The sequence below is a fragment of the Frateuria sp. genome (genome assembly GCF_035695185.1).
GTDB lineage: Bacteria > Pseudomonadota > Gammaproteobacteria > Xanthomonadales > Rhodanobacteraceae > Frateuria_A.
The window spans coordinates 1-48,509 of sequence record NZ_DASSES010000204.1 but is presented as its reverse complement, the minus strand read 5'-3'; the positions used below and the strand labels follow the sequence as shown (position 1 = coordinate 48,509).

General features: G+C 70.3%; 51 protein-coding genes and 2 pseudogenes. 21 read left to right on the top strand and 32 right to left on the bottom strand.

What is annotated here, in order from left to right:
• The first annotated feature begins 1 nt into the window (after position 1).
• Together VFH59_RS16640 and VFH59_RS16635 are read left to right on the top strand one after the other, a co-directional pair.
• A pseudogene (locus VFH59_RS16640) lies at positions 2 to 1,150 on the top strand (EF-Tu/IF-2/RF-3 family GTPase).
• A gap of 137 nt (positions 1,151 to 1,287) precedes the next feature.
• Entirely contained in the window at positions 1,288 to 1,602 is a 315-nt protein-coding gene (locus VFH59_RS16635) for a hypothetical protein (protein ID WP_325166027.1), read from the top strand.
• A 35-nt stretch (positions 1,603 to 1,637) separates the two neighbouring features.
• Here the strand turns inward: VFH59_RS16635 and VFH59_RS16630 are convergent, their stop codons facing one another.
• Complete coding sequence (locus VFH59_RS16630; RefSeq protein WP_325166026.1) at positions 1,638 to 2,690, bottom strand: mechanosensitive ion channel family protein; 1,053 nt, start codon at positions 2,688 to 2,690, stop codon at positions 1,638 to 1,640.
• A 184-nt stretch (positions 2,691 to 2,874) separates the two neighbouring features.
• Between VFH59_RS16630 and VFH59_RS16625 the strand changes: the two genes are divergently transcribed.
• The 4 genes from VFH59_RS16625 (at position 2,875) to VFH59_RS16610 (ending at position 8,500) form a co-directional block, all read left to right on the top strand.
• Positions 2,875 to 4,212, top strand: coding sequence for a phospholipase D-like domain-containing protein (locus tag VFH59_RS16625; RefSeq protein WP_325166025.1), 1,338 nt, complete (start codon positions 2,875 to 2,877; stop codon positions 4,210 to 4,212).
• Positions 4,213 to 4,222: 10 nt separating this feature from the next.
• The gene (gene xth / locus VFH59_RS16620; RefSeq protein WP_325166024.1) at positions 4,223 to 5,035 is read left to right on the top strand and encodes an exodeoxyribonuclease III; all 813 of its coding nucleotides are present in this window, start codon (positions 4,223 to 4,225) and stop codon (positions 5,033 to 5,035) included.
• Positions 5,036 to 5,140: 105 nt separating this feature from the next.
• Positions 5,141 to 7,867, top strand: a complete 2,727-nt coding sequence (locus VFH59_RS16615) for a M14 family zinc carboxypeptidase (RefSeq protein ID WP_325166023.1) — start codon at positions 5,141 to 5,143, stop codon at positions 7,865 to 7,867.
• Positions 7,868 to 8,080: 213 nt separating this feature from the next.
• Positions 8,081 to 8,500, top strand: coding sequence for a PepSY domain-containing protein (locus VFH59_RS16610; RefSeq protein WP_325166022.1), 420 nt, complete (start codon positions 8,081 to 8,083; stop codon positions 8,498 to 8,500).
• A 2-nt stretch (positions 8,501 to 8,502) separates the two neighbouring features.
• On the opposite strand, the gene VFH59_RS16605 is transcribed toward VFH59_RS16610, so the two are convergent.
• Positions 8,503 to 8,655, bottom strand: coding sequence for a hypothetical protein (locus VFH59_RS16605; RefSeq protein WP_325166021.1), 153 nt, complete (start codon positions 8,653 to 8,655; stop codon positions 8,503 to 8,505).
• 61 nt (positions 8,656 to 8,716) lie between these two features.
• A complete protein-coding gene (thpR, locus tag VFH59_RS16600; protein ID WP_325166019.1) occupies positions 8,717 to 9,295 on the bottom strand; it encodes an RNA 2',3'-cyclic phosphodiesterase in 579 nt (192 codons plus the stop codon).
• Between the two features lie 96 nt (positions 9,296 to 9,391).
• Here thpR and VFH59_RS16595 point away from each other — a divergent pair, with 96 nt between their 5' ends.
• Positions 9,392 to 9,841 (top strand): cupin domain-containing protein, encoded by a 450-nt coding sequence (locus VFH59_RS16595; RefSeq protein ID WP_325166018.1) that lies wholly within the window; start codon positions 9,392 to 9,394, stop codon positions 9,839 to 9,841.
• A gap of 15 nt (positions 9,842 to 9,856) precedes the next feature.
• Here VFH59_RS16595 and VFH59_RS16590 read toward each other — a convergent pair whose 3' ends face one another.
• Complete coding sequence (locus VFH59_RS16590; RefSeq protein ID WP_325166017.1) at positions 9,857 to 10,081, bottom strand: hypothetical protein; 225 nt, start codon at positions 10,079 to 10,081, stop codon at positions 9,857 to 9,859.
• A 151-nt stretch (positions 10,082 to 10,232) separates the two neighbouring features.
• Positions 10,233 to 10,789, bottom strand: a pseudogene (locus VFH59_RS16585) (YceI family protein).
• Between the two features lie 155 nt (positions 10,790 to 10,944).
• Between VFH59_RS16585 and VFH59_RS16580 the strand changes: the two are divergent.
• Together VFH59_RS16580 and VFH59_RS16575 are read left to right on the top strand one after the other, a co-directional pair.
• A complete protein-coding gene (locus VFH59_RS16580) occupies positions 10,945 to 11,220 on the top strand; it encodes a hypothetical protein (protein WP_325166015.1) in 276 nt (91 codons plus the stop codon).
• An 84-nt stretch (positions 11,221 to 11,304) separates the two neighbouring features.
• Complete coding sequence (locus VFH59_RS16575) at positions 11,305 to 13,533, top strand: putative bifunctional diguanylate cyclase/phosphodiesterase (RefSeq protein ID WP_325166014.1); 2,229 nt, start codon at positions 11,305 to 11,307, stop codon at positions 13,531 to 13,533.
• 92 nt (positions 13,534 to 13,625) lie between these two features.
• On the opposite strand, the gene VFH59_RS16570 is transcribed toward VFH59_RS16575, so the two are convergent.
• Together VFH59_RS16570 and VFH59_RS16565 are read right to left on the bottom strand one after the other, a co-directional pair.
• The gene (locus tag VFH59_RS16570) at positions 13,626 to 14,894 is read right to left on the bottom strand and encodes a GGDEF domain-containing protein (protein WP_325166013.1); all 1,269 of its coding nucleotides are present in this window, start codon (positions 14,892 to 14,894) and stop codon (positions 13,626 to 13,628) included.
• A 163-nt stretch (positions 14,895 to 15,057) separates the two neighbouring features.
• Positions 15,058 to 17,670 (bottom strand): PAS domain S-box protein, encoded by a 2,613-nt coding sequence (locus tag VFH59_RS16565; protein ID WP_325166012.1) that lies wholly within the window; start codon positions 17,668 to 17,670, stop codon positions 15,058 to 15,060.
• 323 nt (positions 17,671 to 17,993) lie between these two features.
• On the opposite strand from VFH59_RS16565, the gene VFH59_RS16560 reads away from it, so the two are divergent.
• On the top strand, positions 17,994 to 18,893 hold the full coding sequence (locus tag VFH59_RS16560) for an NAD(P)/FAD-dependent oxidoreductase (RefSeq protein WP_325166011.1): 900 nt from the start codon (positions 17,994 to 17,996) through the stop codon (positions 18,891 to 18,893).
• A 45-nt stretch (positions 18,894 to 18,938) separates the two neighbouring features.
• Here the strand turns inward: VFH59_RS16560 and VFH59_RS16555 are convergent, their stop codons facing one another.
• Entirely contained in the window at positions 18,939 to 19,784 is an 846-nt protein-coding gene (locus tag VFH59_RS16555) for a DUF3014 domain-containing protein (protein WP_325166010.1), read from the bottom strand.
• A gap of 85 nt (positions 19,785 to 19,869) precedes the next feature.
• Positions 19,870 to 20,568, bottom strand: coding sequence for a VIT1/CCC1 transporter family protein (locus VFH59_RS16550; protein WP_325166009.1), 699 nt, complete (start codon positions 20,566 to 20,568; stop codon positions 19,870 to 19,872).
• 152 nt (positions 20,569 to 20,720) lie between these two features.
• Here VFH59_RS16550 and VFH59_RS16545 point away from each other — a divergent pair, with 152 nt between their 5' ends.
• A complete protein-coding gene (locus VFH59_RS16545) occupies positions 20,721 to 21,077 on the top strand; it encodes a hypothetical protein (protein WP_325166008.1) in 357 nt (118 codons plus the stop codon).
• A 54-nt stretch (positions 21,078 to 21,131) separates the two neighbouring features.
• Here VFH59_RS16545 and VFH59_RS16540 read toward each other — a convergent pair whose 3' ends face one another.
• Entirely contained in the window at positions 21,132 to 21,992 is an 861-nt protein-coding gene (locus VFH59_RS16540; protein WP_325166007.1) for an aldo/keto reductase, read from the bottom strand.
• Between the two features lie 113 nt (positions 21,993 to 22,105).
• Between VFH59_RS16540 and VFH59_RS16535 the strand changes: the two genes are divergently transcribed.
• A complete protein-coding gene (locus VFH59_RS16535; protein WP_325166006.1) occupies positions 22,106 to 22,864 on the top strand; it encodes a hypothetical protein in 759 nt (252 codons plus the stop codon).
• 11 nt (positions 22,865 to 22,875) lie between these two features.
• On the opposite strand, the gene VFH59_RS16530 is transcribed toward VFH59_RS16535, so the two are convergent.
• Positions 22,876 to 23,142 (bottom strand): DksA/TraR family C4-type zinc finger protein, encoded by a 267-nt coding sequence (locus VFH59_RS16530; RefSeq protein ID WP_325166005.1) that lies wholly within the window; start codon positions 23,140 to 23,142, stop codon positions 22,876 to 22,878.
• A gap of 89 nt (positions 23,143 to 23,231) precedes the next feature.
• Between VFH59_RS16530 and VFH59_RS16525 the strand changes: the two genes are divergently transcribed.
• Together VFH59_RS16525 and VFH59_RS16520 are read left to right on the top strand one after the other, a co-directional pair.
• Complete coding sequence (locus VFH59_RS16525) at positions 23,232 to 23,699, top strand: NUDIX domain-containing protein (protein ID WP_325166004.1); 468 nt, start codon at positions 23,232 to 23,234, stop codon at positions 23,697 to 23,699.
• A gap of 66 nt (positions 23,700 to 23,765) precedes the next feature.
• Complete coding sequence (locus tag VFH59_RS16520; RefSeq protein WP_325166003.1) at positions 23,766 to 24,266, top strand: Mut7-C RNAse domain-containing protein; 501 nt, start codon at positions 23,766 to 23,768, stop codon at positions 24,264 to 24,266.
• A 13-nt stretch (positions 24,267 to 24,279) separates the two neighbouring features.
• On the opposite strand, the gene VFH59_RS16515 is transcribed toward VFH59_RS16520, so the two are convergent.
• From VFH59_RS16515 to VFH59_RS16500, 4 genes are read right to left on the bottom strand one after another with little or no spacing between them, the layout of a single operon-like run.
• Positions 24,280 to 26,064, bottom strand: a complete 1,785-nt coding sequence (locus VFH59_RS16515; RefSeq protein WP_325166002.1) for a GGDEF domain-containing protein — start codon at positions 26,062 to 26,064, stop codon at positions 24,280 to 24,282.
• A gap of 2 nt (positions 26,065 to 26,066) precedes the next feature.
• Positions 26,067 to 26,351, bottom strand: coding sequence for a hypothetical protein (locus VFH59_RS16510; RefSeq protein WP_325166001.1), 285 nt, complete (start codon positions 26,349 to 26,351; stop codon positions 26,067 to 26,069).
• Positions 26,314 to 26,856 (bottom strand): GNAT family N-acetyltransferase, encoded by a 543-nt coding sequence (locus tag VFH59_RS16505; protein ID WP_325166000.1) that lies wholly within the window; start codon positions 26,854 to 26,856, stop codon positions 26,314 to 26,316. Before VFH59_RS16505 ends, VFH59_RS16510 begins: the two co-directional genes overlap by 38 nt.
• A 41-nt stretch (positions 26,857 to 26,897) precedes the next feature.
• Positions 26,898 to 27,704: an SAM-dependent methyltransferase gene (locus VFH59_RS16500; RefSeq protein ID WP_325165999.1), complete on the bottom strand. Its 807-nt coding sequence runs from the start codon at positions 27,702 to 27,704 to the stop codon at positions 26,898 to 26,900.
• 129 nt (positions 27,705 to 27,833) lie between these two features.
• Here VFH59_RS16500 and VFH59_RS16495 point away from each other — a divergent pair, with 129 nt between their 5' ends.
• Together VFH59_RS16495 and VFH59_RS16490 are read left to right on the top strand one after the other, a co-directional pair.
• Positions 27,834 to 28,358 carry a hemerythrin domain-containing protein gene (locus VFH59_RS16495; protein WP_325165998.1) on the top strand — a complete coding sequence of 175 codons (525 nt, stop codon included), beginning with the start codon at positions 27,834 to 27,836 and terminating at the stop codon, positions 28,356 to 28,358.
• A gap of 115 nt (positions 28,359 to 28,473) precedes the next feature.
• Complete coding sequence (locus VFH59_RS16490) at positions 28,474 to 28,725, top strand: hypothetical protein (RefSeq protein ID WP_325165997.1); 252 nt, start codon at positions 28,474 to 28,476, stop codon at positions 28,723 to 28,725.
• A gap of 46 nt (positions 28,726 to 28,771) precedes the next feature.
• Here the strand turns inward: VFH59_RS16490 and VFH59_RS16485 are convergent, their stop codons facing one another.
• Complete coding sequence (locus tag VFH59_RS16485; RefSeq protein ID WP_325165996.1) at positions 28,772 to 29,194, bottom strand: hypothetical protein; 423 nt, start codon at positions 29,192 to 29,194, stop codon at positions 28,772 to 28,774.
• A gap of 10 nt (positions 29,195 to 29,204) precedes the next feature.
• Positions 29,205 to 30,407, bottom strand: a complete 1,203-nt coding sequence (locus tag VFH59_RS16480) for a zinc-dependent alcohol dehydrogenase (RefSeq protein WP_325165995.1) — start codon at positions 30,405 to 30,407, stop codon at positions 29,205 to 29,207.
• 227 nt (positions 30,408 to 30,634) lie between these two features.
• Between VFH59_RS16480 and VFH59_RS16475 the strand changes: the two genes are divergently transcribed.
• Entirely contained in the window at positions 30,635 to 30,814 is a 180-nt protein-coding gene (locus VFH59_RS16475; RefSeq protein ID WP_325165994.1) for a CsbD family protein, read from the top strand.
• A gap of 140 nt (positions 30,815 to 30,954) precedes the next feature.
• On the top strand, positions 30,955 to 31,464 hold the full coding sequence (locus tag VFH59_RS16470; RefSeq protein ID WP_325165993.1) for a hypothetical protein: 510 nt from the start codon (positions 30,955 to 30,957) through the stop codon (positions 31,462 to 31,464).
• 8 nt (positions 31,465 to 31,472) lie between these two features.
• Here VFH59_RS16470 and rlmH read toward each other — a convergent pair whose 3' ends face one another.
• The 6 genes from rlmH to VFH59_RS16440 form a co-directional block, all read right to left on the bottom strand.
• Complete coding sequence (gene rlmH, locus VFH59_RS16465) at positions 31,473 to 31,943, bottom strand: 23S rRNA (pseudouridine(1915)-N(3))-methyltransferase RlmH (RefSeq protein ID WP_325165992.1); 471 nt, start codon at positions 31,941 to 31,943, stop codon at positions 31,473 to 31,475.
• 263 nt (positions 31,944 to 32,206) lie between these two features.
• Complete coding sequence (gene rsfS, locus VFH59_RS16460) at positions 32,207 to 32,551, bottom strand: ribosome silencing factor (RefSeq protein WP_325166030.1); 345 nt, start codon at positions 32,549 to 32,551, stop codon at positions 32,207 to 32,209.
• Positions 32,552 to 32,689: 138 nt separating this feature from the next.
• Positions 32,690 to 33,754 (bottom strand): NAD(P)H-dependent flavin oxidoreductase, encoded by a 1,065-nt coding sequence (locus VFH59_RS16455; RefSeq protein WP_325165990.1) that lies wholly within the window; start codon positions 33,752 to 33,754, stop codon positions 32,690 to 32,692.
• A gap of 42 nt (positions 33,755 to 33,796) precedes the next feature.
• Positions 33,797 to 34,408: an HD domain-containing protein gene (locus VFH59_RS16450; RefSeq protein ID WP_325165989.1), complete on the bottom strand. Its 612-nt coding sequence runs from the start codon at positions 34,406 to 34,408 to the stop codon at positions 33,797 to 33,799.
• A 43-nt stretch (positions 34,409 to 34,451) separates the two neighbouring features.
• Positions 34,452 to 35,120, bottom strand: a complete 669-nt coding sequence (locus tag VFH59_RS16445; RefSeq protein ID WP_325166029.1) for an NrsF family protein — start codon at positions 35,118 to 35,120, stop codon at positions 34,452 to 34,454.
• Positions 35,121 to 35,124: 4 nt separating this feature from the next.
• A complete protein-coding gene (locus VFH59_RS16440; protein ID WP_325166028.1) occupies positions 35,125 to 35,649 on the bottom strand; it encodes a sigma-70 family RNA polymerase sigma factor in 525 nt (174 codons plus the stop codon).
• 265 nt (positions 35,650 to 35,914) lie between these two features.
• Here VFH59_RS16440 and VFH59_RS16435 point away from each other — a divergent pair, with 265 nt between their 5' ends.
• Positions 35,915 to 37,633 carry a cytochrome c biogenesis protein DipZ gene (locus tag VFH59_RS16435; protein WP_325165988.1) on the top strand — a complete coding sequence of 573 codons (1,719 nt, stop codon included), beginning with the start codon at positions 35,915 to 35,917 and terminating at the stop codon, positions 37,631 to 37,633.
• A 20-nt stretch (positions 37,634 to 37,653) separates the two neighbouring features.
• Positions 37,654 to 38,262 carry a peptide-methionine (R)-S-oxide reductase MsrB gene (gene msrB / locus VFH59_RS16430; RefSeq protein WP_325165987.1) on the top strand — a complete coding sequence of 203 codons (609 nt, stop codon included), beginning with the start codon at positions 37,654 to 37,656 and terminating at the stop codon, positions 38,260 to 38,262.
• Positions 38,263 to 38,269: 7 nt separating this feature from the next.
• On the opposite strand, the gene VFH59_RS16425 is transcribed toward msrB, so the two are convergent.
• The 9 genes from VFH59_RS16425 to VFH59_RS16385 all read right to left on the bottom strand — a co-directional run bounded on the left by VFH59_RS16425 (position 38,270) and on the right by VFH59_RS16385 (position 47,590).
• A complete protein-coding gene (locus VFH59_RS16425) occupies positions 38,270 to 38,725 on the bottom strand; it encodes a GNAT family N-acetyltransferase (RefSeq protein WP_325165986.1) in 456 nt (151 codons plus the stop codon).
• On the bottom strand, positions 38,722 to 39,378 hold the full coding sequence (gene nadD, locus VFH59_RS16420; protein WP_325165985.1) for a nicotinate-nucleotide adenylyltransferase: 657 nt from the start codon (positions 39,376 to 39,378) through the stop codon (positions 38,722 to 38,724). The genes VFH59_RS16425 and nadD overlap by 4 nt, the downstream gene beginning before the upstream one ends.
• 181 nt (positions 39,379 to 39,559) lie before the next feature.
• The gene (gene holA / locus VFH59_RS16415) at positions 39,560 to 40,570 is read right to left on the bottom strand and encodes a DNA polymerase III subunit delta (protein ID WP_325165984.1); all 1,011 of its coding nucleotides are present in this window, start codon (positions 40,568 to 40,570) and stop codon (positions 39,560 to 39,562) included.
• 1 nt (position 40,571) lies between these two features.
• A complete protein-coding gene (gene lptE / locus VFH59_RS16410) occupies positions 40,572 to 41,102 on the bottom strand; it encodes an LPS assembly lipoprotein LptE (protein WP_325165983.1) in 531 nt (176 codons plus the stop codon).
• Positions 41,103 to 41,106: 4 nt separating this feature from the next.
• Entirely contained in the window at positions 41,107 to 43,854 is a 2,748-nt protein-coding gene (leuS, locus tag VFH59_RS16405; RefSeq protein ID WP_325165982.1) for a leucine--tRNA ligase, read from the bottom strand.
• 188 nt (positions 43,855 to 44,042) lie between these two features.
• A complete protein-coding gene (locus VFH59_RS16400; RefSeq protein WP_325165981.1) occupies positions 44,043 to 44,642 on the bottom strand; it encodes a PqiC family protein in 600 nt (199 codons plus the stop codon).
• The gene (locus VFH59_RS16395) at positions 44,639 to 46,306 is read right to left on the bottom strand and encodes an intermembrane transport protein PqiB (protein ID WP_325165980.1); all 1,668 of its coding nucleotides are present in this window, start codon (positions 46,304 to 46,306) and stop codon (positions 44,639 to 44,641) included. Before VFH59_RS16395 ends, VFH59_RS16400 begins: the two co-directional genes overlap by 4 nt.
• A complete protein-coding gene (locus VFH59_RS16390; RefSeq protein WP_325165979.1) occupies positions 46,299 to 46,919 on the bottom strand; it encodes a paraquat-inducible protein A in 621 nt (206 codons plus the stop codon). The genes VFH59_RS16395 and VFH59_RS16390 overlap by 8 nt, the downstream gene beginning before the upstream one ends.
• On the bottom strand, positions 46,916 to 47,590 hold the full coding sequence (locus VFH59_RS16385; protein ID WP_325165978.1) for a paraquat-inducible protein A: 675 nt from the start codon (positions 47,588 to 47,590) through the stop codon (positions 46,916 to 46,918). The genes VFH59_RS16390 and VFH59_RS16385 overlap by 4 nt, the downstream gene beginning before the upstream one ends.
• 173 nt (positions 47,591 to 47,763) lie before the next feature.
• Between VFH59_RS16385 and trxA the strand changes: the two genes are divergently transcribed.
• Positions 47,764 to 48,509 (top strand): thioredoxin (gene trxA / locus VFH59_RS16380; protein WP_325165977.1); only part of this gene is annotated, 746 nt, incomplete at its 3' end.

The window sequence follows — 48,509 nt, the reverse complement described above, 5'->3', positions numbered from 1 at the left end:
CATCGGCCGCGTCCAGCGCGGGCGCATCCATGTCGGCGAGCCGCTCGTCCATCTCACCCCGGACGGGCAGTCCATCCGGCAGAAGGTGACCGCGCTGGCCGTCTTCGAAGGCTTGCGGCGGGAAGAAACGGAGGAAGCGGGCGCGGGCGAAATCGTGGCGCTCGCCGGCTTTCCCGACGCCCGCATCGGCGCGACGCTGGCCGACCCGGACCACCCGGACGCGCTGCCGGCGCCGGAAATCGACGAACCGACGCTGCGCCTCACCTTCGGCGTCAACACGTCCCCGTTCGCCGGGCGGGAAGGGCATTTCGCCACCTCCCGCCAATTGAAGGAACGGCTCGACCGCGAACTGGAGACGAATCTGTCGCTGCGGGTCGAGCCGACCGACCAGCCGGATGTCTTCGCGGTATCCGGCCGGGGCGAACTGCACCTGTCGATCCTGATCGAAACCATGCGTCGCGAAGGCTACGAGCTCGCGGTGTCGCGTCCGGAAGTCATCATCAAGGAGATCGACGGCCAGCTGATGGAGCCTATCGAGCAGCTCGTCGTCGACATCGAGGAGCAGCACCAGGGTGGCGTGATGGAGCGGCTGGGCATCCGCAAGGGTGACCTGAAGAACATGGTGTCGGACGGCAAGGGCCGCGTGCGCCTCGAGTACATGATCCCGGCGCGTGGCCTGATCGGCTTCCAGAATCAGTTCAAGACCCTCACCCAGGGCTCGGGCCTGCTGTTCCACGTGTTCGACCACTACGGTCCGAAGGAAGAAGGCCAGATCGCCTAGCGCCTCAATGGCGTGATGATCGCCAATGCCGGCGGCACCACCCCGGCCTATTCGCTCGGACCGCTGCAGGAGCGCGGCAAGCTGTTCGCCGCCGAGGGCGACAACGTGTATGAAGGCCAGCTGGTCGGCATCCACGCCAAGGACAACGACCTGACCGTCAACGCGATCAAGCCCAAGCCGCTGACCAACATGCGCGCCTCGGGCAAGGACGACGCGATCCAGCTCACCCCGGCGATCAAGTTCTCGCTGGAGCAGGCGCTGGACTTCATCGACGACGACGAGCTGGTCGAGGTGACGCCGAAGGAAATCCGCCTGCGCAAGAAGCACCTGACCGAGAACGACCGCAAGAAGGCCTCGCGCGCGGCGTGACCGCCGTCGCATCCGGGACACGATCAAGCCGCCGCGAGGCGGCTTTTTCGTTCGCGTGCACATCACGACCACGGTGGCAGGTGCAACGTCGTGACGGCCGGCGCGGGGACGCCGGCGCGTGAGCCAAGGGAGCTGTCATGGAGATTTCGAGCAGCCGGCCGGTGTCCTTCACCCAGGTCGGCAACGAGCTGGATGGCTTGAAGAACGAAGTGGAGGCGATGTCGCTGGTGCTGCGCGCGCTGGTCGAATCGCACCCGGCACCGGCCGAACTGGTCAAGCGCTGGCGCGAACTGAGCCGCGAGCCGATCGAGCAGACCCGGCCCAAGGGCTGCCACCAGGGCGTGCTGACGCGGAAGGAGCGCTTCTACCAGGCGCTGCAGCGCTGGTCGCACACGGTGCACAGCGCCGAGGTCGCCAGCCCGGTCTCGCCGCCGGGCCGGGGGCTGGGCTGAACGGCTCGCACCGGCGCCGCCCTGTCCTCATCCCGTCAGCGGTTGTCGCCCTTGGGGAACTTCACCCGATCCGGCTCCGCGTTTAACCGGGCCAGCATCGTCTCGATCAGCCGCGTCTTGATGCTGCCCGCGCGGCGCGGGTCGACCACGTAGCGCACGATGGCATCGACCCAGGTGTTGGCGTTGATGCGGAACAGGACCGACGGCCGTTCGTTGACCTGCAACTCGTCCACCGGCGTCTTGGCGAGCACTTCCCGGAACGTGCGCACGCGCTCGATCATCGCCTCGCCGAGTTCTTCCTCCGCGGCCGTGCGCATCACCTGCTCGACGAACGCGAAGTCGCTGTTGTAGGCCACCTGGAACTTGATCTCGTTCCAGACGTACGGGAACACCGGCCAGGAATAGTTGCAGACCGCGGTGGTCAGCACGTTGGCGTTGGGGAACTTGATGATCCGTCCGCTCGGATGGTCGGACGACAGGTACGGCCCGCCCACTTCCCACAGCGTGGTATCGAGGTAGGTGACGTCGATCACGTCGCCGGTTGCGTCCCCGATCTGGATGCGGTCACCCACGCGGTAGGGCTCGCGCACCAGGATGTAGACCCATCCGATGAAGCTGGTGATCGGCGTCTGCAACGCGAAGCCCAGTACCAGCGAGATCAGCCCCAGCGAGGCGACCGCGGCGTACCAGTTGGCGAACAGCACCGACACCACGATCAGCGCCAGGACCACGTACACCACCAGCCGCAGGATGCGCCTCAAGTTGTAGCGCGTGACCGCCGTCTGGGCGCGCTCGATGGCGAAGGCCTGCACCAGCCGCGAGGTCGCCAGCGTCAGCACGATCGCCATCGCGCCCACCGTGGCGCGGCGGGCCATCGGCAGGTAGCGGCCGAGAATGCCGAAAAATTCCAGCCGCAGCAGGTAGAACAGCACCCCCAGCGCGAGCAGCACCAGCGCGTAGATGCCCAGCCACAGCTTGTGTCCCGAGCGCACCGGACGCCTGTGCTTGCGGTGCGTCGCTGTGCTGGTGGCCAGCGCGCGGCGCACGTCGGCGCGGCGTTCGATCCGGCGTACGGACTTGTCGGTCATGCGGTCTCCCCGGGGAATCCGCACAACAGCAGACAACCGCGGCGGTGCCGGCCAGGTGAAGGCGTTGACCCGGGGTGCACGCCGGCGGCGGATGATGAGTCCGGTTCTCCGTGACGCGCCGTGCGCGCGCGGGGGCCATCGTCGCGCCCAAGGGCGCCCCTACCGCCCCTCCCCAGGAGACGCGATGCAGGCCGAACCCGCCCCCACCCGTGATGCCGGCGAGGCTGGCCAGGCGCCGCGACCGCGCTGGAAGCGGCGTCTGCTCTGGGCCGGCCTGGGCGCCTTTGCGGCGCTGGTGATCGGCGTGCTGGCGCTCAACCTGATTCCGCAGACGCAGCAGCTGGTCCACCCGTTGGGCCCGCTGAGTCCGGTCGAGAGTCCGCAGTTCCGGCGCGAGATCGGCAACCTGTTGGGCCCGACGATCGTGGACGGCAACACCGTCGCGGATTTCCAGAACGGCGCGGAAATCTTCCCCGCGATGCTCGCGGCGATCCGCTCGGCCAAGGTCAGTGTCGACATGGAGACCTACATCTACTGGTCCGGCCATGTTGCCGACGAATTCGTCCGGGCACTCACCGAGCGCGCCCGCGCCGGTGTCCGGGTACACGTCATCGCCGACGCGGTCGGCTCCTCCAAGATGGACGAGGACATGGTGCAGGCGCTGCGTGCCGGCGGCGTGCATTTCGAGTACTTCCACCCGCTGCGCTGGTACGACATCGACCGTTTCAACAACCGCACCCACCGCAAGCTGCTGATCGTCGACGGCCGCGTGGCCTTCACCGGGGGCGTGGGCATCGCCGACGAATGGGACGGTCATGGCGACCGGCCCGATATCTGGCGCGACATGCAGTTCAGCGTGACCGGGCCGGGCGCGCTGCAGATGCAGGCCGTCTTCGAGGACAACTGGATCACCACCACCGGCCAGGCACTGCTGGGCGCGCAGTACTACCCGGACGTGCCGCCGGCCGGCGATGTCGCGGTGCAGACGGTGGCCAGCTCGCCGGAGGGCGGCAGCGAGAACCTGCAGCTGATGTACCTGATGGCGATCGACGGCGCGCGCAGGACGATCGACCTGGAAGCGGCCTATTTCGTGCCGGACCATCTGACCATGGCCGCCCTCAGGCGCGCGCTGGCGCGCGGCGTGCGCATCCGCCTGGTGGTACCCGGGCCCTACACCGACAGCGAGATCATCAAGAGCGCCTCGCAGAACAGCTGGGGCGAGATGCTCAAGGACGGCGCGCACATCTACCGCTTCCAGCCGGCACTGTTCCACAACAAGCTGATGATCGTGGACGGCTATCTCACCATCGCCGGCAGCGCCAATTTCGACAACCGCTCCTTCAGCCTCAACGACGAATCCAACGTGCTGGTTTTCGACCACGCCTTCGCCGCGCACATGACCGGCGTCGTCGACCGCGACATCGCGCGATCGAAGGAGCTTTCGCTCGCGCAGTGGCAACACCGCCCGTGGACGCGCCGCGCGCTGGACTGGCTCTCCGCGCTGGGCGCGGCGCAATACTAGGAGGACGCCGATGCCCGCGCGCAAGCCGCTCAGGGTCGCCACCTTCAACATCAACGGCGTGCGCACGCGCCTGGCCGCGCTGCTGGCCTGGCTGGAGCGCGAGGCGCCGGACATCGTCTGCCTGCAGGAACTGAAGGCGCCGGACGAGGCCTTTCCGGTCGGGCCCATCCGCGACGCCGGCTACGGCGCCATCTGGCACGGCCAGCGCTCGTGGAACGGCGTGGCGATCCTGGCCCGCGGCGCCGACCCGCTGGAAAGCCGCCGGGGCCTGCCCGGCGATCCGAAGGACACCCAGAGCCGTTATCTGGAGGCGGCCGCGCACGGCCTCGTCGTCGGTTGCCTGTACCTGCCCAACGGCAACCCCCAGCCCGGACCCAAGTTCGACTACAAGCTGGCCTGGTTCGACCGCTTCCTGGCCTACGCCGGCGACCTGGTCGACAGCGAGCACCCGGTGGTGCTGGCCGGCGACTACAACGTGGTGCCCACCGACGAGGACATCTACAACCCGCGCTCCTGGCGCAAGGACGCGCTGCTGCAGCCGGAGAGCCGCGAGCGCTACGCGGACCTGCTGGCGCAGGGGTGGACCGATGCGCTGCGCCGGCATTTCGGCGAGGAGCGCATCTACACCTTCTGGGACTACTTCCGCCAGCACTGGGAACGGAACTCGGGCCTGCGCATCGACCACCTGCTGCTGAACCGCGCGCTGGCACCGCAGCTGAAGGATGCCGGCGTGGACCGCTGGGTCCGGGCCATGCCGCACCCGAGCGACCATGCGCCGACGTGGGTCGCGCTTGGCCGGCCGCGCAGGCGCGCCAGCGGCTGAGGCAACCCACCTGGCCCGGTGTTCTCGCCGCCGACGGCGCAGGGGAGGGACGCGGCCTGCATTTCTGGCAAAGTGATGCAGCCGTCCGCTCACTCCAGGGAATCCATGCGCCTCCTAACCTGCCTTGCCGGCCTCACGCTGGCCGCCACCAGCCTGGCCACCCAGGCGGCCGACACGCTCGCCGCCAGCACCTACGCGCGCGACCCGTCCCAGCCGGTCGACCAGGCCTATACCGCGCAGATCGCGCGGTTCACCACCGACCCGCGGTTCAACACGCCGCTGACCGACTACCTGCCCGCATCGGCCGACGTGCCGACGCCGCTCAAGGTGCTCGGCCACATCGCCGGCGCGGCCGACTGGCTGCCCTACTCGGCGGACGTCTACCGCTATTTCCGCGCCCTCGATGCAGCCAGCCCGCGCGTGAAGGTGTTCAGCATCGGCCGCACCGAGGAAGGCCGCGAAATGATCGCCGTGGCGGTCGCCGACGAAGCCCTGCTGGCCAACCTCCAGGCCAACGACGCGCGCCTGGCACAGCTGGCCGACCCGCGCACGATCGGTATGGACGACGCCAAGGCGGACGCGCTGGTCAGGAACACCACGCCGGTCTACTACCTGACCGGCTCCATCCACTCCACCGAAACCGGCGCGCCGACGGCGCTGATGGAACTGGCCTACCGCCTGGCCGTCGACGATGCGCCCTACATCCGCAACATCCGCTCGCACGTGATCACGCTGATCACGCCGATCGTCGAAGTGGACGGCCGCGACCGCATGGTCGATCTCTACAACTGGCACAAGGCGCACCCCGGCCAGGACTACCCGCACCTGCTCTACTGGGGCCATTACGTCGCACACGACAACAACCGCGACGCCATGGGCATGACCCTGGCACTTACCCGCAACGTCGCCGACACCTACCTGGGCTGGCACGCGCAGGTGCTGCACGACCTGCACGAGTCGGTGCCGTTCCTGTACGACAACACGGTGGGCGATGGCCCCTACAACGCCTGGATCGATCCCATCCTCGCCAGCGAGTGGCAGCAGATGGGCTGGGACAACGTGCAGAAGCTGACCCAGCTCGGCCTGCCCGGCGTGTTCGCCCACGGCGACTTCGACACCTGGAGCCCCGGCTACCTGATGTTCATCGCGGCCATGCACAACGGCATCAGCCGCCTGTACGAGACCTTCGGCAACGGCGGCGCCGATACGCGCAAGCGCATCCTGGACCCGTCCGAATACCAGCGCACCTGGTACCGCCCCAACCCGCCGCTGCCGGAGGTGACCTGGTCGCAGCGCGACAACAACAACTACGAACAGGCCGGCGTGCTCACGGCGCTGGACTACTTCGCGCACAACGGCCAGGCGTTCCTGAAGAACTTCTACCTGAAGGCCAGGCGTTCGATCGAAAAGCCCACCGAAGCCGGTCCCGCCGCTTACGTGCTGCCCGCCGACGAGAAGCGTCCCGGCACCCAGGCGCAGTTGCTGCGCGTGCTGGAGCGCCAGCACGTGGAAATCAGTCGCGCCAGTGCGCCCTTCAGCGTGACCCTGCCTGCCAGCGGCAAGGACAAGAAGCCGGTCACGCGCCGCTTCCCGGCCGGCAGCTACGTGGTGCGCATGGACCAGCCCTACTCGCGCATCGCCGACACCCTGCTCGACCGGCAGTACTGGTCGCCCAAGGATCCGCAGCAGCATCCCTACGACGACACCGGCTGGTCGATGGGCGACCTGTTCGACGTGGAGGTCGTGCGTATCACCGACCCGTCCGTGCTGAAGGCGCCGATGGCGCGCCTGGGCACGCCGGTCGACGTGCCCGCGGGCCTCGCCGCCATCGACGTGGCGGACGCCAGGCTGCCGCGCATCGCGTTGATGCATACCTGGCTCGGCACGCAGACGGAGGGCTGGTGGCGCATGGCGCTGGACCAGCTGGGCGTGCACTACGACTACATCAGCACGCAGGACGTGGCCCGCATGCCGGACCTGCGCGCGAAGTACGACGCCATCCTGTTCGCCCCGGTCGGCGGCGCCAGCCTGCGCCGCATCGTCGACGGCCTGCCGATGTGGGGCCCGCCGATGCCCTGGCAGACCAGCCGGCTCACGCCCAACCTGGGCCACATCGACAGCACGCCGGACATCCGCCCGGGCCTGGGCGAGGCCGGCCTGGCCAACCTCAAGCGCTTTGTGCACGACGGCGGCCTGCTGGTCACCGCCGAGGACACCGCCCGCTTCGCCATCGACGCGGGCCTCGCCCCCGGCGTGTCCGTCACGCCCCGGAGCAAGCTGAAGGTGGTCGGCAGCGTGCTGCAGGGCGACTTCGTCGACCATGACAGCCCGGTGGCCTCGGGCTATGGCGACCACCTCGCGCTGTACAGCGCCGAGGGGCAGTCCTTCACCGTATCCAACCTGCTGACCGGCGACCGCGGCCTGCCCCGCGCCCTCGATGCCGAGCGGCCCACCGGCCGCGGCGGCCCGCAGGACCAGGACGTGCCCGAGGGCCGGCCGTTTGCCGCACCGCCCGCTCTGCCGGACGCCAAACCCTGGCAGGCGCTGCCGCTCAACGAGGACCAGGCCTACAACAATCCCTGGGTGATCCCGCAGGACCAGCGTCCGCGGGTGATCCTGCGCTTCGCCGACGCCAAGCGGCTGCTGCTCTCCGGCCTGCTCGACGGTGGCAGCGAGATGGCCGAGCGCGCGGCGGTGGTCGAGGCGCGCTACGGCAAGGGACACGTCCTGCTGTTTGCCGGCAATCCGATCTGGCGCGGGGAAACCCTGGGGAGTTATCCGCTGGTGCTCAACGCGCTGACGCATTTCGACCGGCTCGACCAGGGGCGCTGAGGACTCGCCCACGGCGCCGGCGGCGGGCGTCCGGCCGGCACGAACGGCTCACGTGCCGTGCGTGCCGGGCGAAGGCGGCGCCCTCGCTACGGCAGAGCGGCTTTAGCCGGGCCTGTCAGCCTGAACGGCGCCGCCCGGTCTCACGGCTTTTTCATCACCCATTGCCGTTTGCGCCCGAAGACTCGGGCGCACCACTCCCCCGGAGCAACGGCCATGAAAAAGCTCGCTTCCATCACCTTCGCGCTGGCGCTCGGCGCCTCGGGCGTGGCGCTGGCGCAACAGGCGATGACCGAGGCCCAGGTGCGCGAGACGCTGATCCACCAGGGCTACAAGGACATCGACGACCTCAAGTTCGACGGCGGCATGTGGCGCGCCAAGGCCGAGAGCGCCGACGGCAGCGACGTGAGCTTGCGCGTGGACGCGAAGACCGGCCAGGTGTACCCCGACAAGACCGTTTCGCACCTGAGCGAGGACGACGTACGCGCCGCGCTCGCCACCCAGGGCTACACCAACGTGCACGATGTCGATTTCGACGACGGTGTATGGCACGCCAAGGCCGACGACAAGAATGACCACCGCGTCGAACTCACCGTGGATCCCACGAGCGGGCGGGTGATCGACAGCGAGGACTGACCTCAGCGTATAGGCGCGCTTGCCGCGGGGCTCAGCCCCTCGTCCGTGGGGGCCGCGCGGAACTGCTGGCGCCAGCGCAAGGCGCCAAGGACCAGCAGGACCAGCAATGCCACCAGCAACAGGATCAGGCCCCATCGGCGCGCGCGCTTCTTCATCGCTCTCCCCGGCTCGTGACCGCACCCTAGCCCCGGCCGCGTCGCGAGCGCGTGCGCACCGCTAGACACCGGCCAGCGGCCAACGACCCAGCACGCGGTATTCGGTGCGTCCCAGCAGGCTGTGGATGAGCAGGAACTCCCCCACCCTCCAGCCGAGCGGCTCGACCGGCAGCGTGGCGATGATGCGGCTGTCGTAGAGCAAGGTGACGTGCGGCATGAACGCGCGCTCCCGCCGCGCCAGTCCCGCCGCCGCGAGACGTGCCCCCAGGCGGTCGTGCAACTGCGCCAGGCCGGTCGCGCCTTCGGCGCCGAGCAGTACGAACGGATGCTTGCCGGCGCGCCCGCTGAAGCTGCCGACGCGGTCGAAGCCGGCCTCGAACGAAGGCAGGGCGACGCCCGCGGCCGCCGCGCAGGCGTCGTCCACCCGCTGCCGGGGAAGTCCGGCGAAATCGCCCAGGTGATGCAGGGTCACGTGCAGGTGCCCGGTGGGCCGTGGCCGTCCGCGCAGCCCGAGGCGCTCGCGCAACTCACCGGCGAGCGTGGCGAGCCGCTCCGCCACGGCCGGCGGCGGCATCACGGCGAAGAACAGGCGGTCGGTAGGATGGGGGGCGGCGAAACCGCCGAGGGAGCTCTGGTGCATGCGGACCATTGTAGAAGCGCTCGCGCAGGTCGAGGCCCCGCGAGCGGGCTTCCGCAAGCTCGGTCAGAATGGACGTTTCCCACGACGAGCACCGCCATGCCGAAGATCGATCTCACGACCGTCCCCGAACGCCGCGGCACGAGCTACCCGGCGCCGTACGCGAAGGTGGCGCAGGACCGCGTCAAGCAGGTGCTTGGCGATGCCGGCGGCCTGTCGGACTTCGGCGTCAACCTGACCCGGCTGCCGCCCGGCAGCTGGTCCAGCCAGCGCCACTGGCACACCCGCGAGGACGAGTTCGTCTACGTCCTGTCGGGCGAGCTGGTGCTGGTGACCGACGCCGGCGAGCAGCCGTTGCGCGCGGGCGAATGCGCAGCCTTCCCGAAGGGCGTCGCGGACGGCCACCACCTGGTCAACCGTGGCAGCGGGACCGCGGTGTATCTGGAGATCGGGACACGCTCGGCCGAGGATGCCTGCCACTACCCGGACATCGACCTGCACCTGGACGGCGCCCGGGGCTGGACGCACAAGGACGGCACCGCCTACTAGGCGGCCACGCCAGGCTCATTCCGCCTGTTGGCGAAGGTCGCCCTCGGGATCGCTCGCGCAGGCCGCATGCCCGCAACCGCAGCGGCCCGGTTCGGCGTGGCCCGAGCCTGCGGTCTCCCGGCAGTAGTCGCTGCAGTACTGCCCGCCATCGGGCGCGGTCGTGCATTGACAGGCGGCGTGGCCGCAGCGGTAGCCGTTGTCGGACATCGCGGGCTCCAGTGGGAAAGCAATGCGGCGCATCGCGCTTCCTTGCCCTGGCTCAGCCATGGGCCACCGCAAGGGGGGTGCGGAGAGCCGGGGTGCCACCCGGCAAGGGAAGCGCGATGCGCCAGCGGGTGGAAGCTTGCCGGCCCATGCGTGAAGGTCCCGGCGAGAATCCGCACACCACCCGTCACTTGTCGCGCAGCGCCTCGACCTGGATGCGCAGGGCGACCTGCATGTCGAAGCCGTAGTTCCTGCCGGCGTCCAGTCCGAACGCACTGCGATCGAAGCTCCCCTTGGCGTCCGCCCCGCAGTATTCGCGCTTCAGGACCGGGTGCGGGATGCACCTGAAGTGGTCGATGCGCAGGTCGAGCGGGCGGGTGACCCCGTGCAGCGTCAGCGTTCCCGCTACCCGGGTCGGGACGCCGGCGACGAAATCGGCGAGCCGGCCCCGGTACGTCGCGCGCGGGTGCTGCGCGACGTCGAAGAAATCCTTGCCGCGGGCCCAGGCGTTGAGCGCGTCCTGCCCGAAATCGATGCTGTCCAATGCGATCTCCACCTGGACGCTGCCGCTGCCGGCCGCCTTGTCCAGGGTCACCCTCCTTCGCTGTGGTTGAACTTGCCGCGCCAGGTGGAAATGCCCATGTGGTCGGCCTCGAAGCTCGGATAGGTGTGGTCCGTATCGATCGTGTAGCGTGCCTGCGCCGCGGCGGCCGCGCATGAGGACAGCAGCGCGAGGGGAAACAGGGGCGGGCGAGGCGGGGGGTGATGCGCATGGCGGTCTCCTTCAATGGCCGGCGCCCGGTGGCGCCTTCCAAGTGACGACGGTCCGGCATGCCGCAAATCGCCAGCGAGCTGGCGACTTCGTGTCCGGCACGCGGGACAGGTCCGCAGAAAGCCACTTGCCCGAAAACCATCCGCGTCAGTTTTCTGCCGGAGAAGCCTGCTGCCATGATCGCTTCGCGGTTCGACGCTCAGAGCATCCCATGGTCCAGCGCACGCGGCACGCATCCTCCTGGCCGGTGGGCAAAGGCCAGGCGGCCGGCTGCATCGATACCTTTCCGGCTGCCCCGGCACCCATGTTGCCGCGGCCGATCGGACCCGGGCTGCGCCACGGCATCGGCAGGCCCGATCGAAGCCTGCTGCCGGGACTCGATCCGCAGGAAGGCTCCACATGAACGCTGGAGCCGGCCAATCCGGCTGGGCGCCCCGGCATGGTTCCGTTATCGTGGCCGGGCAGCCCTTACCAACGGGGGAGCAGGGTGTTTGACGCAGGCCCGATTTCGTTCGGTTACTACACCGCCGCGCTGGTTGCCACCGCCGGCATCGCACTGACTTCGGGCACGCAGTTCGTGGTGATCGGCCTGTGGCGTCGCCGCGAGGCGATGTACCTGTCCTACGCGATGCTCTGTCTGTGCATCGCCGTGCTCGCCTATTCCAACGCGATGCTGCACACGGCCAGCAACCTGGCATTCGCGAGGGCGGCATTGCGCACCATGATCGGCGCGGCGGTGATCTCGTTCCTTCCGTTCGTGGTGTTCATCCGCGCCTACACCGGCGGCGCGCGCCAGCCGCGCCTGCAATGGGCGGTCGGCCTGACCGCGGGCCTGTTCGCCCTGCTCAACCTGCAGATGCCCGACACGCTGTTCTTCACGCAGTTGAAGCCAGGCAAGGGCATCCTGCTGCCGTGGGGCCGGCGGCTGTACGACGTTGCCGGGGTTCCGTCGCTCTGGGGCCTGCTGTTCCACGCGTTGAGCTACCTCGCATTCCTGTGGGCGCTGGCCCATGCGGTCCGCCAGATCCGCGCCGGGGAGCGCCTGCGCGGGTCGCTGCTGGCGACCTGCCTGGCTGCCCAGTTCGCCGCGTTGCTGTGGGGCGACGTGGTCGTCGATGCCCTCGGCCATCCCTACCCCTACCTGGACGCGTTCTCGTTCCTGCCGTTCGTGCTGCTGATGGGGCTGTCGCTGGCGACCCAGCTGCACCAGCGCACCATGCAGCTGGAGCAGACCACGCGACGGCTGGAAGCCGAGGCGCGCACCCGCCACGAGGCCGAGTTCAACCTGCGCCACGTGGCCTACCACGACAGCCTCACCGGTCTGCCCAACCGCCTGCGCGCACTGGACCACCTTGCCGAGTTGCACGCCGAGGCGGTCGTCAGGGGCCAGCACAGCGCCGTGTTGCTCATCGACCTGGACAACTTCAAGACCATCAACGACGCGCTGGGCCACGCGGTCGGCGACCGCATGCTCGAAGCCATCGCCGACCGCCTGGTCGCCGCCGCGCCGGCCGACGCGATGCTGGCGCGGCTGGGCGGCGACGAGTTCGTACTCGTGCTCGGCCCGTCGCCCGGTCCTGCCGCCATCGCGCGAGCGCTGGCGCAACAGACGGCCGAGCGGGTGGTCGCGCGGCTGGCCGAGCCGGTGACGGTGGACGGTCGCGTCCTCGCCATCGGCGCCAGCGTGGGCGTGGCGCCGTTCCCCGCCGGCGAGGACGGCGTGGCGGACCTGCTGCGCCGGGCCGACATCGCGCTGTACCGCGCCAAGGCGGCCGGACGCAACACCGTGCGTCTGTTCCTGGCGCCGATGCAGCAGGAAGCGGACACGCGGCTGGCGCTGGAACGTGGCCTGCGCACGGCGCTGGAACAGGAACGCATGCCCACGCAGTTCGCCCTGCACTTCCAGCCGCAGGTCGACCGCACCGGCGAGCTGCTCGGAGCCGAGGCGCTGTTGCGATGGCACCATCCGCAGCTGGGCGAGCTGTCGCCGTCGGTGTTCATCCCGCTGGCCGAGGAAACCGGCCTGATCCATGCGTTGGGCAGCTGGGTGATCGACCAGGCCTGCGCATGCATCCGTGCATGGGACCGCGACGGCGTGGCGTTCGGCAGCCGCCTGGCGGTCAACGTGAGCGCCTGGCAGCTCGGCCAGGCGCAGTTCGCCACGCAGCTGGAGGCGCAGGTGCGCGCGGCGGGGGTCGACCCCTCACGGCTGACCCTGGAGCTGACCGAGAGCGCGCTGCTGCGCGACTTCGACAGCGCACTGGAAACCCTCGGGCAGTTGTCCACGGCCGGCTTCCGCCTGGCGCTGGACGACTTCGGCACCGGCTACTCCTCGCTCAGCTACCTGCAACGCCTGCCGCTGGATGTGCTCAAGGTCGACCGTGCCTTCGTCAGCGAACTGAGTCCGGACATGGCCAACCCGCTGGCCAGTTTCATCATCGACCTGGCCCATCGCCTCGGCATCACGGCAGTGGCCGAAGGCGTCGAGACGGTGCCGCAGCGGCTAGCGCTGGAACGGCTCGGCTGCGACGGGCTGCAAGGGTTCCTGATCTGCCGCCCGGTGGACGAGCCCGGCTTCCGCCGCTGGCTGGCCGGGCATCGGCAGGCGCGTGCCCTGCCGCAGGCACAACGCCACGCGCCCAACGCGCACGACCCGCAGGGCCTGCCCTCGCGCGACCGCCATCCCTCCGGCAGCGGCGAGGGTACCGGGGGCTGAGCGCCCGTCCCAAGGGCGTCCGGTCGCGGAGGCGCCGCCGGCCCGTTCGGAGGGAGACCCGCGCCGGCGTTCGAACCGACCGGTGCCGCGGCCTATGCCGGCGCCGGCCCGGCCTCCCCCTGCCCGGCGCGTTCGGCCAGTTTGCTGGCGTACATCGCGCGGTCGGCGGCGGCGTACAGGCGGGTCTCGTCCTGCCCGTCGTCCGGATACAGCGCCAGGCCGATGCTTGCACCGATGGACAGCCGCAGGCCCTGGAATTCGGTGCTCGCGTCGAAGGCGCGCGCCAGGCGTTCCGCACGGGCCTCTGCGGCGGCGCGGTCGGCCACCTCGGGCAGGATCGCGGCGAACTCGTCGCCGCCCAGGCGGGCCAGCGTGTCACCGGCGCGGATGGCCTGCTGCAGGCGCTGCGCCACGAAGTGCAGCAGCACGTCGCCCGCGGCGTGCCCGAGCGTATCGTTGATGCGCTTGAAGTCGTCGAGGTCGATCACCAGCATGGCGATCCGCCCGCCGCTCTCGCGCGCGCGCCTGAGCGCGTGCTCCAGCCGGTGCACGAACACGCGCCGGTTCGGCAGGCCGGTCAGCGCATCGTGCCGGGAGGCATGCTCGGCATGGCCGATCTGCTCCTCCAGCAGGGTGAAGATCATGCCGGTGGCGACCAGGAACTTGGGCAGGTTCCATGCCTCGTTCTCGATGCCCCAGCCGGCCAGCCACGGTGCGAGCACCGAGGCCACCGGAAACACCGCGGCCCAGGCGATGAAGCTCAAGGTGGTGAACGCCACGCCCACCGACGGCCCGGCGGTACCGCGGTAGAAGCAGAACGCCACCGCCAGGTAGTGCCAGAACAGCATCCAGGTGAGCGCCTGCTCGATCGACCCATGCCAGGCGAACATGCCCTGCAGCGCATAGAAGCCGATCACCACCGGCACGGCCCAGGACGGCCTGCGGCGGTCGCGGCGGAAAACCCAGGCCGTCGAGCCCAGGCCCAGTGCGGTACAGGCGAGATAGGGCAGCGCCGCCTCGGTACCGTAGGCGGCGAGCACGACGAACGCCACGTCCGGCACCGCGGCCAGCAGGGTGACCCCCAGGTCGCGCCACCAACCCAGGCGCGTGTCCGAGCCGGCCCAGATGAAAGCCACGCTGGCCAGCAGCAGCATCGACAGCGAAACCGCCAGCGCGGCGTCCGCCGCCACACCCGCGGAAAGGTTGCGTTCGACGAATTGCGCCACGATGTGCACCAGGATCATCGCCCAGCCCACCAGCCAGTAGCGCGGTCGCGTCTGGCGCGTGCGCTTGAGCAGCCCGGCGAAGACCAGCACCAGGCCACCGATGGCGAGGAAATCGGGAACGACCGACAGATTCAAGCCCAGGACCTCTCCTCAAGCGCCCGGGTCCTTCCCGGGATAAAGCTCCAGATCGCGTTATCGGCCTCGCGCGGGCCAGCTTGAGCCCGCGTTCGTGCCGGCGCGACGCGGAGCGTCGCAATCGATGGCGCCGCGGCCGGCCACCCCGCCGCCACCGCCAGCCTCACGCGTGGCGCCGGGCGGCCTTGCGGCTCCCGCCAAGCGCGGCGCGCACCTTCGCCAGCAGCTCATCGTCATGGAAAGGCTTGCTGACGATGAGCTCGTCGCCGATCTCCCTGAAGGCACCCAGGTCGGCATAGCCGGTGAGGAAGAGGATCGGCAGCGATGGCCTCTTGGCGTGTGCTTCGCGCGCCACCTCCGCACCGTTCATGCCGGGCATGGCGTAATCGACCAGCATCAGGTCCACGGCCGGCCCCTCGCGCTCGAGCACGTCGAGTGCGGAACCACCGCTGCCCGCTTCGATGACCTCGTAGCCGCGCTCGGCGAGGATCACCGCGGTCACCTCGCGCACGTCCGTATCGTCGTCCACCAGCAGGATCCGTCGCCGGGCGCCGCCCTTTTCGTCCTGCACCGTCTCGCGTGGGCTGTCCTCCGCCTGGGTCACGGCCGCGGGGGCACAGGGCAGGAAGACCTTGATCGAGGTGCCCTCGCCCAGCCGCGTATCGATGCGCACGCCACCACCGGATTGCTTGGCGAAGCCGTAGACCTGCGCCAGCCCCAGCCCGGAACCCTTGCCCACCTCCTTGGTGGTGAAGAACGGCTCGAACGCGCGCGCCAGCACTTCGGGGGTCATGCCGGTGCCGTGGTCGGTCACCGCCACCATCACGTAGTCGCCCGGGCAGGGCTCTTCCGGCCGCGAGGCCGGCTCGCGCACCGACACGTTGGCGGTTTCCACGATCAGGTCGCCGCCGACCGGCGAAGCGTCACGTGCGTTGATCGCCAGATTGAGGATCACCAGTTCGATCTGGGTGGGATCGACCAGCGCCGGCCACAACGCCGGCTGCAGCTTCATGGACAACCGGACCGAGCCGCCCATGGAACTCTGCAGCAGGTCGCGCATGCCGGCGACCACGCCGTTGAGGTCGACCGCCTTGGCCTCCAGCCGCTGCCGCCGGGAGAACGCCAGCAGTTGTGCCGTGAGCTTGGCGCCCCGGGTGGCCGCGTCCTTCATGTATCCCAGCCGCTGGCGCAGGCGCGGATCGATTCCGGGCGCCGTGAGCGAGCGTTCGAGGATGCCGATGTTGCCGCTGATCACGGTGAGCAGGTTGTTGAAGTCGTGCGCCACGCCGGACGTGAGCTGGCCGACCGCCTCCAGCCGCTGCATCTGGCGCAGCGTGGCCTCCACCCGCTCCCGCTCCTCGATCTGCGCGAGCAACTGGCGGTTGGTCGCGGCCAGCTCGGCCGTGCGTTCGGCGACGCCGCGCTCGAGCGCTTCCTGGGCCTGGTGTTCGGGCGTGCGGTCGCGCAGCACCTTCAGGTAGCCAAGCAGCCGGCCGCCGCCGTTGCGCAGCGGCATCATCTGCCCGCTGGCGAAGAAGCGCGAGCCGTCCTTGCGCACGCGCTGGTGATCGGTCTGCGCGCGGCCGGTCTCGGCCGCGCATTTCATTTCCTGCTCCAGCACGCCGCGCGCCCGGTCCTCGGGCGTGAAGAGGATGTCCGCCCGCTTGCCCAGCACCTCCTCCTCCCGCCAGCCCAGCAGGCGCTCTGCGCCCGGGTTCCAGAGCGTGATCCGGCCTTCCAGGTCGAGCGTGAGGATGCCGTAGCCGGTGGTGCTTTCCAGGATCAGCTTGAGCCGGTTGCTGGTCGCACGCAGCGCGGTCTCGGCGCGCGCGCGCTCGACGTTGGCCCAGGTGCGTTCGGCGACCTCGCGCACCAGCGCCTCGTCCTCGTCGGTCCAGCGCCGCGGCTTGCGCTGCTGCACCGAAAGGAAGGCGGCCAGCCGCCCGCCCTTGACCAGCGGCACGGTCAGGCTCGCGCGCATGCCGCCCAGGCCGTTGTGCGCCATGGCCTCCTCCTGGCCTACCCGCGGGTCGTCGAACGGATCGCTGATGCGGATGGCCGCGCCGGTCAAGGCCTCGGCGACCAGCTTGGGGCCGAACTCGGCCGTCCGGTGACGCCCGACCCCGGTGGGCATGTCGCCGCGAACCCAGTCACGCTCGACGGTGAAGTACTCGCCGCTCTCGTCGAGCTCGGCGTAGCCCACGCGGTCCGCGCGCAGATGCCGACCGAGCCGGCGCGCCGCAATGGCCATCACCGCGCGGGGATCGGCCAGGCCGCGCAGGGCGTCGCCCAGCCGGGTGCGGAAGCGCAGGCGCCGCTCGGCGAGCACGCGCTTGGTGGTATCGATCGCCTCGTTGATCAGGCCCGCAACCTCGCCGCTCTGGTCGCGTACCGGCCCGATCCAGTAGTCGAAATAGGCCCGTTCCCGGTAGCCCTGCCGTTTCACGAAGAAGCGCGCGTCGCGGAAGCAGCTCGGCCTGCCTTCCAGCGCGCGCTGGATCACCGGCTCGGTGATGTCCGGCGCTTCCGGCCATACCTCCCGGAACGGACGGCCGAGCGCCTCCGGCCTGCTGCCGAGCAGGGGCCGGTAGGCGTCGTTGTAGAGGCAGGTGAGTTGAGGCCCCCACCCGAGCGCGATGGGCAGCTCGCTCTCCAGCATCATCGATACCAGGGTCCGCAGCGATCCGGGCCAGTCGGTGGAGCGGCCCAGCGGGGTCGCCGCCCAGTCGAAGGCACGGATGCGGGAGGCCATCTCGCCGTTGCCGGCGAGGAGCACGCCCCCTGCTGACGCTGGCATGGAGGATGTCGGCAAACTCACTCCTCGCGAGCCTCCCTGCGCGCCGGGCCTGGTGGATGGGATGGTCGCCCCCGGGCGCTTTCCGCAATTCCTGTCTGCGCCCGGGCCGCACTGTTGCCGCCTTTGCAGATCATGAAGCCGCACGCAAGGCACGACTTCGTGACGACGGTCACACTATCGGCCCATGCCCGTCACCGGGCCGGCAAAGGCCTGTGAGCGCTCCGTCGCGCCGTGCCCGCTTTGCCCGCGGTCCGACGCTTCACGCCGTGGCGACTGCGGTTGTCGCCCCATGCCCCGTCCGTATGTCCGATAACCTCCTCGATTGCCTGATCGTAGGTGCCGGCCCGGCCGGCCTCACGGCCGCCACTTACCTGGCCCGGTTCCGTCGCCACCTCCTGGTCGCCGACGCCGGCGCCAGCCGTGCGCGCTGGATCCCGGCGAGCCACAACTGCCCCGGCTTTCCGTTCGGGGTGGCCGGCAACGAACTGCTCGCGCGCTTCCGGCTCCAGGCAGAGGCCTACGGCGTACCGCAGGTGCACACGCGCATCACCCAGGTGGAACGACACCAGCGAGGCTTTACCGCCAGCGATGGCCAGCGCCACTGGCATGCGCGCACGATCATCCTGGCCACCGGCGTGGTCGATCGCCTGCCCGCGGTTGCCGGCGTGGAAGAAGCGATTGCCGCGGGCACGGTGCGGCTGTGCGCCGTCTGCGATGCCTACGAGGCCCGCGACGACGTGATCGGGGTCCTGGCGCCGGCCGACGCAGCGGTCGGCCACGCCGCCTTCCTGCGCACCTTCTCCCGCCATGTCTGCGCGCTGGTCGCGGACGGCGCGCCACTGGACGACGCGCTGCAGCGGCGTGCCACCGACAGCGGCGTGCAGCTGTGGCCGGCGCCGGAGCACCTGGGCCTGGTCGATGGCGCGTGCCAGGCCTTCTTCGCCGATGGCCGCCGGCTACGGCTGGACACGCTCTACCCCGTGCTGGGTGCCGATGCGCAATCGGGCCTGGCGGCGGCGTTGGGCGCGCGGCTGGATGACGAAGGCGCGCTGGTGGTGGACGACCGCCTGCAGACCAGCGTGCTCGGCCTCTATGCGATCGGCGACGTGGTCAGCGCGTTGAACCAGATCAGCGTGGCGGTCGGCCATGCCGCCGTTGCGGCAACCACCGTGCACCGGCGGTTGCCACCCAACTATTGCTAGCTGCCCGAAGGACCGGGGGCTGGCCCGCAGCGCGACGGCCCCGACTCAGCGCACGGACGCGGCCCTGGCCGGCAGCGTGGCGCCGGTCAGCAGGGCACGGATCTGGCGCAGCCTGGCCTTCACCCTCGTCTCGTCGTCCGTGCCGAGGCGCATCATCAGCTTCTGCCCCGCCGACCGCGCCTCGAGGCCGGGATCGGCGTAGCGGTAGAACACCTTCGGCTGCACCAGCGTCACCGGGGCATCCGGGACCGGCGCCGCCAGCATGTCGTCGATGGCGGCGACCAGGCGGTCGTTGAAGTAGCCCTTCGGATAGCCGAGGTCGCGATAGGCCTGCTGGAACAGCGGGTAGTGCGCGACGTACCAGGAAACCAGCGCCTTGGCATCGACGCCCTCGAGCACCCGCATGTAGGGCGCATAGCGCTCGGCGTTGCGCGGGCTGAGCGTGATGCCACCGTCGGCCTGGTCGACCACGAACGCGCCCTTGGGCGTCTTCACCGGCAGGATGTTGGTGCCCACGCTCTGGCGGGGCAGCGCGTCCACCGTCGCCACCACGCGGCGGACGATCTGGTCGCGCTTCAGCAACCCGTCGAGCCCGTTGCCGCCACCCAGCGCCAGCAAGGCGCTGGCCACATCGGTATCGCTCGCATCCAGCGCCGGCAGCGGCGCGGTCGTGGCCGGTGCCGGGCCCGCCTGCGCGATCGGGTGCTGGATCGCGGTGGAGGCCGCGGCGGGTCCCGCGGCGGTGGTGCCGGCCTTCGAGGAGGTTGCCGGCGTCGGCTCGCCACCGGTCTGCGTGGCCTTGCGCCAGATGAACACGCCGACCGCGATGGCGAGGATCACCACCACGCCCGAAACGATCCACTGCCCGATCGAAGACTGTTTCTTTTTCAATTGCGCATCCGCCCGTCTGAAGTTGCCTGCCCCCTGCATAACCCCCGTGGCGGCGATGTGCAAGCGGTGCGACGGCAACCGCGACTCAGGGGACCGCCCCGAACAGCAGGCCCGTGCCGGTCGTCACGCCCATCGCCAGGGCCCCCCAGAAGGCGATGCGCAGCGCGCCGACGCCGGCCGCCGCCCCGCCCATCCGCGCGGCGGCGGCACCGAGCAGGGCCAGGCAGCCCAGCGAGATGGCGAACACCAGCACCAGCTGCAACGCCGCCGGCACACTCGCTGCCACCAGCAGGGGCACCACGGCACCCGCCGCGAAACTCGCGGCCGACGCGCCCGCCGCCTGCAGCGGACGTGCCCGGAACACCTCGGTGATGCCCAGCTCGTCCCGCGCGTGGGCGTCGAGTGCGTCGTGCGCCATCAGCTGCCCGGCCACCTGCCGCGCCAGCGCGGGATCCAGCCCGCGGCCCACGTAGATGTTGGCCAGCTCGCGGTGCTCGGCGTCGGTGTCGGTCGCCAGTTCCTCGCGCTCACGGGCCAGTTCGGCCTGTTCGTTGTCGGCCTGCGAGTGCACCGATACGTACTCGCCCGCCGCCATGGACATCGCGCCGGCCACCAGCGCTGCGACGCCGGCCAGCAGCACGGCATGGCGGTCGGCATGCGCGGCAGCCACGCCCATCAGCAGGCTGGCGGTGGAGACGATGCCGTCGTTGGCGCCGAGCACGGCCGCGCGCAGCCAGCCCATGTGTCCGGTGCGATGACGTTCGGGGTGGTGATGGCGGCGCATGTCCGCTCCCTCGGCTTGACGGTCCAGTGAGCATAACCGTCCACGCCCGTCGTTCCACGTGGGGCCCGCCGTGGCACCTGCCGGAGGCCCTGCTTTACGGGGTGGTCACTGCGCGCCGCGCAGCATGGCCGCAGCTTCGAGGAGGAATCGCGATGTCCCGATCGACCACCACCCCCACCGGTCCCGGACCGGGCACGACGACCGGCAACCCGGCGATCAGCGGCACCGGCAGCGGCATGGGCACGGGCGATGTGGCGGGCCCCGGCGCCGTCGGCGGCGTGCAGGCCGGCACCGTCAACGCCGCCGCCCAGGGCGCGCCCGGCGGTGACGCCGCCGATCCGAGCCTGGGCAGCGCCATGGCGCTCCCCGAACAGGGCAACCGCATGGGCGACGCGGCCACCGCCGGTGCGCCCGGTATGGCGGAAAAGCCCATGGGCGTCGGGGGCGCGCCGATCGAGCCATTCGAACTGCCGTACAAGGTGATTACGCCACCGAACCCGGGGCGCTGATGCCATCGCCCTCCGTTGGGGAGGGCATGGCTGGCGACTTTCGATCGGCAGCGATCAACGCGCCGCCGCCTCCAGCTCGCGGTAGTCCTCGTCGGACAGGGTCAGTTGTGCCGCCGCCACGTTCTCGCGCAGGTGCTCCACCTTCGAGGTACCGGGAATCGGCAGCATCACCGGCGAGCGCTTGAGCAGCCAGGCCAGCGCGACCTGGCCGTTGCTGGCGCCGAGCCGCTGCGCGATGCGGCTCAGTACCGAGTCGGGCGCGGCCAGATCGCCGGCAGCCAGCGGGTACCAGGGGATGAAGCCGATGCCCTGTGCCTGGCAGTACTCCAGTACGTCCTCGCTCTTGCGGTTGGCCAGGTTGTAGAGGTTCTGCACGGTCGCGACCGGGAAGTACCGGCGCGCCGCCTCGATCTCCTCCACGTTGACCTCGCTCAGGCCGACATGGCGGATCAGGCCTTCCTTGCGCATCGCGGCGATCAGCTCGAACTGCTCCTCGCGCGGCACCTTGGCGTCGATGCGGTGCAGCTGCCACAGATCGATGCGCTCCACGCCGAGCCGGCGCAGGCTCATCAGCACGCACTGGCGCAGGTACTCCGGGCGGCCCAGCGGTGCCCAGATGTCCGGCCCGTGGCGGGTCAGGCCGCCCTTGGTCGCGATCAGCATGCCCCGGTAGGGATGCAGCACCTCGCGGATGAGGTCCTCGCTCACCTCCGGACCGTAGCTGTCGGCGGTGTCGATGAGATTGACGCCCAGCCCGGGCAAGGCACGCAGGGTGGCGCGGGCGCCTTCGGGGTCGGCCGGCTGGCCCCAGATGCCCTTGCCGGTGACGCGCATGGCGCCGAAGCCCAGCCGGTTGACCGGAATGTCGCCGCCGATCTGGAACTGGCCGGCGGCCGAAGCGTTGGGATCTTGCATGGGGGACACTCCTGTGAGGTGCAGACCCTCGGTTATGGGGCCGCGCGACGACGAGGCAAGCACGCAAGCACGGTCATCCTCGACGCAGGCTCCCAACGCGGGGAAAGACATACATGGTTCCGTTATGGCTGCAGGCGGCGTTCTGGGGGTTCGTGGCGGGCGCGGCACTGCTGATCGGCGCGGCCGTCGGCTACTTCGCCAGGGTTCCGCAGCGACTCATCGCCGCCATCATCGCGTTCGGCAGCGGCGTGCTCATCTCGGCGCTGTCCTTCGAGCTGATGGACGAGGCTTACAGGCGCGGCGGCTTCGACTCCACCGCGATCGGCTTCCTCGGCGGCGCGGCCGTCTATTCGGCGGTGAACTGGTACCTCTCGCGCAACGGCGCCAAGCACCGCAAGCGTTCGGGCCACCAGCAGCCGTCCGAGGGCCAGCAGGGCGGCAGCGGGCTGGCGATCGCCGTCGGCTCGCTGCTGGACGGCATCCCCGAATCGATCGTGATCGGCCTGAGCATGCTCAAGGGCGGCGCGGTGAGCCTGGTGGCGGTCGCGGCGATCTTCCTCTCCAACATCCCCGAGGGGCTGTCCAGCGCGGCGGGCATGCGCCATGCCGGGCGCTCGATCGGCTACGTCGCCGGCGTGTGGGTGGGTATCGCGGTGATCTCGGGCGTCGCCTCGCTGGTCGGCTACGCGGTGTTCCGGCATTTCTCGGTGGAAGTCGTTGCGGCGACCACGGCGGTCGCGGCCGGGGCGATCCTGGCGATGCTGGCCGACACGATGATGCCGGAGGCGTTCGAGCAGGCGCACGACCTGGCCGGACTGATCACGGTGGTCGGCTTCCTGGCCGCATTCATGCTCAGCAAGCTGGGCAGCTGAACGTGCCGCGCCTAGCGCAGCTGGCTGTCCTTGCTGCCGCGGCGGTTGTAGCCGCTCGCCGCGCGCTGCGCCTTGTCCTGCGCCTCCTGGCAGGTCACGCACAGCCGCACGCCGGGCACGGCCTGGCGCCGCGCCTCGGGGATCGGCGCATCGCATTCCTCGCAGTGGCTCAGGCTCGGGCCCTGCGGCAGCTTGCTGCGCGCGCGCTTGATCGCGTCCTTCACGGTCGCGTCGATCTGGTCCTGTACGGCGCCGTCGCCGGCCCAGCCGATGGCCATGGCGGTCTCCGGAAAACAAGTCGGGACCCGGATGCTACCGCGCTGAAGGTGAACGCGCGTCCGGCCAGGGGCCACCCACGGGAGGAAGCATGCCCCTCACCAGCGCCGGCATCCTGATGTACCGCCTGCACGGGGGCGTGCCGCAGGTGCTGCTCGCGCACCCTGGCGGCCCGTTCTGGCGCCATCGCGACGAGGGTGCGTGGATGCTGCCCAAGGGCGAGTTGCTGCCGGGCGAGGAAGCCGAATCGGCGGCGCGGCGCGAGTTCGAGGAGGAACTCGGCGTCGCCGCGGCCGGCCCACTGCGCCCGCTGGGCCGCCTGCGCCAGCGCGGGGGCAAATGGGTCGAGGCCTTCGCGATGCGGGGCGACTTCGACCCGGCCCGGCTTCGAAGCAATGTCTTCGAACTGGAATGGCCACCGCACAGCGGCCGGATGGCCTGTTTCCCGGAGATCGACCGGGTCGCGTGGTGCGCGCTGGCGCCGGCACGCGTGAAGATCCTGCCCAGCCAGGCGGCGTTGCTCGATCGGCTGGAGGCCGGCCTGGCTGGCGGCTGGTAGCGCTGCCGGGCGGCGCTCCGCAACGCCCTCACGCCCTCTCGCCCGCCCCCTCGGTTGAATGGGGCGATGGCCACGCCCGGGGAAACCCTGCAGCTGTTCTGCGATGCCATGCTCGCCGGCCTTGCCCGCTGGCTGCGTGCGGCCGGCTACGACGTGGGCCTGGCGCCGGTCAGTGCAATGGACCGGGCCATCCTGGACCTTTGTCGTGCGCAGTCGCGGATCCTGGTCACGCGTGACCGTCACCTGGCCACGCATGCGGGCACCGGCCTGCGCGTGGTGCTGCTGCGCGCCAACGGGCTCGACGGCCAGGCGGCCGAACTGACCGCCGCACTGTGCATCGACTGGACCTGCGCGCCATTCACCCGCTGCCTGCTCGACAACACGCCGCTGCACCGGGCCACGCCGGAAGAGCTCACGCGGGTGCCGCCACGGGCACGCGACCTGCCGGGTCCGTTCCGTGCCTGTCCGGCTTGTGGCCGGGTCTACTGGCCCGGCAGCCACGTGCGCCGCATGCAGGCGCGGCTGCTGCGATGGCGCGCCTGCGACTGGCCCGGGCCCGGCGAGTGACGGCGGCCGCGCCTCAGGCGACCACCACCCCTTCCCCCTGCTTGCCGGCAACCACGCAGTTTCGTCCGGCGCGTTTGGCGCGGTAGAGCGCGTGGTCGGCGTCCATCAACAGCTGGCGCAGGTCGTAGCCGGACTCGCCGGTGAACGCCACGCCGAAACTGGCCGACACCGGGATGCCCGGCTCCGCCTGGTCGCTCACCATCGCCACCGCGCGCCGGATCAATTCGGCACGCTCGATGCCGCCGTCCAGCCCGCACTCGGGCAACATCACGCCGAACTCCTCGCCGCCGAGGCGACCGAACACGTCGGTCGAACGCACGTGCTCCTGGCAGGCGGCCACGGCGCTGCGCAGTACCTGGTCGCCCATGGCATGGCCATGGGTGTCGTTGATCAGCTTGAAATGGTCCAGGTCGATCAGGATGAGGCAGGCGCCGCGGTCGGAGCGCTGTACGTAGCGCAGCGAATACTCCGCCTCGCTCATGAAGTGCTTGCGGTTGTAGATGCCGGTCAGGCTGTCGCACTGCGCCAGCCGCATGAACTTCAGTTGCGAGCGCTTCAGGCGCAGCAGCCAGAGGCCGATCGCCAGCAGCCCGAGCACCAGCACGGCGATGTACAGCCGGCTGGCCTCCACCTCCTTGCGGTCGAGCGCCTGCTGCAACTGGAGGATCTGGTTCTTGCGCGCCAGGGCGCCGACCTCGGCCTTCTTTGCCTGCACCTGCTGCCTGACCAGCTGATAGGCCAGCGCCTTGGCGCTTACCTCATCCAGGTAGCCCTTGTCGGCTTCCGCGTACTTCTCGTGGTATTGCAGTGCCGCGACGGCATGCCCCTGCTTCTTCTCCACCTCGTAAAGCAGCCGGTAGCCCTGGATGAGCGGCTGGGTGTATTCCTTGCGGATGCTGTTCCGGATGGCCGCGAGGGCGAAAGCCCTGGTCTGGGCGACGTTCCCGCCGTCCCAGTTGGCTTGCGCGAGCAATGCGTCGAAGTGCGAAACGAGGCGTGGATAGTGCGTCGCGGCCACCTTGGCATACCCCGCGCGCAGCAGCGACAGCGCCGCGTCCGGCTGCTTGGCGTCCAGCAGGATCGAGGCGGCGTAGCCCCGGATGAAGCCGGCGAAAATCGGCTCGCTCGCCTGGTCGCATTGGGCGGCGGCCTCGTCGTAGGTGCGCAGCGAAGGTGGCTTGCCCGCGCGGTACTGCGATCCCAGCCGCAGGTATGCGCTCCTGCAGACGATCCGCTTGTCGGGGCTTTCCTCCAGCATCCGGTCGGCAAAGGATGCGGCCAGGGCGTACTGGCCCGCTTCGTTGTAGAGGATCGCAGCCACACCGATGGCCTGCGCGCGCGCGGCATGGTCGCTCACCTTGGGCAGGTCGTTGAGCAGGTCGCTCAGGCGCGAGAACGCCTCCTGGTAGCGCGAGGAAATTCCCAGCATGTTGATCAGGGTGGCCCCCGCGCGCAGCCGCAACGTGGCATCACCGGAGCTGTCCAGCACCGCGCGCAATCGGCGGCCGGCGTCTTCGTAGTGCCCTTCGTAGGCGAGCTGCCATCCCTGCAGATAGTCCAGGTGCAGGCGTTGCTCGGGCGACAGGCCGGGTCGCAGCCCGTCCAGCCGCTTCAGCAGGGGGACATAGGCCGACTGGTTGGTGGTCGCCAGGCCATCGGCCTGGAGCAGCATCCGGTCCGCGCTGTTCCCAAGGTGGCCCGGGGGCGTGGCTGCGGGCGTGGTCGCGGCCACGGCGATCGTCGCGCACAGCGTGCCGGCAAACAGCACCGGCAAACGCCACCAACCCAGCGGTTTCACGGCTAGCCTGCGAGCCTGGATCGGTCGGACAGCGAGGTGTCCTCGTCCGGCAACGGCGTGTCGTCTTCCCGCTCCGGCTCGTCGCGCATCGGATCCCTCGAAGGCATCAGCGCGCAGCAGACATTGGTCGCGCCGAGCAGGTGCCTGAGGCGCCGGTCGTCACGCGCCAGGATGGCGGCCCGGACCTCCTCGTCGAGGCCCGACACGGGCAGGATCCCGTCGATCAGTGCATCGCGCGCAGCGGCATTGCTACCCAGAACTTCCAGCAGATCGATTACGTCCGTCATTGCCATCCCCCTTTTCGACACGGCCCCAGGATGCGCGTCCCACGGACCAGGTCAGTCTTCCCGAGCCGGCCCGCCCCCCACCGATGGCGCAGGGGGCGAAACCGATACGTTCGTTGAGGCGCCTTACCGCGGCGCATTCGGCGGAAAATTCCACGCGGATTTCGTCGACGGCCGTCGTCTCGAACAGCCACCGAAGCAACGCCGTCATCCCCTCGCGGGCAAACCCGCGTGCGCGGGCCTCCGCCAGCAATAGTATGCCTACTTCAAGATGCCGTGCATCCGGGACCCAGCAGGTGACCCCGCAAAGGCCCAACCGCCCGCCGGTTCGTTCCTCCATCGCAAGAAGGAGGGGCTGGCGCCCCCCGCCCGGAGCCAGCAGGTCGCGGAACCACCGGGTAGCCGCCTGCGGGGACAGCGGCGGCCCGACAAAGCGCATGGTGTCCCGGTCGCAGTACAGCGAACAGAACAACGCTTCGTCCTGCGCGACCAGCGAGCGCAGTCGCATGCGTTCGGTCCGGAGGCTCACCTGTCCGGGCAGCCGGCGGGTCACGGACGGACCGCTTGCGCGTCGAGCTGCTCGAGCCGTGCCCGGATCTCCTGGTCGGGAATCAAGGCCTGCGAAGGCGGCACGACCACCGTGTCCGCGATTTCGATCAGCGCCCCGGGAAGCCGCTCCAGTGGCAGCCGCTCGATGCGCGGCGGCTGGATGGGCAGCGTGGCGGCACGGTAGATGATCACTTCGTGCTCGCGCGGGTAGTCCCGCACGAGCACGTCGACCAGTACCTGGCGGTAGGCGGCATCGGTGGAAAAGCGCCTCAGCGAGCGATCGCCGGCAAGGCCCACCTGCCACAACACCAGCCAGGCGCCGGGATCGACCCGGCGCCGGTAGAGCATGAACTGGCTGGCTTCGTAGTGCTGGCAGCCACAATCGCCCGGATCGATCCCCAGGTCCGCATAGAGACAGTCCTCGGCCGAGACGCCCGGCTCCATGTGCGCGCTGTAGCCCTCCTCACGGGCCATCTGGATGGCCTTGTGCGGCGCCCAGGCGAATACCCCCGGATGCCCGTAGAACACGCCGCAGACCCGCTTGCCCAGGCGCACCTCGGCGAGCATGGCCTGCACCATCTCCCGGTACGTCTGCATGCGCGACTTGCCTTCGCGGTAATGGGACTGAAGGCTGCGGACGTCATCGTGCATCCGCTGCAGCCACAGTTCGACGACCCCGTCGGACACGGCGGCGAACACCACATCGGCCTGCTCGATGTAGCTGCGCGACAACGGCCCCAGGTGGGAGCCGAGCGTCATGCCGATGCCCACGCAGACCAGGCTGCCGGGCTGCTGATTGATTTCCAAGACACTACCCCCTGTTGCCGGGCAGCCTGACACAACCCGCGGCGTTCCTGGAGTGCCGACTCCCCCGCTTCACAGCCGCCCGACGGCACGCATTATCCAATCGGGCCAGGCCCACCGGGAGCACTTTTCATGCCCGACATCCTCGACACCCTCAAGAGCGAGCACGACCAGCTGCGCGAGTTGTTCGCCAGGATCAACAAGACCGCCGATTCGGAAGCCGATGCCCGCCACGAACTGCTCAAGCAGATCGAGGCCGCGCTCATCCCGCATGCCAAGTGGGAGGAGACGGTGTTCTACCCCGAGTTCGAAAAGCGCGCGAACCACGAGCAGAGGCTGATCTATGCCGAGGCGATCCAGGAGCATCGCGCGGTGGAGCTGGCGGTGCTGCCCGATATCCACGCAGCCGATGTCGACTCGCGCCAGTTCGCCGGGTCCGTGCAGGTATGCGGCGAAATGATCAAGCACCACGCGCACGAGGAAGAAACCAAGATGTTCGATGCCGTGCGCCAGCTGTTCAGCGCGGAAGAACTGGCCCAGCTGGACCGGAAATACGCCCAGTGGAAGGATTCCTCCGCGGCCGACGCGATCGAGGGCTACGCCAGGTTCAAGACCTCTGCGGTGGCGATGATGCGCAACCCGGACTCGCCCGCCTGAGCGCACGCCCGCATCACCCCGCCCTTCATTCGCGGCAGGGCCCGGGCGGGCCGCACCACCCTCTTCCGGTGGTGCGCAGCCGTTGCCGTGGCGCGGCCGTCAGGGCGGCCGCGCCATGAGCGACATGATTGACGCCCTGCAATGGCCGGCGATGGCGATCACCCTGCTGGCCGCCTGGCTGGTCGGGTCGCTGTCGCGGCGCAAGCGCACCTGGGGCTTCGGCTGCTTCGTGCTGAGCAACGTGCTGTGGGTGGCCTGGGGCTGGCACGACCGCGCCTGGGCGCTGATCGGGCTGCAGGTGGGCCTGTTCCTGTTCAACCTGCGCGGGGTGCTGAAGAACGACGACGCCGCGGCGGAACGCCACTGAATGCCGTTCGGGCAGGGGAGGCCGCGGGTGGACTCCCTTGCCGGGATCAGGCCTGCCGGCGCCGCCGCAGCATCCATACCGCCAGCGCCGCACCCGCCACGCCGAAGGCGGCCGCCCGCGCGCGTGGCGAGCGGCGCACGTCGTCGACCAGGCCCTCGGCCACGTTCACGCGGTCGGCCAGTAGCAGGAGCATCCAGTGCCGCAGGTCGCTCTCGCTGCGACGGAAGGCGCGCCGGCGGATCCAGCCGCTCACGCCGCTCGGCGGCACGCTGGTGCCGAACACCGGCGGGATGCCGGGGCGCTCGATCGAGTGGAGTACCTCCACCGTGCGGGGCTGCTGCGCGGGCCGGTCCCAGTGCAGGCCCTCCAGCCGCGGCGGCGTATGCTCCATCGGCACCGCCGGGCGCCGGGCCGGATCGAGGTCCACGCCCCAGTCGGGGATGTGCGAGTGGTCGTTCGCCTGGTTCATCGCTTGGCCTTCAGTGCAGGTGGTTGGATGCCGGGCTGGCGACCGGCGTGGGCGTGTCGAGACGATCGGCGCCGGGCGGGATCAGCACGGTCTTGATGCAACCGTCCTGCTTGGCCGAGAAGCGGTGGTAGGCCTCGTCGACCTCCTCCAGTGGGACGCGGTGGGTGATCAGTTCGCGCGGCTTGAGCCGGCCGGCACGGATGTGCTCGATCAGATGCGGCAGGTGGCGCTTCACGCTGGCCTGGTTCATGCGCAGGGTCAGCCCCTTGTTCATCGCGCTGCCGATCGGCACCAGGTTGAAGGTCGGGCCATAGACGCCGACGATCGAGACGTTGCCGCCGCGCCGCACCGAGTTGATCGCCCAGTGCAGCGCGGTGGCGGCACCGGCCTGCAGCTTCATCTTCACCCCGGTCAGGGTCTGCATGAAGTTGCCGTCGGCCTCGCAGCCGACCGCGTCGATGCAGACGTCGGCGCCCTGCCAGTCGGTCATTCTCTTGATGTGCACGGCCATGTCCTCCACCTCGCGGAAGTTGACCGTCTCGGCCTGGGCGAAGCGGCGTGCGAACTCCAGGCGGTAGTCGTACTGGTCGACCACGATCACCCGGCCGGCCCCCATCAGCCAGGCGCAGCGCGCGGCCATCAGCCCGATCGGGCCGGCGCCGAACACCACCACGGTATCGTTCTCGTGGATGTCGCCCATCTCGGCCGCCTGGTAGCCGGTCGGCACCACGTCGGTAAGCAGCACCGCGTCCTCGATGTGGATGTCGGACGGGATCACCGTCGGGCCGATGTCGGCGAAGGGCACGCGCACGTACTCGGCCTGGCCGCCGTCGTAGCCACCGGCCGTGTGCGAGTAGCCATAGGCGCCACCGACGGCGGTCGCCTCCGGATTGACGTTCTCGCAGTTGCCGTAGAGCTCGCGCGAGCACGAGGCGCAGGTTCCGCAGAACACGTTGAACGGCACCAGCACGTGGTCGCCCACTTTCAGGTTGCGCACGTTCGCGCCGACCTCTTCCACGATGCCGGTGAACTCGTGCCCGAAGATCGAACCCACGCGGGTGTCCGGCACCAGGCCATGGTAGAGGTGCAGGTCCGAACCGCAGATGCAGGCGCGCGTCACCCGCACGATGGCGTCGTCCGGGTGTTCGATCACCGGCTCGGGCACGTGCGCGGCCCGCACCCGGTAGGGTCGGCGATAGGTGGTGGCAAGCATGGTGTCTCCTTCGAGGCGGGCCCTGGGTCCGCCGGAAGCTAACCGCGCGCATGTCGTCGAGGCGGGAAGGACACGCATGGATTTCCTTTCCGGAACAGTGGCCTGTGTGCCTTGCCAGCAGCCAGGCCACGGCTCGGCGGAATGCTTGCGCGGCTGTCACCGGCGCTGAACACGCATCCCCCTATAACCAACCGGGCCTGCACCCGGCAGGCCAGGAGGAGACCCACATGAACGACAACCGCGTCGAAGGCACCGAGCACCAGGTCAAGGGCACCATCAAGGAGGGCGTCGGCAAGCTGACGGGCAATACCTCCAAGGAGGTCGCCGGCAACCTGGAGAAGAACGCCGGCAAGGTGCAGAAGAACGTCGGCCAGGCCCAGGACGAGATCGAGGACCTGGACGACTGAAGGTCCACCCCGTCGCCCCGGCCCGGTCACGGGCCGCGGGCGGCCGCTAACAATCGGCGCACGCAGCCATCACCCAGCCGCGCGAACCATACGGTATGGCTGCCGACCATGCCGGCCGGGGCCTACCCGGGGAGGCGCCCATGAAGACCCGCTGCGTATTCAGCACCCCCGACCTCACCGCCGCGCGCGCCGTCATGGCCGCCGCCCGCCAGGCCGGTATTCCCGACAACGACCTCTCGCTGATCGCCCGCGAGGACATCGAGCTGCAACAGATTCCCGATCACCTGATGGTCGGGCGCACCGACTTCTATCCCGCCGCCGCGCGGGGGGCCGCCTGCGGTGGCGGCGCGGGCGTGCTGCTGGGCCTGATTGCCGTCGCGGTGCCGCCGCTTGGCGTGACGCTGGCCGGCGGTGCGGCCATCGCGCTGGCCGGCGCTGCGGTCGGCTGCTGGACCGGCGCGCTGGTCGGTACGGACGTGCCCGACGCCGTGCACCGCAAGTTCAAGGATGAGATCACCAGTGGCCGCATTCTCGTGGTCATCGATGCCGACCGTGATCATCTTGCCGCCGCGTGCCCGGCCGTGCTCGCCACCGGTGCCAGGCACCTGCCGCTGCATGCGCATCCGGAGGTGCCTCAACTGGCGGCCTAGGAGTCCCGTCAGGCGCGGTGGTAGGGATGTCCGGCCAGCAGCGTGCTCGCGCGGTAGAGCTGTTCGGCAAGCACCAGACGCACCAGCATGTGCGGCAACGTGAGTGGACCGAGCGACCAGCGCTGGTCGGCGCGCGCCAGCACCTCGGGGGCATGGCCGTCGGGACCGCCGATCAGGAACGCCAGGTCACGGCCGGCCATGCGCCAGTTCGCCAGTTGTCCGGCCAGGTCCTCGCTGGACCAGGTCTTGCCGCGGCCGTCCAGGGCGATCACGTGGGTATCGCGGGAGAGCGCGGCGAGCATCGCCACGCCTTCGTCGTGGATCGCGCGTGCGTCGTCGCGCCCCTTGCCGCGGGCACCGGGCTTGAGCTCCACCAATTCCAGCGGCAGCTCGTGCGAAAGGCGCTTGCGGTATTCGGCGAAGCCCTCGGCGACCCAGCCGGGCATGCGTTCGCCGATGGCGATCATGCGCGCGCGCATGATCAGCCGATGAAAGCGGCGCGCAGCGCCACGTTCGCCTCCTCTCCCCGCCGGGGAGAGGATTGAGGTGAGGGGCTGGGGCTTGCGGGGATCGTCATCGGAGGCGTGTTTTGAAAAGCTGCGCGCGCTTCGCGGCAAGTAAGTCGCAAGAGCGGCCCCTCACCCCGGTCCTCGCCCCGGAGGGGAGAGGGCGCGAGACGTGCGCTTCACAGGTGGTGGATCGCAGGAGCGACCTCACCCAGCCTCTCCCGGAGGCCGGAGCGTCAGCCGGCGTTCGCCGCATCCATGTCCGGCTCACGGTCGCCGACCGTCCACAGCCGCTCGAGTCCATAGAACTCGCGGATACGCGGCAGCATGACGTGCACGATGACATCGCCCAGGTCGACCAGCACCCACTCGGCTTCCTGCTCGCCCTCGACGCCCAGCGGCATCACGCCCGCCTTCTTGGCGAACTTCACCACTTCGTCGGCGATCGATTTGACGTGGCGCGCCGAGGTACCCGAGGCGATCACCAGCAGGTCGGCGATGGAGGTCTTGCCGCGGACGTCGATTTCGCGGATGTCCTTGGCCTTGAGCTCTTCCAGCGCATCGACCACGAGCTTGCGCAGGTGGGTGGTATCGGCCGCTTTCCTGGCGGCGGCGGAAGACTGGCTACGGGAAGACGTGCTCAAGCGGGGGTGCCTCGGGGCGTACTCAGGGCGCGGAATGGCGCCAAGGCAGTATAACCGGCACGGCTCTATGGCACGTCAAGCGACCGTGCAACCGGCCGCGGCGTACTCCTCCATCAGCACGCGGACCAGTTCGGCGGCGGGCATCGGACGCACCAGGGATGCACCCTGGCCGCACCATTCGGAGAGCAGGTCACCGCGGCCGGCGGTGGCGGCGGCACGCCGCAGCGGGGCGGTCAGTGCGTTGAGGACCGGATAGGGCGGAAGCTCGTCCGCGAACGGTTGCATGGCATCGACGAAGCGGTTGCGCAGCCCCCGCGCGGCACGTCCGGAGAAGCTGTAGATGGTGCCGATCCGGTGCTCCTGCGCCTGCTGCAGGTCGCGCTTCCAGGCGGCCGCCGCGGCGGATTCCGGGCAGGCCAGGAAGGCGGTGCCGAGCTGGCTGGCGTCGGCGCCGAGCAGCTCGGCCGCGCGCATGCCGCGCCCGTTCATGATGCCGCCGGCGGCGATCACCGGGATATCCAATGCCGCCACCGTCAGTGGCACCAGCGCGAACAGGCCGATCATCGCGTCCTCCGCGGCATGCAGGAACGTGCCGCGATGCCCGCCCGCCTCGGCGCCCTGCACGCACACCGCGTCGGCGCCACGCTCGGCCCAGGCGCGTGCCTCGGCGACGCTGGTCCCAGTGCCGACCACGCGGATGCCGGACGCCTGCAGCTCGCGCACCTGCGCCCTGCCGAGCACGTCGAAGGCGAAGCTTGCCACCGCCGGCCGCACTTCGCGCAGCGCGGCGAGCTGGTCGGAGAAGCGCGGTGCCCACCGCGCGGGTCGCCCGGTGCGCACGGCCAGGCCTTCGCTTGCCATCAGCGCGTCGAGCCGGCGGCGGATCGCCTCCACCTGCGCCTCGTCGATGGCGACCTCGTCGGGCAGCACGAACAGGTTGAGGGCGAACGGCTGGTCGGTCGCGGCGCGAATCTCCGCTGCCTGGTCGAGCAGCGCCTGCGGTTCCAGGTAGCCGGCGCCCAGCGAGCCGAGGCCTCCCGCCGCGCTCACCGCGGCGACCAGCGCGGGCGTGTTGGAGCCGGACATCGGCGCCTGCACCAGCGGGTGCCGGACACCCAGCGAACGAAGGAAGGCGGACATGGCGGACTCTCCCGGGGGGCGACGCGCCATTGTCGCGCCGGATCAGGCATCGCGCAGGTTTTCGCCGGCCAGCGCGTCCATCCGGGCCACGGTCGCCTCCAGTGCCGGCGCCATCGCCGCGCCACGCTGGGTGAACAGGTCGACGAGCAGGCGGTAGTAGGTCAGCGTGCCGTCGCGCCCGCCCGTGAAGCGCTCGAACACGCCCTGCCCCACTTCCGGACGCTCCAGGTCGCCGACGATGGCGCGGGCGTTGTGCAGCTTGTCGCAGCCGGCAACCAGCAGCATCTCGTCCGAGGCGTGCGCCAGGTGGTTGAGATAGGCCTGCTTGCGGCACAGCCAGTCGCGGCGGCGGGCGCCCGCGTCGGCGAGCACCGCCTTGGCCTCGGCGGTGCCGTCGGTGCAACCGAGCACCATCGCAAGCACCCGTTCGCCGAAGCGTTCGCCGATCGTTCCGGCGTGTGCCTCGCCGCAGTCTTCCAGCACGTCGTGCAGCAGGCCGGCGATCGCCTGGTCCTCGTCGCCGCCGTGCTCGAGCACCAGGCTGGCCACGCCCAGGAGGTGCTGGAGGTAGGGAATGGCGGTGCCCTTGCGGGTCTGGCCGGCGTGGGCGATCCGTGCGTACTCGACCGCGGCGGTGAAGCGTGCGCTGAGCATGGCTGTCTTCCCTGCAAAGGGGGCAGCGTGCCGCCGATGCGTCTCAGCTCGCGCGACGGGCCCCGGGAGCAAGCAAGCGCCCACCCAGCGCGGCATTGGCCCCGATTACCAGTGCCACCGCCAGTGCGTGCATCGCCAGGTCGGTGGCCGCCGCGTCGAATGCATGGCAGATCTCCAGCAGGCTGGCCGAGGCGGACGCGCTCGCCAGGCCGACCATCACCGCCGTCAGCACCGGCCGCAGCGGACAGGCGCGGCGCAGCAGCACGACCAGCAAGGCCGACAGCGGAACCGAAAACGCGATGATGAAGAGCAGGCAGTCGCTCGCCTCCGGAGCGCTGGCGACGTGCGTGGCCGGTGCGACCCAGCCACGCAGGCAGCCCAGTCCGCTGGCACCGATCCACAGCAGCGCCGGTGCCAGCGGCAGCCAGGCCCACGTGGTCCGGCTTCCCGGCACCCCGAGGGCGAACGCGGCCCAGGCGGCGGCGACCGCGGTCAGCGCCGCGCCCAACCCGGCCCAGCCGAGGTCCGGCGCACCGGCCCAGCGCGTGAGCATGGGCGCGGTGCCATAACGGGCGAACAAGGCCAGCGCGAGCACCGCCACCACCGCCAGCCAGCCCAGCGTGCGCAGCCACGGCGGGGACAGCCGGCGCACCGGCGCCAGCTCCGCACCGAGCAAGGCGATCAGGCGGTCGTGGGCGTGCGGGTCGGCCATCGCTCTAGTCGTCTCCATGGATGCGCCCGCGCAGGGCCTTGAGTGCGCGATGCAGGTTCACCTTCAGCGCACCGGCACTGCGGCCGGTACGGGCGGAGGCCTCATCCAGCGACAGCTCCTTGAGGCCAAGCTGTTCGACCGCCTCGCGCTGGCCCGGGGGCAGGTCGGCGATGGCCGCGCGCAGGCGGCGCGCCTGCTGCGCGCGGTCGCTCTCGGCGCTGGCGTCCTGTTCGTCCGCGTGCATGGCGACCGCGACCTCGTCGCCGACCTCGCGGCGGGCCTGCCGGCCGCCACGGCGCAGGCCGTCGATCGCGCGACGGGCGGCCAGGGCGGCCAGCCAGGCGTCATAGGAGCGGGCGGGGTCGTAGGTGTGGCGCACGCGATGGACGGTCAGCAGGGTCTCCTGCACGACGTCGTCCAGCTGGTCATGGCCCACGCCCTGGCGACGCGCGACCGCGCGGATCAGTGCTACCGAATCGCCCAGCACGCGCTCGTACGCGCGCCGGTCGCCTGCCTGGGCGGCGGCCATCCACGCGGCACGGCGGCGTTCGGGGCTGTCGCTGGCAGGATCGGCTGGCACGGCCGGTTCGACGCTCGCCCAGGAGGGGCGATCATCTAGAACCATGGTGCCGGTGGCGGTCAAGCCCGGCATGGGGGAAATGCGTGGCGCATGTCCGGCATTCGACGCGCCCGGCCCCACGGTTACCTCCGGCAGGCCTCGACACGCAAACCGGCGTAACCGGCGCGCAGTTTCCGGCGAATACCCACGCACACCCCCAGCGGAACCCTGCGCCATGCTGTTGCTGATCCTCGCCTACCTCGGCGGCGTACTGACTATCCTCAGTCCCTGCATCCTGCCGGTACTGCCCTTCGTGTTCGCGCGCGCGGACCGGCCCTTCGCCCGCAATGGCCTGCCCATGCTGCTGGGCATGGCGCTGACCTTCGCGCTGGTCGCCACGCTGGCGGCAGTCGGCGGCGGCTGGGCGATCCGGGCCAACCTATACGGTCGCGCCATCGCACTGGTGGTGCTGGCGGTACTCGGGCTGACCCTGCTTTCCACGCGGCTGGCCGCATGGCTCACGCGGCCGTTCGTGGCCCTGGGCAACCGGCTGTCGCAACGGTCGGACGCCGAAGGCTCGGTTTGGTCCGCCGCCGGCCTGGGCATCGCCACCGGGCTGCTGTGGGCGCCCTGCGCCGGTCCCATCCTGGGCCTGCTGCTGACCGGGGCGGCGCTCAACGGCGCCAGCGTCCAGACCACCCTGCTGCTGCTCACCTACGCCGCCGGCGCGGCCACGTCGCTGGCGCTGGCGCTGCTGGTCGGCGGCCAGTTGTTCGCCCTGATGAAGCGCTCGCTCGGTGCCGGCGAATGGGTGCGCCGCGCGCTCGGCGTGCTGGTGCTGGCCGGGGTGGCAGCGATCGCGCTGGGCCTGGACACCGGCCTGCTCACCCGCGTGGCGCTGGCCAATACCGGCGGCCTGGAGCAGAAGCTGCTCGATGCCACGCGTCCGCCGCCCGCGCCGGAACCGGCGCACCCGGCCGGCGCACCGCTGCCGGTGGAAGGCGAGTTGCCCTCGCTGGCGGGCGCCACCGGCTGGCTCAACTCGGCGCCGCTGAATCGCCAGGCGCTGCGCGGCAAGGTGGTGCTGGTCGACTTCTGGACCTACTCCTGCATCAACTGCCTGCGCACGCTGCCTTACGTGCGCGGCTGGGCCGACAAGTACCGGGACCACGGCCTGGTGGTGATCGGCGTGCATGCCCCCGAGTTCGCCTTCGAGAAGCAGCCGGAGAACGTGGCGCGCGCGGTGAAGGAACTGGGCGTGGATTACCCCGTCGCGCTGGACAACGACTACGCGATCTGGAAGGGCTTCGACAACGAGTACTGGCCGGCGCACTACTTCATCGACGCCACGGGCCGCATCCGCGCGCACCACTTCGGCGAGGGCGACTATGCCGGCAGCGAGGACACCCTCCGCCGGTTGCTCACCGAGGCGGGCTACAAGGACCTCCCGGGCGGCTACGTGCAACCGGGCGCCCGGGGTGCCCAGGCGGCCGGCTCCGGCGACGCCATGCGCTCGCCCGAAACCTACGTCGGCTATGCCCGCAGCGCGCACTTCGCCGGTGGCCAGGTCGCCCATGACGACGCCTGGGATTACCACGCGCCGGCGACACTGCTGCCCGGCCAGTGGTCGCTCGACGGGCGCTGGGCCGTGCATGCGGAACAGGCCGGGCTCGAGCGGGCCGGTGGGCGCATCGTCTACCGCTTCCGCGGCCGCGACCTGCACCTGGTGCTCGGGCCTGGCGCCGACGGCAGGCCCGTGCGTTTCCGCGTCGCCCTCGACGGCAAGCCCCCGGGCGCCGACCACGGCATGGACGTGGGCGACGACGGCTCCGGCACCGTCACCGAGCAGCGGCTGTACCAGCTCGTGCGGCAGAAGCACGGCAGCGGCGAGCGGCTGTTCGAGATCACCTTTCTCGATCCGGGCGTGCGCGCGTACGCCTTCACCTTCGGCTGATCCCTTCCGGGAGGTTTGCCATGTCACGCACCGACGACATCGTCGCCATGGAACGGCGCCGTTTCCTGGGCGCCGCCCTTGCCGGCGGCGCGCTCGCCGCAGTGGGCGGCGGCGTGCTGATTCCGCGGCTGTCCGCCGGCCCTGCGCCTGCGCCACCGGTCGCCGCCAACGGCAAGGACCTGCTGCTGGAATGTTTCGCCGACGACGGCCATCGCCTCGGCCCCTGCCACGTACGCAAGCTGGTGCTCAGCGACGCGCAGTGGCGCGAACGCCTGCCCGAAGCGGCGTACTACGTCATGCGCCGCAACGGCACCGAACGTGCCTTCAGCGGGCCGCACGAGCGACCGCCGGTGCCCGGCCTGTTCCGCTGCCTGGCCTGTGACACCGCGCTCTACGACGCCGCCACCGAGTTCGACTCGGGCACGGGCTGGCCCAGCTTCTGGCAGCCGATCGCCAGGCAGAACGTCATCGAGAGCACCGACCGCATGTTCGGCTGGGTGCGCACCGCGGTGAGCTGTGCCGGCTGCGACAGCCACCTGGGCCACGTCTTCACCGACGGCCCCGAGCCGACCGGGCTGCGCTACTGCATGAACTCGGTGGCCCTGCGCTTCGTCGCGCGGACCGGCTGATCCGGCGCTACAAGTCCCGGCGGTAGACCACGAAGCCCGAGCGCTCGGCCAGCTTGTCGTACAGGGCCATGGCGGTGGCGTTGCTTTCGTGCGTCTGCCAGTACACCCGCGGGCAGCCGGCCTCGCGCGCCCGCGCATAGACCGCCTCGATCAGCGCACGGCCGACGCCGCGTCCACGCGCGGCGGGGACGGTGAAGAGATCCTGCATGTAGCAGCTCGGCTCGATGCGGATGGTGCTGCGATGGAGCAGGTAATGCGCCAGGCCAAGCAGCTGGCCGTCGGCTTCGGCCACCAGCGCATGCATGGGTTCGTACGCGTCGAAGAAGCGCGACCAGGTCATCGCGGTGACCTCGGCCGGCAACGCGGTCGCGCCCACGCGGCCGTAGAAGGCGTTGTAGCCGTGCCACAAGGGCAGCCACGCCGCCTGGTCGGTGCGCGCCACGCTTCGCACGGTGACGGTCACGGCAACTGCTCCGGAAGCGCGTGCTCCCGGTACGGGGCCAGCAACGCCGGGTCGTCGAACAGGGCGTCGGGGAGCAGGTAGCGCGGGTCGCGGCCGGCCGCGAGCAGGCTGCGGATGCGCGTTGCCGAAATGTCCAGCGGAGTCACCTCCAGCTCCACGACGTTGCCGGACGGCTGTCCGTGCAGCTGGCGCGGGTCGGCGACCTGGCGTGCCGCGACCTCTTCGGCCAGGGCTGCCGGCCAGGCGCGCGCGCCACCCGGGCGCGAGAGCACGCCGATGTGCGCGGCCTCGAACAGGGCCTGCCAGCGGTGCCACTGCGGCAAGCCGGCGAAGGCATCGGCGCCGAGCAGCAGCACGATCGGCCGGTCGCCCTCCTCCGCACGCAGCTCGGTGAGCGTGTCGATCGTGTACGAGGGGCCACCCCGCGCCAGCTCGCGGGTGTCGAGGCCGAGCCGGTCCTGCCCGCGCAGCGCGGCGCGCAGCATGGCCACGCGGGTGGTGGCATCGGCGACCGGTGGCGGCCGGTGCGGGGGCACGGCGGCGGGCATCAGGCGCACCTCGGCGTCCAGCAGTTCGGACGCCTCCCAAGCCACCGCCAGGTGGGCGATGTGGATGGGGTCGAAGGTGCCGCCGAGGATGGCTAGCGGCCGCATGTCGCTTCCGCTCCCTGTCCCGCCCGGGGAGAGGGTTGGGGTGAGGGGTCACGCCGCGTTGAGGCAGCCATCAGGCCTGGGGCGATCCTGTTTCGCCACCGGGCAGGAGCGGACCATGCCGCGAGCCCCGGCCCCTCACCCCAGCCCTCTCCCCGGCGGGGAGAGGGCACAGAGCGCGCGCTCATCCGAGTGCCGCGGCGGCGCGCGGCTCGGCGATGACGGCGATCAGGCGCTCGGCTTCCAGCCACGGCTCGCCCTGCTCGCGTCCCTTGGCCATGCGGTCGATGCGCGAGGCGCGCGCCAGGCAGGCCAGCCAGTGCTCGCGCGGGGCGCGGCGCAGGGCCTTGCGGAACAGTTGTTCGCGCGCCGGCCATAGCCGCTCGGCGCGCGCCTGCGCGGCGAAATCGCGCGCGTTGGCCAGGCGCAGCGCGAGCTGGAGCTGGTTGACCAGCCAGCCCATCAGGGGGATCAGGTCCTCGCCCTCGCCACGCAGGCCGGCGAGGATGTGCAGGGCACGGCCGCCGTCGCCGGCGAAGGCGGCATCGGTGAGTTTGAAGGCGTCATAACGGGCGCTGTCGGCGACCAGGTTTTCCATCTCGTCCGCGCCGATGCGGCCATGGCCGTGCAGTACCACCAGCTTGTCGATTTCCTGCGCCGCGGCCAGCAGGTTGCCCTCCACGCGTTCGGCCAGCAATGCGGCGGCGTCCGGCGTGGCGGCGAGCCCGCGCGAGGCGAGTCGCGCGCCGATCCACGCGGCCCATTCCTGTGGCCGGGGTGCGTTGAACACCGCCAGCACGCCGGCGGCGTCGACCTGTTTGGTCCAGGCGCCCTCGTGCTTGTTGCTCCATTCCACGGCCGTGATCAGCAAGGTCACGTCGGGCGGCGGATCGGCGCAGAACGCACTGATCGCCTTGGCGCCCTCCACGCCCGGCCGGCCGGTCGGCAGGCGCAGGTCGAGCAGGCGACGGCTGGCGAACAGCGACATGCCGGCCGCGGCGCGCGCCAGGTCGTCCCAGTCGAAATGCTGGCCGGTCTCGAGCACCTCGCGCTCGGCGTAACCCAGTTCTCGGGCGCGGGCGCGCAGGGCGTCGGCAGCTTCGAGCACCAGCAGCTCTTCGCCCGCTAGCAGGTACACCGGGGCCAGGCGATCGGACGCCAGCACCTTGTTCCACTGGGCGGGCGAGAGCGGCATGTCAGCCGGCGCTTGCGGCCGCGGCCGGCGCGGCCAGCTGGTGCCGGCCCGCCGCCTGCAGCCGGAACAGGATCGCCTGCACCATGTCGTCGTTGAGGCTGCGGCGGATCTCCTCGACCTGGGCCTCGGTACCCACCGTATTGAGCGCGTCGTAGCTGAAGTCGCGCGACATGTCGATGCGTTGCTGCGGCACCAGTACCTGCCCGTTGCTGTCGTCGACCTCGAAGCGCACCTGGTAGCGAACCGTGTACTCGGTGACGCGGGCTCCGCCGCTGACGCTGAGGGTGTCGGTGCCAAAGGCGGCGACCGGGATCTTCAGCTCGGCGATGCCCGGGCCGCCCTCGTCCTCGAGGGTGACCCCGGAATCCTCCAGGGCACGGGCCAGATCGCGCTGCAGGTCTCCGCCGCCACCCACGGTCAGGTGCAGGCGCTGCATCGAGGCCGGCAGCGCGGCGCTCTGGCGCAGGTGGAAACCACACGCCGACAACGCGAGGGTGCAGACCAGCAGCGAAACGCGGAACAGACGGTTCATGGGTTCATCCAGCGACGATGTTGACGATCTTGCCCGGCACCACGATGACCTTGCGCACGGTCAGCCCTTCCAGGTGCGCCTGTACCTGTGGCTGCGCGCGCGCCATCGCTTCGGCGTCCTCCTTCGAGGCCCCGGCCGGCACCTCGATGGTAGCGCGCAGCTTGCCGTTGACCTGCACCGCCAGGGTGACCGAGTCGCGCACCAGCGCGGCCGGGTCCGGCTGCGGCCAGGGCACGTTCTCCAGCACCGTCTCGGGGTGACCCAGCACCTGCCACAGCGCGTGGCTGATGTGCGGTACCACCGGGTTGAGCAGCAACACCATGGCTTCGAGCGCCTCGTGGCGCACCGCGCGGCCCTGATCGCTCATGTCGGTGAACCTGCCCAGCGCGTTGAGCAGCTCCATCAGCGCCGCGATGGCGGTGTTGAAGGAATGCCGGCGGCCGAGGTCGTCGCCCACCTTCTGGATTGCCTCGTGCAGCTGCCGGCGCATCGTCTTCTGGCCGGCGTCCAGCCCGGCCGGGTCGACCACCGGGTGGTCCGGCTGCGCGGCGTGCGTGGTGACCTCGCGCCAGAACCGGCGCAGGAAGCGGGCCATGCCCTCCACGCCCGCCTCGCTCCACTCCAGCGACTGCTCCGGCGGCGCCGCGAACATGGAGAACAGGCGCACCGTGTCGGCGCCGAACTTTTCCACCATCGCCTGCGGGTCGACGCCGTTGTTCTTGGACTTGGACATCTTCTCGGTGCCACCGATCTGCACCGGCTGGCCGTCCGACTTCAGGCGCGCACCGACGACGCGGGCACGCTCGTCGCGCTCGATCTCGACGTCGGCCGGATTGATCCAGTCCTTCGAGCCGTCCTCGTTCTCGCGGTAGAACGTCTCGGCAATGACCATGCCCTGGCACAGCAGGTTGGTGGCCGGCTCGTCCGAGTGCACCAGGCCCGCGTCCCGCAGGAGCTTGTGATAGAAGCGGAAGTACAGCAGGTGCAGGATCGCGTGCTCGATGCCGCCGATGTACTGGTCCACCGGCAGCCAGTAGTTGGCGCGCGCGTCGACCTGTCCGTCGGCACCGGGGCTGGTGTAGCGGGCGTAGTACCAGCTCGATTCCATGAACGTGTCGAAGGTGTCGGTCTCGCGCTCGGCCGGGCCGCCGCACTGCGGGCAGGTGCACTTGCGCCACTCCGGGTCGGCCTTGATCGGCGACTGCACCCCGGAGAATTCCACGTCTTCGGGCAGCACCACCGGCAACTGGTCTTCCGGCACCGGCACCGCGCCACACGTGCCGCAGTAGATCACCGGGATCGGGCAGCCCCAGTAGCGCTGGCGGCTGACGCCCCAGTCGCGCAGGCGCCAGTTCACGCGGCGCTGGCCCTTGCCCTCGCGCTCGAGCCGGTCGGCGATCGCCTCGAAGGCCTGGGCGAAGTCGAGTCCGTCGTAGTCGCCGGAGTTCACCAGGAAGCCGCGCTCGGTGTACGCGCCATCCTCGTGGATGCGCCGCTCGAATTCCTGCACCGAGCGCAGCGCCGCCGAGGTGGCGACCGGATCGGTCTGCGCTCCCTCCAGCGCATCGCGCATCGCATCGGCACGCACGCCGGCCTTGAGGTCGTGGCCGATCTCGGCCAGCGCGTCGAGCACGCCGCGATCGACGATCACCATCCGGATCGGCAGCGAATACTTCTGCGCGAACTCCCAGTCGCGCTGGTCGTGCCCGGGCACGGCCATCACGGCGCCGGTGCCGTAACCCATCAGCACGAAGTTGGCCACCCACACCGGAATCGGCTCACCGGTGACCGGATGGATCGCCCGCAGGCCGGTATCCATGCCACGTTTTTCCTGGGTTTCCAGCTCGGCCTCGGATACACCGCCGTGCTTGAGTTCTTCCAGGAAGGCAGCCAGCCGTTCGTTGCCCTGCGCGGCCTTCAGCGCCAGCGGATGCTCGCCGGCGATGGAGACGAAGGAGACGCCCAGCAACGTATCGGGGCGCGTGGTGAAGACGGTCAGCGGCTCGGGCTCGCCCTCCACGTCGAAGTGGATCTCCAGGCCCTCGGAGCGGCCGATCCAGTTGCGCTGCATGGTCTTGACCGCATCCGGCCAGCCCGGCAGCGTATCCAGGCCGTCGAGCAGCTCCTGTGCGTAGTCGGTGATCTTGAGGAACCACTGCGGGATCTCGCGCTTTTCCACCAGCGCGCCGGAGCGCCAGCCGCGGCCGTCGATGACCTGCTCGTTGGCCAGCACGGTCTGGTCGACCGGATCCCAGTTGACCACCGCGTTCTTGCGGTAGGCCACGCCTTTTTTCATCAACCGCGTGAACATCAGCTGTTCCCAGCGGTAGTACTCCGGCGTGCAGGTCGCGAACTCGCGCGTCCAGTCGTAGGCGAAGCCCATGCGCTTCAACTGCTCGCGCATGTGCTCGATGTTCTTGTAGGTCCACTTCGCCGGGGCGGTGCGGTTCTTGATGGCGGCGTTTTCGGCCGGCAGTCCGAACGCGTCCCAGCCCATCGGCTGCAGCACGTTCTTGCCGTTCATGCGCTGGTAGCGGCTGATCACGTCGCCGATGGTGTAGTTGCGCACGTGGCCCATGTGCAATGCGCCGGAGGGGTACGGCAGCATCGCCAGGCAGTAGAACTTCGGCCTGGCGGGATCTTCGACCACCTCATAGGCGTGAGTCGCGCCCCAGTACTGCTGCGCGGCGGTTTCCACCACCTGCGGCTGGTAGCCCTGTTCGTTCGAAGCCTGTTCGTGGGAGTCCTGCATGTGTCCGGTGCCGTTGCTGGGGGGCTCGCGCGGCCGGTCGGGGTTGCCGCGGCGATGAACCCGTCAGCCTAGCCCAGCGACCGGCCGGAGCCAAGACGGAACGGGCCGTTCGCGCCCTGGCGGGCCGGCTTCAACCATCGGCTTCATGAGACGCGCGGGGGGCTCGAGCCTGCCCCGCACGGGCCCGGTCATTGCGGACAGGCGGGCGCCTGGCCGGCCGCTACCGGCCCGGCGACCCGGGCGATCTGCGCGGCCAGCCGGGCCAGCGCACGCTGGTGGCCTGCGACCAGCGCGTCATAACCGGGCCCGACCGGCTCGCGGAGCTGGGCGGTGCAGGCGAGCATGGCGTCACCCTGCAGCTGGCGCACGCTCCAGGCGGCCTCCACCAGCGCATAGTCGCCGGGCGCGGAGTCGAAGCGCCGCAGGTCGACCTTGATGCGCAGGCGCGGCTTGCCGCTGCCAGGCAGGCCGGTGGCGTCCCGCGCATGCAGCGCCCGGGCGAGGTCGGCCGACAGCGCCGCGCGCACCTCGTCGGCCAGCGGCGCGATCCAGCGCTCGCCCGAGAGCGGCGCCACGCCCTGCCCGCCCTGGCGGATCACCAGTTGCGGCTGGTCGACCTGGGCCGGAATCGCCACCGGCACCAGCTCGAAGTCGAACGGGGCCGGCGCGGCGGCGTCCGCCTGGGCCGCGGCGGGGGCAAGCAGGGTGTAATAGTGCGCCGGCTCGGAGGCGCAGGCGGCCAGCCCGAAGCCCAGCGCGGCGGCCAGCAGGTGTCGCGTGCGGATCATGGCTTACTCCCTTGCCGTGCGGACGGGTGGGTGCGCTCGCGGCTCGACGGTGGCGGATCATCCGGACGCCCGCGGATCAGGGCTTCCGGGTGCACGCCCAGGTAGTCGGTCAGCGCGCGCAGCGACCGGGCCATGCGCTGCAGCTGCTCCAGCGTGCTGCCCAGGTTCTGCTGCAACGGCGAGTCGGCCGACAGCGCGTTGTCGGCGCTGCCCAACGTGCGCTGCGCGCCCTTGAGCGTGCCCCTGAGCTCCGGCAACACACCGGCGTTGACCTGCCTGAGCGTGTGGTCCAGGTCGGCCAGCGTGTGGTCCAGGTTGCGGCCGATGCTGTCGAACGGGATCTTCTGCACCTTGGTCACGATGTCGGCCAGCTGTTCCTGCAGCTTGTCGAAGCTGCCGGGGGCGGTGGGCAGTTCGATCGGCGTGGCGCCCATGTCGAAGCCGGCCTTGGCCGCCTTGGGCACGAAGTCCAGCGCGATGTAGAGCTGGCCGGTCAGCAGGTTGCCGGTGCGCGCCTGCGCGCGCAGGCCGCGCGCGACCAGCGGGCCGAACATGCGTCCCAGGTCCACCCGGCCGTCCTTCATCCCGGCCTGGGCGGCCAGCTTGTCGTAGGCATGGCCCAGCCGCTGCGGATAGATCACGGCGCCGACGGTCAGCGGGAAGCGCTCGCCCCTGGCCTCGTAGTCCAGGTTGATCGAGACCACCTTGCCGATGTTGATGCCCAGGAACTCCACAGGCGCGTCCACCGCCAGGCCGCGCAGCGCCTGGTTGAAGCGCATGCGGATGTAGCGCGGCGGCCCATCCGGAGGCGACAGCGCGGTGGCCTGATCGCCGAACAGGGCGAAGTCGGCGTCCTCGGCGGCCGGCGTGCTGTCGTGCGGCCCCCTGGGCTCGCCGAAGGCCACGCCGCCGGCGATCACCGTCGCCAGCGACTGCGTGTTGAGCTTCAGCCCGTTGGCACCCAGCGACACGTCCACGCCGCTGGCGTTCCAGAAGCGCGTGTCGTGGGTGACGTAGCGATCGTTCGGGCCGTCGACGAAGATGCGCAGCGACACGCCCTTGCCGTCCTTGTCCAGGGTGTAGGACACCACGCGGCCGACCTGGATGCGCCGGTAGTAGACCGGCGAGCCGGTATCGAGCGAACCCAGGTCGTCGGTGTGCAGCACGAAGCTCTTGCCCGGCGCGCCGTGCAGCACGGCCGGTGGCATCTCCAGCCCCTTGAACTCGTACTTTTCCTCCTTCGAGTCGCCCACGTCGGTGCCGATGAAGGCGCCCGAGAGCAGCGTATCCACGCCCGACACGCCGCCCAGTCCGATGCGCGGCCGTACCACCCAGTAGCGCGTCCCCCTGGTGGCGAAGCTGGAGGCGCTCTTGTTGAGCGCGACCGTCACGCGCACCTGCTCGCGGTCGTCGGTCAGCCCCAGGCTGGTGACCTTGCCGATCACCACATTCTTGTACTTGACCGGCGTCTTGCCGGCCTCCAGGCCCTCGGCCGTCTGGAAGGTGATGGTGATCTCCGGCCCGGCCTGCAGCCAGGCGTGCACCACCAGCGACAGGCCGACCAGCGCGGCCAGCACCGGTACCAGCCAGATCAGCGAAAGGCTGAAGCGGTGCTTGCGCAGCACCGGCTCGGGCAGTTCCTGGCGCGGTGTCTGCTCAGTCATCGTCGGATCTGTCCCACATCAGTCGGGGGTCGAAGCTCATCGAGGCGAACATCGTAAGTATCACGGTCAGGCCGAAGAACACCACGCCCGGCAGCGGTCCGACCTGGCTGAAGAAGCCGAAACGCACCAGCGCGGTGAGCAACGCCACCACGAACACGTCCAGCATCGACCAGTAACCGATGAACTCCACCGCGCGGTACAGCCTGGCGCGCTGGCGCAGGGCCCAGCCGCTGCGACGCTGGGTGGTCACCAGCAAGGTGCCGAGCACCAGGAACTTGGTCATCGGCACCACGATGGAGGCGGTGAACACGATCACCGCCAGGCTCGGCGAGCCCTTGACCCACAGCTCCACGACCCCGCTGATGATGGTGTTGTCGTCGATGTCGCCCAGACTCACCGTGCGCATGATCGGCAGCACGTTGGCGGGGATGTAGAGGATGAACGCCGCCACCAGCAGCGCCCAGGTCCGCCGGATGCTGTCGCGCTTGCGCCGGTGCAGCGCGGCGCCGCAGCGGGGGCACGCCGCGTCCTCGCCGGCCGGCGCGCGGCAAACCAGGCCGCAGACATGGCAGCCGATGATGCCCAGCTCCTGCGCACGCGGCGCCCGGCTCACGCGTCCGGCTCCGTCGCGTCCCACAGCCGGCGCAGGTCGATGCCGGAGAACACCGTGATCAGCAGCGTGAGGACACCGTAGGCCCAGATGCCCGGGTCGGGCTGCACGTCGAAGTAGGCGCGCGCCTTGACGATCGACACCAGCGCGCCGAGCACGAACACCTCGGTCATCGTCCACGGCTGCAGGTGGAACAGCGTCCTCATGATGGCGGCGAAGCCCGGCGCGCGCCGGCCGTCACGGGCGAACAGCAGCACCCAGCCGAGCATCAGCATCTTGTTGAGCGGGAAGAAGAACAGCGTGGCTGCCGCCACCACCGCGATCAACGGGGTGCCCTGCTTCCACATCATCAGGATGGTGCCCCACAGCGTAGCGCTGCTCTGCTGCGAACCCAGGCCCAGGGTGACCACCGGCCACACGTTGGCGATCAGGAACACGATCAGCGCCGTGAGGACCAGCGCAAGCATGCCGTCGGCATCGAGCGCGTGGTAGCGCGCCAGCAGCGCCCCACATCGCACGCACCGCATGGTTTCGCCACGCACCAGCGCATGCCCGCGGTGCACCGTGTCGCAGTGCTCGCAGATCAGCAACGGGCCGGAGGACGCATGCAGCCGTGCGGCCGGGACGACGTCCGTCGCTTCGCTGGATGACAGGCCATGCTCCGACGTGCTCATCGCTGCATTCTCGCAAATCGGGCGCACCGTGGGAGGATCCCGCCCGCCATCCCCGGCACGGCCCCGCCGGGTTCCTTCCGCCTGGCCGGCAAGTATCCGGAGGAGCCAGGCGGTCCACCTTGATATGCTGGGAGACGCCCCGATGTGGGACTGTCCCCTCCTGGAGAGCTCACGTGACCGCCGCTGCCCAAGCCCACGTCTTCGATATCGACACGGCCAACTTCGAGGCGGAGGTGCTGCGCGCCTCGCTGACCACGCCGGTGCTGGTCGACTTCTGGGCGAGCTGGTGCGGCCCGTGCAAGACGCTCGGCCCCGTGCTGGAAAAGCTCGCCGCCGAATACAACGGCGCCTTCCGGCTGGGCAAGGTGGACGTGGACAAGAACCAGGAGCTGGCCGCGATGTTCGGCGTGCGCTCCATTCCCACCGTGATGCTGGTCAAGGACGGCCAGTTGCTCGACGGCTTCGCCGGTGCCTTGCCGGAGGGGCAACTGCGCGAATTCCTCTCCCGCCACGTGCAGCCGCTGGACGGCGGCGCCGAGGCCGAGCCCGAGCCGCTCGAGCAGGAGGACGCGGCGCAGGCGATCAACCGTCTGCAGCAGGAAATCGCCGCCGAACCGGAGCGCGCCGAACTCAAGCTGGACCTGGCACTCGCTCTGATGCGCAACGGCCAGGCCGATACCGCCGAGGCCGAGCTCAATGCGCTGCCCGCCAATTTGGCCACCGACGCGCGCGCCGTGCGCCTGCGCAGCCAGCTCGACCTTGCCCGCGCGCTGGAAGGTGCGCCTTCGCTCGCGCAGTTGCGCCAGCGCGTGCAGGCCGACGCCACCGACTGGGCCTCGCGCGACCTGCTCGGCGTGCGGCTGCTGCTGGAGGGCGATCCGGCCGCGGGCCTGGACCAGTTCATGGCGATCCTGGAGAA

Coding starts and splice junctions, on each gene's coding strand:
- VFH59_RS16605 (WP_325166021.1), bottom strand. CDS start 8,655: ATGAAGAAGCGCGCGCGCCGATGGGGCCTGATCCTGTTGCTGGTGGCA.
- rlmH (WP_325165992.1), bottom strand. CDS start 31,943: ATGCGCGCGCGCATGATCGCCATCGGCGAACGCATGCCCGGCTGGGTC.
- VFH59_RS16385 (WP_325165978.1), bottom strand. CDS start 47,590: ATGAGCACGTCGGAGCATGGCCTGTCATCCAGCGAAGCGACGGACGTC.
- VFH59_RS16450 (WP_325165989.1), bottom strand. CDS start 34,408: ATGCTCAGCGCACGCTTCACCGCCGCGGTCGAGTACGCACGGATCGCC.
- leuS (WP_325165982.1), bottom strand. CDS start 43,854: ATGCAGGACTCCCACGAACAGGCTTCGAACGAACAGGGCTACCAGCCG.
- VFH59_RS16485 (WP_325165996.1), bottom strand. CDS start 29,194: ATGAACCAGGCGAACGACCACTCGCACATCCCCGACTGGGGCGTGGAC.
- VFH59_RS16550 (WP_325166009.1), bottom strand. CDS start 20,568: ATGCGCCGCCATCACCACCCCGAACGTCATCGCACCGGACACATGGGC.
- VFH59_RS16510 (WP_325166001.1), bottom strand. CDS start 26,351: ATGACGGACGTAATCGATCTGCTGGAAGTTCTGGGTAGCAATGCCGCT.
- VFH59_RS16495 (WP_325165998.1), top strand. CDS start 27,834: ATGCCCGACATCCTCGACACCCTCAAGAGCGAGCACGACCAGCTGCGC.
- VFH59_RS16395 (WP_325165980.1), bottom strand. CDS start 46,306: ATGACTGAGCAGACACCGCGCCAGGAACTGCCCGAGCCGGTGCTGCGC.
- xth (WP_325166024.1), top strand. CDS start 4,223: ATGCCCGCGCGCAAGCCGCTCAGGGTCGCCACCTTCAACATCAACGGC.
- holA (WP_325165984.1), bottom strand. CDS start 40,570: ATGCCGCTCTCGCCCGCCCAGTGGAACAAGGTGCTGGCGTCCGATCGC.
- VFH59_RS16525 (WP_325166004.1), top strand. CDS start 23,232: ATGCCCCTCACCAGCGCCGGCATCCTGATGTACCGCCTGCACGGGGGC.
- VFH59_RS16435 (WP_325165988.1), top strand. CDS start 35,915: ATGCTGTTGCTGATCCTCGCCTACCTCGGCGGCGTACTGACTATCCTC.
- VFH59_RS16445 (WP_325166029.1), bottom strand. CDS start 35,120: ATGGCCGACCCGCACGCCCACGACCGCCTGATCGCCTTGCTCGGTGCG.
- VFH59_RS16470 (WP_325165993.1), top strand. CDS start 30,955: ATGAAGACCCGCTGCGTATTCAGCACCCCCGACCTCACCGCCGCGCGC.
- VFH59_RS16455 (WP_325165990.1), bottom strand. CDS start 33,754: ATGTCCGCCTTCCTTCGTTCGCTGGGTGTCCGGCACCCGCTGGTGCAG.
- VFH59_RS16635 (WP_325166027.1), top strand. CDS start 1,288: ATGGAGATTTCGAGCAGCCGGCCGGTGTCCTTCACCCAGGTCGGCAAC.
- VFH59_RS16400 (WP_325165981.1), bottom strand. CDS start 44,642: ATGATCCGCACGCGACACCTGCTGGCCGCCGCGCTGGGCTTCGGGCTG.
- VFH59_RS16610 (WP_325166022.1), top strand. CDS start 8,081: ATGAAAAAGCTCGCTTCCATCACCTTCGCGCTGGCGCTCGGCGCCTCG.
- VFH59_RS16615 (WP_325166023.1), top strand. CDS start 5,141: ATGCGCCTCCTAACCTGCCTTGCCGGCCTCACGCTGGCCGCCACCAGC.
- lptE (WP_325165983.1), bottom strand. CDS start 41,102: ATGAACCGTCTGTTCCGCGTTTCGCTGCTGGTCTGCACCCTCGCGTTG.
- VFH59_RS16530 (WP_325166005.1), bottom strand. CDS start 23,142: ATGGCCATCGGCTGGGCCGGCGACGGCGCCGTACAGGACCAGATCGAC.
- VFH59_RS16490 (WP_325165997.1), top strand. CDS start 28,474: ATGAGCGACATGATTGACGCCCTGCAATGGCCGGCGATGGCGATCACC.
- VFH59_RS16540 (WP_325166007.1), bottom strand. CDS start 21,992: ATGCAAGATCCCAACGCTTCGGCCGCCGGCCAGTTCCAGATCGGCGGC.
- nadD (WP_325165985.1), bottom strand. CDS start 39,378: ATGCGGCCGCTAGCCATCCTCGGCGGCACCTTCGACCCCATCCACATC.
- VFH59_RS16535 (WP_325166006.1), top strand. CDS start 22,106: ATGGTTCCGTTATGGCTGCAGGCGGCGTTCTGGGGGTTCGTGGCGGGC.
- msrB (WP_325165987.1), top strand. CDS start 37,654: ATGTCACGCACCGACGACATCGTCGCCATGGAACGGCGCCGTTTCCTG.
- VFH59_RS16590 (WP_325166017.1), bottom strand. CDS start 10,081: ATGCGCCGCATTGCTTTCCCACTGGAGCCCGCGATGTCCGACAACGGC.
- VFH59_RS16440 (WP_325166028.1), bottom strand. CDS start 35,649: ATGGCCGCCGCCCAGGCAGGCGACCGGCGCGCGTACGAGCGCGTGCTG.
- VFH59_RS16595 (WP_325166018.1), top strand. CDS start 9,392: ATGCCGAAGATCGATCTCACGACCGTCCCCGAACGCCGCGGCACGAGC.
- VFH59_RS16625 (WP_325166025.1), top strand. CDS start 2,875: ATGCAGGCCGAACCCGCCCCCACCCGTGATGCCGGCGAGGCTGGCCAG.
- VFH59_RS16560 (WP_325166011.1), top strand. CDS start 17,994: ATGTCCGATAACCTCCTCGATTGCCTGATCGTAGGTGCCGGCCCGGCC.
- VFH59_RS16475 (WP_325165994.1), top strand. CDS start 30,635: ATGAACGACAACCGCGTCGAAGGCACCGAGCACCAGGTCAAGGGCACC.
- VFH59_RS16520 (WP_325166003.1), top strand. CDS start 23,766: ATGGCCACGCCCGGGGAAACCCTGCAGCTGTTCTGCGATGCCATGCTC.
- VFH59_RS16505 (WP_325166000.1), bottom strand. CDS start 26,856: ATGCGACTGCGCTCGCTGGTCGCGCAGGACGAAGCGTTGTTCTGTTCG.
- VFH59_RS16630 (WP_325166026.1), bottom strand. CDS start 2,690: ATGACCGACAAGTCCGTACGCCGGATCGAACGCCGCGCCGACGTGCGC.
- VFH59_RS16480 (WP_325165995.1), bottom strand. CDS start 30,407: ATGCTTGCCACCACCTATCGCCGACCCTACCGGGTGCGGGCCGCGCAC.
- thpR (WP_325166019.1), bottom strand. CDS start 9,295: ATGCACCAGAGCTCCCTCGGCGGTTTCGCCGCCCCCCATCCTACCGAC.
- VFH59_RS16545 (WP_325166008.1), top strand. CDS start 20,721: ATGTCCCGATCGACCACCACCCCCACCGGTCCCGGACCGGGCACGACG.